At 66.8% G+C, this 55047-nt stretch carries 55 protein-coding genes and 1 tRNA gene (1 of these 56 only partly in view); 31 read left to right on the forward strand and 25 right to left on the reverse strand.

From position 1 onward, the window contains the following. Positions 1-758: 758 nt before the first annotated feature. Complete coding sequence (locus tag ABIB58_RS13205; protein ID WP_354041401.1) at positions 759-1064, reverse strand: helix-turn-helix domain-containing protein; 306 nt, start codon at positions 1062-1064, stop codon at positions 759-761. A gap of 64 nt (positions 1065-1128) precedes the next feature. Here ABIB58_RS13205 and ABIB58_RS13210 point away from each other — a divergent pair, with 64 nt between their 5' ends. From ABIB58_RS13210 to ABIB58_RS13225, 4 genes are all read left to right on the forward strand, one after another. Next, positions 1129-1704 carry a hypothetical protein gene (locus ABIB58_RS13210; protein WP_354041404.1) on the forward strand — a complete coding sequence of 192 codons (576 nt, stop codon included), beginning with the start codon at positions 1129-1131 and terminating at the stop codon, positions 1702-1704. Then, entirely contained in the window at positions 1704-2090 is a 387-nt protein-coding gene (locus tag ABIB58_RS13215; protein WP_354041407.1) for a hypothetical protein, read from the forward strand. Before ABIB58_RS13210 ends, ABIB58_RS13215 begins: the two co-directional genes overlap by 1 nt. Positions 2091-2436: 346 nt before the next feature. Beyond that, on the forward strand, positions 2437-2730 hold the full coding sequence (locus ABIB58_RS13220; RefSeq protein WP_155966031.1) for a hypothetical protein: 294 nt from the start codon (positions 2437-2439) through the stop codon (positions 2728-2730). Beyond that, entirely contained in the window at positions 2708-3838 is a 1131-nt protein-coding gene (locus ABIB58_RS13225) for a tyrosine-type recombinase/integrase (protein ID WP_354041411.1), read from the forward strand. The genes ABIB58_RS13220 and ABIB58_RS13225 overlap by 23 nt, the downstream gene beginning before the upstream one ends. Before the next feature lie 84 nt (positions 3839-3922). On the opposite strand, the gene ABIB58_RS13230 is transcribed toward ABIB58_RS13225, so the two are convergent. After that, positions 3923-3999 (reverse strand) — tRNA-Arg (locus ABIB58_RS13230). Positions 4000-4143: 144 nt separating this feature from the next. Between ABIB58_RS13230 and ABIB58_RS13235 the strand changes: the two genes are divergently transcribed. Beyond that, positions 4144-5898: a gamma-glutamyltransferase family protein gene (locus ABIB58_RS13235; protein WP_354041414.1), complete on the forward strand. Its 1755-nt coding sequence runs from the start codon at positions 4144-4146 to the stop codon at positions 5896-5898. Between the two features lie 4 nt (positions 5899-5902). On the opposite strand, the gene ABIB58_RS13240 is transcribed toward ABIB58_RS13235, so the two are convergent. Together ABIB58_RS13240 and ABIB58_RS13245 are read right to left on the reverse strand one after the other, a co-directional pair. Beyond that, the gene (locus ABIB58_RS13240) at positions 5903-6709 is read right to left on the reverse strand and encodes a lipid A-modifier LpxR family protein (RefSeq protein ID WP_200932975.1); all 807 of its coding nucleotides are present in this window, start codon (positions 6707-6709) and stop codon (positions 5903-5905) included. Between the two features lie 216 nt (positions 6710-6925). After that, entirely contained in the window at positions 6926-8815 is a 1890-nt protein-coding gene (locus ABIB58_RS13245) for a ribonucleoside-diphosphate reductase subunit alpha (RefSeq protein WP_295198372.1), read from the reverse strand. Between the two features lie 273 nt (positions 8816-9088). On the opposite strand from ABIB58_RS13245, the gene ABIB58_RS13250 reads away from it, so the two are divergent. The 3 genes from ABIB58_RS13250 to ABIB58_RS13260 are packed head-to-tail and all read left to right on the forward strand — an operon-like array spanning position 9089 to position 12591. Next, positions 9089-9871 (forward strand): phosphatase PAP2 family protein, encoded by a 783-nt coding sequence (locus tag ABIB58_RS13250; RefSeq protein ID WP_045810899.1) that lies wholly within the window; start codon positions 9089-9091, stop codon positions 9869-9871. Between the two features lie 37 nt (positions 9872-9908). Further along, a complete protein-coding gene (locus ABIB58_RS13255) occupies positions 9909-11246 on the forward strand; it encodes an acetyl-CoA hydrolase/transferase family protein (RefSeq protein WP_082064427.1) in 1338 nt (445 codons plus the stop codon). A gap of 43 nt (positions 11247-11289) precedes the next feature. Beyond that, positions 11290-12591, forward strand: a complete 1302-nt coding sequence (locus tag ABIB58_RS13260) for a PQQ-dependent sugar dehydrogenase (RefSeq protein ID WP_045810900.1) — start codon at positions 11290-11292, stop codon at positions 12589-12591. On the opposite strand, the gene ABIB58_RS13265 is transcribed toward ABIB58_RS13260, so the two are convergent. Continuing rightward, positions 12588-13826, reverse strand: a complete 1239-nt coding sequence (locus ABIB58_RS13265; RefSeq protein WP_045810901.1) for an argininosuccinate synthase — start codon at positions 13824-13826, stop codon at positions 12588-12590. The two genes, ABIB58_RS13260 and ABIB58_RS13265, sit on opposite strands and share 4 nt — an antisense overlap. Before the next feature lie 190 nt (positions 13827-14016). Between ABIB58_RS13265 and ABIB58_RS13270 the strand changes: the two genes are divergently transcribed. Beyond that, a complete protein-coding gene (locus ABIB58_RS13270) occupies positions 14017-16893 on the forward strand; it encodes a M16 family metallopeptidase (protein WP_354041425.1) in 2877 nt (958 codons plus the stop codon). A gap of 97 nt (positions 16894-16990) precedes the next feature. Here the strand turns inward: ABIB58_RS13270 and yihA are convergent, their stop codons facing one another. The 4 genes from yihA to rpmH are packed head-to-tail and all read right to left on the reverse strand — an operon-like array spanning position 16991 to position 20003. Next, entirely contained in the window at positions 16991-17644 is a 654-nt protein-coding gene (yihA, locus tag ABIB58_RS13275; RefSeq protein ID WP_354041428.1) for a ribosome biogenesis GTP-binding protein YihA/YsxC, read from the reverse strand. Then, positions 17641-19437 (reverse strand): membrane protein insertase YidC, encoded by a 1797-nt coding sequence (gene yidC, locus ABIB58_RS13280; RefSeq protein ID WP_354041432.1) that lies wholly within the window; start codon positions 19435-19437, stop codon positions 17641-17643. The genes yihA and yidC overlap by 4 nt, the downstream gene beginning before the upstream one ends. Continuing rightward, complete coding sequence (gene rnpA / locus ABIB58_RS13285; RefSeq protein ID WP_354041435.1) at positions 19434-19838, reverse strand: ribonuclease P protein component; 405 nt, start codon at positions 19836-19838, stop codon at positions 19434-19436. Before rnpA ends, yidC begins: the two co-directional genes overlap by 4 nt. A gap of 30 nt (positions 19839-19868) precedes the next feature. Further along, positions 19869-20003: a 50S ribosomal protein L34 gene (gene rpmH, locus ABIB58_RS13290; RefSeq protein ID WP_003164000.1), complete on the reverse strand. Its 135-nt coding sequence runs from the start codon at positions 20001-20003 to the stop codon at positions 19869-19871. Between the two features lie 126 nt (positions 20004-20129). Between rpmH and ABIB58_RS13295 the strand changes: the two genes are divergently transcribed. Next, the gene (locus ABIB58_RS13295; protein WP_292078204.1) at positions 20130-20879 is read left to right on the forward strand and encodes a TVP38/TMEM64 family protein; all 750 of its coding nucleotides are present in this window, start codon (positions 20130-20132) and stop codon (positions 20877-20879) included. After that, the gene (locus tag ABIB58_RS13300; protein WP_354041442.1) at positions 20876-22348 is read left to right on the forward strand and encodes a sensor histidine kinase; all 1473 of its coding nucleotides are present in this window, start codon (positions 20876-20878) and stop codon (positions 22346-22348) included. The genes ABIB58_RS13295 and ABIB58_RS13300 overlap by 4 nt, the downstream gene beginning before the upstream one ends. A 6-nt stretch (positions 22349-22354) precedes the next feature. On the opposite strand, the gene ABIB58_RS13305 is transcribed toward ABIB58_RS13300, so the two are convergent. Beyond that, a complete protein-coding gene (locus ABIB58_RS13305) occupies positions 22355-22618 on the reverse strand; it encodes a hypothetical protein (protein ID WP_039246564.1) in 264 nt (87 codons plus the stop codon). A gap of 146 nt (positions 22619-22764) precedes the next feature. On the opposite strand from ABIB58_RS13305, the gene ABIB58_RS13310 reads away from it, so the two are divergent. After that, positions 22765-23265: a hypothetical protein gene (locus ABIB58_RS13310; RefSeq protein WP_354041446.1), complete on the forward strand. Its 501-nt coding sequence runs from the start codon at positions 22765-22767 to the stop codon at positions 23263-23265. Between the two features lie 48 nt (positions 23266-23313). On the opposite strand, the gene ABIB58_RS13315 is transcribed toward ABIB58_RS13310, so the two are convergent. Beyond that, positions 23314-24363 (reverse strand): ribonucleotide-diphosphate reductase subunit beta, encoded by a 1050-nt coding sequence (locus ABIB58_RS13315; protein WP_354041449.1) that lies wholly within the window; start codon positions 24361-24363, stop codon positions 23314-23316. Between the two features lie 173 nt (positions 24364-24536). After that, positions 24537-26660 carry a response regulator gene (locus tag ABIB58_RS13320; RefSeq protein ID WP_354041451.1) on the reverse strand — a complete coding sequence of 708 codons (2124 nt, stop codon included), beginning with the start codon at positions 26658-26660 and terminating at the stop codon, positions 24537-24539. A gap of 132 nt (positions 26661-26792) precedes the next feature. On the opposite strand from ABIB58_RS13320, the gene ABIB58_RS13325 reads away from it, so the two are divergent. The 6 genes from ABIB58_RS13325 (at position 26793) to ABIB58_RS13350 (ending at position 31104) form a co-directional block, all read left to right on the forward strand. Further along, positions 26793-27581, forward strand: a complete 789-nt coding sequence (locus tag ABIB58_RS13325; protein WP_039246573.1) for a nucleotidyltransferase family protein — start codon at positions 26793-26795, stop codon at positions 27579-27581. A 13-nt stretch (positions 27582-27594) separates the two neighbouring features. Then, on the forward strand, positions 27595-28368 hold the full coding sequence (locus tag ABIB58_RS13330) for a metallophosphoesterase family protein (RefSeq protein WP_185225515.1): 774 nt from the start codon (positions 27595-27597) through the stop codon (positions 28366-28368). Between the two features lie 79 nt (positions 28369-28447). Beyond that, entirely contained in the window at positions 28448-28909 is a 462-nt protein-coding gene (locus ABIB58_RS13335) for a hypothetical protein (RefSeq protein ID WP_052247746.1), read from the forward strand. 80 nt (positions 28910-28989) lie between these two features. Next, a complete protein-coding gene (locus ABIB58_RS13340) occupies positions 28990-29604 on the forward strand; it encodes a hypothetical protein (RefSeq protein ID WP_354041459.1) in 615 nt (204 codons plus the stop codon). A gap of 195 nt (positions 29605-29799) precedes the next feature. Then, positions 29800-30432 carry a LysE family translocator gene (locus tag ABIB58_RS13345; protein ID WP_045810913.1) on the forward strand — a complete coding sequence of 211 codons (633 nt, stop codon included), beginning with the start codon at positions 29800-29802 and terminating at the stop codon, positions 30430-30432. Between the two features lie 99 nt (positions 30433-30531). Continuing rightward, positions 30532-31104 carry a CC0125/CC1285 family lipoprotein gene (locus ABIB58_RS13350; RefSeq protein ID WP_039246594.1) on the forward strand — a complete coding sequence of 191 codons (573 nt, stop codon included), beginning with the start codon at positions 30532-30534 and terminating at the stop codon, positions 31102-31104. 43 nt (positions 31105-31147) lie between these two features. On the opposite strand, the gene ABIB58_RS13355 is transcribed toward ABIB58_RS13350, so the two are convergent. Next, entirely contained in the window at positions 31148-31915 is a 768-nt protein-coding gene (locus ABIB58_RS13355; protein WP_156146787.1) for a DUF6065 family protein, read from the reverse strand. A 37-nt stretch (positions 31916-31952) separates the two neighbouring features. Between ABIB58_RS13355 and ABIB58_RS13360 the strand changes: the two genes are divergently transcribed. After that, positions 31953-32468: a prolyl-tRNA synthetase associated domain-containing protein gene (locus ABIB58_RS13360; protein ID WP_354041463.1), complete on the forward strand. Its 516-nt coding sequence runs from the start codon at positions 31953-31955 to the stop codon at positions 32466-32468. 15 nt (positions 32469-32483) lie between these two features. Here the strand turns inward: ABIB58_RS13360 and ABIB58_RS13365 are convergent, their stop codons facing one another. Continuing rightward, positions 32484-32981 carry a hypothetical protein gene (locus tag ABIB58_RS13365; protein WP_354041465.1) on the reverse strand — a complete coding sequence of 166 codons (498 nt, stop codon included), beginning with the start codon at positions 32979-32981 and terminating at the stop codon, positions 32484-32486. Between the two features lie 351 nt (positions 32982-33332). Between ABIB58_RS13365 and trxA the strand changes: the two genes are divergently transcribed. From trxA to ABIB58_RS13400, 7 genes are all read left to right on the forward strand, one after another. Beyond that, positions 33333-34238: a thioredoxin gene (trxA, locus tag ABIB58_RS13370; protein WP_161640742.1), complete on the forward strand. Its 906-nt coding sequence runs from the start codon at positions 33333-33335 to the stop codon at positions 34236-34238. Positions 34239-34292: 54 nt separating this feature from the next. After that, complete coding sequence (locus ABIB58_RS13375) at positions 34293-34949, forward strand: LON peptidase substrate-binding domain-containing protein (RefSeq protein ID WP_354041469.1); 657 nt, start codon at positions 34293-34295, stop codon at positions 34947-34949. A gap of 62 nt (positions 34950-35011) precedes the next feature. Then, entirely contained in the window at positions 35012-35206 is a 195-nt protein-coding gene (locus tag ABIB58_RS13380; RefSeq protein WP_039246583.1) for a Trm112 family protein, read from the forward strand. Between the two features lie 89 nt (positions 35207-35295). Then, positions 35296-36252 (forward strand): glutathione synthase, encoded by a 957-nt coding sequence (gshB, locus tag ABIB58_RS13385; RefSeq protein WP_354041474.1) that lies wholly within the window; start codon positions 35296-35298, stop codon positions 36250-36252. A gap of 60 nt (positions 36253-36312) precedes the next feature. Then, positions 36313-37929: a YifB family Mg chelatase-like AAA ATPase gene (locus ABIB58_RS13390; protein ID WP_354041477.1), complete on the forward strand. Its 1617-nt coding sequence runs from the start codon at positions 36313-36315 to the stop codon at positions 37927-37929. A gap of 71 nt (positions 37930-38000) precedes the next feature. Further along, entirely contained in the window at positions 38001-39539 is a 1539-nt protein-coding gene (locus ABIB58_RS13395; protein ID WP_354041482.1) for a response regulator, read from the forward strand. A 43-nt stretch (positions 39540-39582) separates the two neighbouring features. Beyond that, entirely contained in the window at positions 39583-41250 is a 1668-nt protein-coding gene (locus ABIB58_RS13400) for an AmpG family muropeptide MFS transporter (RefSeq protein WP_354041485.1), read from the forward strand. Between the two features lie 3 nt (positions 41251-41253). Here ABIB58_RS13400 and ABIB58_RS13405 read toward each other — a convergent pair whose 3' ends face one another. Then, complete coding sequence (locus ABIB58_RS13405; RefSeq protein WP_354041489.1) at positions 41254-41646, reverse strand: YidB family protein; 393 nt, start codon at positions 41644-41646, stop codon at positions 41254-41256. Between the two features lie 106 nt (positions 41647-41752). Then, positions 41753-41890, reverse strand: coding sequence for an entericidin A/B family lipoprotein (locus ABIB58_RS13410; RefSeq protein WP_039247129.1), 138 nt, complete (start codon positions 41888-41890; stop codon positions 41753-41755). 190 nt (positions 41891-42080) lie between these two features. Here ABIB58_RS13410 and ABIB58_RS13415 point away from each other — a divergent pair, with 190 nt between their 5' ends. From ABIB58_RS13415 to rplS, 5 genes are read left to right on the forward strand one after another with little or no spacing between them, the layout of a single operon-like run. Further along, entirely contained in the window at positions 42081-42524 is a 444-nt protein-coding gene (locus ABIB58_RS13415) for a DUF885 family protein (RefSeq protein ID WP_354041492.1), read from the forward strand. Then, on the forward strand, positions 42407-43918 hold the full coding sequence (locus tag ABIB58_RS13420) for a DUF885 domain-containing protein (RefSeq protein ID WP_354041495.1): 1512 nt from the start codon (positions 42407-42409) through the stop codon (positions 43916-43918). The genes ABIB58_RS13415 and ABIB58_RS13420 overlap by 118 nt, the downstream gene beginning before the upstream one ends. Beyond that, entirely contained in the window at positions 43918-44325 is a 408-nt protein-coding gene (locus ABIB58_RS13425) for a GNAT family N-acetyltransferase (protein WP_354041498.1), read from the forward strand. Before ABIB58_RS13420 ends, ABIB58_RS13425 begins: the two co-directional genes overlap by 1 nt. A 38-nt stretch (positions 44326-44363) precedes the next feature. Next, on the forward strand, positions 44364-45089 hold the full coding sequence (trmD, locus tag ABIB58_RS13430) for a tRNA (guanosine(37)-N1)-methyltransferase TrmD (RefSeq protein WP_017505018.1): 726 nt from the start codon (positions 44364-44366) through the stop codon (positions 45087-45089). 1 nt (position 45090) lies between these two features. Continuing rightward, complete coding sequence (gene rplS / locus ABIB58_RS13435) at positions 45091-45513, forward strand: 50S ribosomal protein L19 (protein ID WP_017505017.1); 423 nt, start codon at positions 45091-45093, stop codon at positions 45511-45513. A 114-nt stretch (positions 45514-45627) separates the two neighbouring features. Here the strand turns inward: rplS and ABIB58_RS13440 are convergent, their stop codons facing one another. The 9 genes from ABIB58_RS13440 to nusA all read right to left on the reverse strand — a co-directional run. After that, on the reverse strand, positions 45628-46113 hold the full coding sequence (locus ABIB58_RS13440) for a PA2169 family four-helix-bundle protein (RefSeq protein ID WP_354041505.1): 486 nt from the start codon (positions 46111-46113) through the stop codon (positions 45628-45630). A 73-nt stretch (positions 46114-46186) separates the two neighbouring features. Next, positions 46187-46984 carry a tryptophan 2,3-dioxygenase gene (locus ABIB58_RS13445; protein WP_354041508.1) on the reverse strand — a complete coding sequence of 266 codons (798 nt, stop codon included), beginning with the start codon at positions 46982-46984 and terminating at the stop codon, positions 46187-46189. 49 nt (positions 46985-47033) lie between these two features. Beyond that, the gene (locus ABIB58_RS13450; protein WP_017505014.1) at positions 47034-47564 is read right to left on the reverse strand and encodes a CHAP domain-containing protein; all 531 of its coding nucleotides are present in this window, start codon (positions 47562-47564) and stop codon (positions 47034-47036) included. A gap of 36 nt (positions 47565-47600) precedes the next feature. Next, positions 47601-48755: an acyltransferase family protein gene (locus tag ABIB58_RS13455; protein ID WP_354041513.1), complete on the reverse strand. Its 1155-nt coding sequence runs from the start codon at positions 48753-48755 to the stop codon at positions 47601-47603. A gap of 65 nt (positions 48756-48820) precedes the next feature. After that, on the reverse strand, positions 48821-50299 hold the full coding sequence (locus tag ABIB58_RS13460; RefSeq protein WP_354041516.1) for a carotenoid oxygenase family protein: 1479 nt from the start codon (positions 50297-50299) through the stop codon (positions 48821-48823). Between the two features lie 23 nt (positions 50300-50322). Next, positions 50323-50760: a DUF2141 domain-containing protein gene (locus ABIB58_RS13465; RefSeq protein WP_045811820.1), complete on the reverse strand. Its 438-nt coding sequence runs from the start codon at positions 50758-50760 to the stop codon at positions 50323-50325. 242 nt (positions 50761-51002) lie between these two features. Further along, positions 51003-54023 (reverse strand): translation initiation factor IF-2, encoded by a 3021-nt coding sequence (infB, locus tag ABIB58_RS13470; RefSeq protein WP_354041522.1) that lies wholly within the window; start codon positions 54021-54023, stop codon positions 51003-51005. A 108-nt stretch (positions 54024-54131) separates the two neighbouring features. Then, positions 54132-54791: an RNA-binding protein gene (locus ABIB58_RS13475; RefSeq protein WP_045811818.1), complete on the reverse strand. Its 660-nt coding sequence runs from the start codon at positions 54789-54791 to the stop codon at positions 54132-54134. A 30-nt stretch (positions 54792-54821) separates the two neighbouring features. Beyond that, positions 54822-55047, reverse strand: the 3' portion of a protein-coding gene (gene nusA, locus ABIB58_RS13480; protein WP_354041527.1) for a transcription termination factor NusA. The gene runs 1508 nt beyond the window's last position; the window shows 226 of its 1734 coding nt (coding positions 1509-1734); the start codon falls outside the window, past its right edge; its stop codon occupies positions 54822-54824.

Below are 55047 nucleotides of genomic sequence, written 5' to 3' on the forward strand. Positions count from 1 at the left end.
GCTGCGCGGCCCGGCCTGTTGCTCACCCCACGCTGCGAGGCGTAACTAACCCAAGGACTCTGGTCGCCGCTGGATGAAAACTCAGGGGCACGTCATGGCGCCGGTGGTGAGGACAGCGACTTCGACGCCACCGACTTCGGAACGGATCGCGATTGGGAAGGCGGATCGAAAGCGACCTACAAGCGCCCTAGGATCAGCGAGGATCGCCCTGGTCGCTATTTGGGCGCTCTTCTAGGGCAGCACCGCTTGAAACATGTGGCGCCCACAAACTGGCCCGCCGACTGTCAGGACGAAGAGAGCGGTACCCGGGCTGCCTGACATGGAACGCTGAATGGAAGAGCCCGGCAACGTCGATGTTGCCGGGCTTTTTGCTGCGCCCGAACGCGACCGGAGCGCTTCTGTGACAGCGTTACAGCGTATTACGGCCATCCAACTTCAGCAATTCCCGCGAGAGAGCCCGTTGATGACACCTACAAAAAACCTCAGCGAAAACAGTGGCTCAATCAGAGTCACGTTTCGTATCAAGTCTAGTTTCTTGACATGATACGAAACGTGACTCTGATATTAAGCCATGTAAATCTGATAGATAGTAGGAAAATACATCCAAGTCCGCGAGTAAACTGAGTACCGGAGGTCCGCTGGTGCAGGGGCTGGGGCTTCATCCCCAGCACCAGCGGCCGGCGGCGCGGCACATTGACCTGAAACGCAGACTAACGTGGGTGCAGGCAGACGAAAGTCTGCTGCAACTAGCGCTCCGACTAATCCCGCACCCGACGTTTAGCCAAGGCAGGCTGAGACGACGCCGCGAGGCGCACCCCAGCGCCCATATCGCCTTCGGCGGGTAGGAACACGGCGCCGGCAGCCTGAAGCGTCGCCACCATAAGCTTGGCATTGGCAGGGTTTACGGGCGCGGGGCCGTTGTCGCCCTCGGCCCGCTTAACCGTATTCGGCGCCAGACCTGTGCGCTCAGCTAGGTCCAATACCGACATGTTCAACAGCCCTCGCGCCGCCCGCAACTGGGCGCCCGTCGGATGGTCTGCTGGCTTCTTCCTAAGCGCCTTCATGATTCAATTTGACTCTTTAGCCCAAGTTTGAATTGCTAGGCTCATTCTGATGAAGGAGTCTTACATGACTGTTTACGATCCGCCCAACCCCTCTTGCCCTATCCACGGCGCATGCCTTCAGCGCTCGACCTGCGCAAAGTGCAATGCCGCCTATATGCGTCGCTATCTCAAGGTTCAGCGGCGAGTGACGCCGGCCGTCGCGCTCCATAGCCGCGCCCGCCAGCGTGCAGCCCGTCGCGGGCTGCCGTTCGATCTGGATGTGAGCGATGTGGTTGTGCCTTCGATCTGCCCAGCCCTGGGCGTGCCACTCGTCATTGGCGAGATGCGGTCGCCATATTCGCCATCACTTGATCGTATCCGGCCCGCCCTTGGCTATGTTCGCGGCAACACCCGCGTGATCTCTGACCAAGCGAACCGTTTGAAAGGCGCCCTCGACATCGAGGGGCTAATCAAGCGCGCTGCGGCTTCGGTCGATCAGCGCCGTGAAGACTATGCGCGCCTGGCCGCGTACCTCGACCGGGAACTTCTGCTTGCCGACGTGCGGCGTAAGGCGGCGCTTGAGGGGCGCGCCGGTGAGGAATGGGCGAAGGTGGCCAACTTCCTGGAGGCGGCGTTCGTTCGCGCTGATTGGAAGCGCTGATGCCCAACCAAGTTGATAACAGCGAAGGTTTGCAGCGCCATTTTATGGCTCTCGACGTCACTCCACGCCACCAGCGCGTCCTCGTCGGCACCAAGCCGCTCGAAGACGGCTGGGTCATGTCGATCATAAAAATCGACGGGTGCACCAGTGAGGCTGAAGCTGTCTGGCTCGGCCAATGCGTTCAGTCTGACCTGATTGACTACATCAGCACTACTAACGACGAGGTCACGCCCCTGGAGGCGGTCATGGTCGAGTTCGGTCAGATCCCCCCCGGCGCCTGCTGGACTGTCGCCGTCTATGTAACGTTAGCGTCGTCCGAGGAAGCCACCGCGATGTTCGATTTTATGACGGCCTATGCCACCACACCCGCCACAGGGGGGCACTAAACAAAAGCGACGCGACTGCAGAAAATTCCTTTACAATAACAGTACGTTAATCCAGATCCACCGTTGCTTATTCAGCAGGGTCTGCTATAATCAGCCCTCTACCACGTTCTCCCTCGGCAGTGACGACAACCGAGGGAGGCACCGCTCAATCCCGAGCCCCACACCTATTGTCTATTGTCTGTCGTCAATGCACCCTCGCCCCTCCCCGTCCGCCGACAAGGCGTCAACAGATTGGTCGCAACTTAAGGCCGTCGCCTTTCACCTGTTGCCCTCGGAACAGATCGACCAAGAAGGCCGACCGTCCGCACCCCCAGTGTTCTGGCCGCTTCTGCTCACGAAAGAGCATTTGAGCGCCTACCTGGCGCTGTCGTGGTCCACGATTTCCAAGATTTGCACGGTGGCTCCTGTTGATGTCGGAGCCAGCGTGATCCGCTACAACCGTTTTCAGATCGACGAATGGGTTGCGAGTCTGCCGCCCAAAACGATCAAACACGCTGCGCCAGCGGCTCCGTCGCTTTCGAACATCGAGGCCGAAAGCGACGAACGTCGAACCTCAGCGCTGGATAAGGTTCGGGCCCGTACCCTTAATCGTCTGAGCCAAAGCCGCCAGTCACTGAATGATGAAGCGCGCGATGGATAAGGTTAAATACGTCCAGCGCATCCGACGCCCGGACGGCACCGTCGATCTCTATTTTCGCAAAGGGAACCACCGTGAGGGCCCTCTGCGGTCACTCGATGGTTCCCCAGAACTGAAGGCCGAGGTCGATGCGATTCTCGCTCGACTCGCCAGGGCGCAAGCCGCTCAGACGCCGAGGGCGGGGACTGTAGGCGGCGCTATCCAGCGCTACAGAAAGTCCGCCGATTTTATCGGGCTCGCCCAGTCGACACAGATAGAATATGGGCGCCTACTCAATGAGATCGAGGTCGATGTCGGCGACGTTCGCCTCGCTGAAGTTGATAAAGGTTGGGTCAGAGACCTGCGTGATCTTTGGGCGCCGCGTGGCCATAAAGCCACGAATGACCGCGTTCAGATGCTCAAAAACGCCCTGAAGCCGGCCATTGATGACGACCGCATAAAGACCAACCCTTTTTTGGGGCTGAAAAAGCTGGCTCCGCCTCATGACGCTGATGAGGTGAACCTTGCCTGGACAGACGAGGAAGTGGACGCGTTCATCGCGCTAGCTCTTGGGCGCAACATGCCGGGCCTGGCCCGTGCCGTGGCTCTAGGGCGCTGGGGCGGCTTCCGTCGGGGTACAATCTGCAACATCCCGCTGAGCGCTCGGATCATCGCGCAAGATGATGACGGTTTGCCCCAGCGCCGGCTCTACTGGACGACCGAGAAGCGTAAGGTTTTGTGCGACAAACGTGAAGACAGCCGCCTCTCTGCCTTTTTGGAGAGCACGCCCACCAAAGCTCTTACCATCGCATACAACCAACGCGGCCACCCCTGGAAGGTGCGCGCTCTTAATCAGGCTGTCACCCGCCTGGCCACTGCGCTGGCTAAGACTAAGCGCGCCCGTCCCAATCTTACACCTCATGGCCTGCGCCATGCCCGTGGGCTTGAACTCGCGTACGCAGGTGCATCTGATGCCGAAATCATGGCGCAGCTTGAACACACCACCGAACGAGCGGCGCGGATTTACCGCCGGCAGGCGCAGCGTCGCCGCATGGCGGACAGCGGGCAGGACCGAGTCGATAATGTCGTAGCGCTCAAGGCAGAGAGAAAACGGTCTTCGAACGGGACGTGAACGCAGACTGTAACGAAGGGTGTAAAACGACTGTAACAGCGCGGATCAAAACACGCGCCTCGCCCACCAAGTCGTTGAAAAAGATGGCGCACCCGGAGCGATTCGAACGCCCGACCCTCAGATTCGTAGTCTGATGCTCTATCCAGCTGAGCTACGGGTGCGGCTGCCTTGCGGCGAGGGCGGGTCTTTAGCCGGTGGATCGGGCGGACGCAAGCGGGGGAATGCAGTTTCTGCGTCTGAAGCGGTTGGCGTGGCGGCTGCGACGGCTTAGGCCTGTCTGACGCTCCCCTGCTTTCGGATCTTCCATGCGTTCTTTCCGTCGCCAGATCGTCGCTGTGCTGGTTCCCGTCCTCATGGCGGGATGCCAGACCGCGACAGCCAGTCAAGGCGCGCCCTCGCTGACGACAGCATCGCCGCAGGCCGTGTCGGCCCCGTCGCCGGCCGCATCGCCCGCTCGGGGGCCGTTCGTGGCGGCGGCGAATCCGCTGGCCGTCGAGGCGGGGATGACCGTGTTGCGGCGTGGCGGATCGGCCGTGGACGCCGCGGTGGCGATCCAGGCGGTGCTGGGTCTGGTGGAGCCGCAGTCGTCGGGCCTTGGGGGCGGGGCCTTCCTGATGAGCTATGACGCCGAGACCGGGACCGTCACGGCCTATGACGGGCGCGAGACGGCGCCGGCGTCGGCGACGCCCGAACTGTTTTATGAGGACGGCAAGCCCCTGCCCTTCATCGACGCGGTGCTGTCGGGCCGCTCGACCGGGGCGCCGGGGGCGGTGGCCATGCTGGCGATGGCGCAGAAGGATCACGGCAACCTGGCCTGGCGCGATCTGTTCGGGGACGCCGAACGGCTGGCGCGCGACGGGTTCACGGTCAGCCCGCGTCTGGCCGGCATGATCAATGGACGCAGTCCGCAGGCGCGGACGCGGTGGGCCAGCGCCTATTTCACCAAGCCGGACGGCACGCGGTATCAGGCGGGCGATAGGTTGAAGAACCCCGCCTACGCCGACACGGTCGCGCGACTGGCGCAGCAGGGGCCGGGCGTCTTTTATGGCGGGACGATCGGGGCTGACATCGCAGCGGCGGTTCGCGAAGGGCCGCGTCCCGGCGGCCTGACCGAGGCGGACATCGCCCGCTATCGCCCTTTGCGCCGCGACGCGCTTTGCCGGCCGTATCAGGCCTATGTGATCTGCGTGCCGCCGCCGCCATCCAGCGGGGTGGCGTTGCTGCAGTTCCTGGCCATGGCCGAGGAAACGCCGGATCTGGACAAGGGGGCCAAGAGCCCTGAGGCCTGGGTCGCGTTCGGGCGGTTGCAGCGGCTGATGTACGCCGACCGGGACCGCTACATCGGCGACAACGATTTCGTCGGCGTGCCGATCGCGGGCCTGCTGGATCCCGACTATGTCGCGTCGCGCGCGGCCCTGGCCCCGCAGGTGAACGGCCCGGTCGAGGCCGGCGCCCCGACGGGGTCGCCGCCGCGCGGGGCCGATCACACGGCCGAGCCGGGCGGCACCTCGCACATGGTCGTGGTGGACGCCTGGGGCAATGCGGTCAGCATGACCACGACGGTCGAGAGCATCTTCGGCAATGGGCGGATGGTCGACGGCTTCTTCCTGAACAACCAGCTGACGGACTTCTCCTTCACGCCGCAGGAGGACGGACATCCGGCGGCCAATGCCGTGGCGGCGGGCAAGCGGCCGCGCTCGTCGATGACCCCGGTGCTGATCCTGGATCGTCAGGGACGGCTGGTCGGCGCCATCGGCTCGCCGGGCGGGTCCAGCATCCTGGCCTATGTGGCGAAGGCCCTGGTGGGGACGATGGACTGGGGCCTGTCGATGCAGGAGGCGATCGCCCTGCCCAATCTGGTGGTGCGGGGCGAGATGGTCGGGGCCGACACCGACATGATCGCGCCGGATATCCGCAACGCGCTGGCGGCGGCGGGCATGGCCCTGAAGCCCAACGCCACCGAGACTTCGGGCCTGCATGGCGCGATCTGGCGCGACGGTCGCTGGGACGGCGGGGCCGACCCGCGTCGCGAGGGCGTAGCCGTCTCGGAGGTTCGCTAAGGGCTCAGCGGCCGGGACGGATCGACAGCTGGAAGGCCAGCAGGCCTTCGCTGACGTCGGTGTCCAGGCCGTTCATGCCGCGCAGACCCTTGCCGGCGTCGATCTCGCGATAGACGACGCCGAACGAGGTCTGCATGTCGCCCTTGCGATAGGCCACGCCGATCGAGGCGTCGCCCAGGAAGCTGCCCTTGTCCTGGGTGTAGCCCGAGCGGGCGTAGTCGCCGTCGCGGGTGCGGGCGAAGTTGTAGCCCACGGCCCGGCCCGACCCGGCGGCGTACAGATACCAGCGCGGCCGCTCGCCGAACCGTTCGCGGCCGTTGGGGGCCAGACGATCCAGCCCCTCGCCGATCTTGAGGGTGACGCCGGCCTCGGCCGAACGGCCTTCGCTGCCGACGCCCAGGCCCGCATGGGGCGTCAGGCTGACCTCGAGGCCCGAGGCGGTATGGCCGCGCGCGCCACGGAAACCGCGCACATAGCGCAGATCATAGGCGTCAGGGTCCAGTTCGGCCCGATCGACGGGCGTGACCGGCAGGGGCGAGCCGTCGGCGCGGCGCAGACGGCCGGCCGTCTCCAGCGTCACCCGGTCGGTGAAGTCGGTGCGATCGATCCAGACGTCGTTGCGCGTGCTGGCGGACAGGCCGGACCGGTCGTCAGGACGGAAGGCCGTCGGGATTTCGATCTGGGCGCCGAACCGGGCGTCCGGCGCAACGCGGAAACTGGTCTGTTCGGTCAGGCGCGCCTCGACATCGGGGGAGGCGTCGAAGGCGTTGGGGGCCCAGGTCTGTGCACAGGCGGCGCTCGCGCCAGCCATCGCCAACACGCCCCCCAAGCCGACAATACAGGCCTTTAATCGCATCCGGTCTCCCCACCGATCCGCTGGACATACACTGCAACCCTCAGGCGCAAGAGTCCAACGGCTTTTGGTCATGGTTTCGTCGCTTTTGAACGAGGACGACCAACCGGGGTTCCCGAACGAAAAAGGGCCCCGCTGTCGCGGAGCCCTTCGGATCGTTCGGTGCATATGGCCTTATTGGCAGGCCAGGCACTCGTCGTAGTCGGTCTTGGGCATGGAGAAGAGATCGGGCTGGTTCGGATCGATCTCGGCTTCGGCCTTGTCCTCGGCGCCCGCGAAGGCGGCGCGCTGCACCGACTTGGAGCGCAGATAGTAAAGCGACTTCACGCCGCGCTCCCAAGCGGACCAGTGCAGCATATGCAGGTCCCACTTGTTCACGTCGCCGGGGATGAACAGGTTCAGCGACTGAGCCTGGCAGATTTCCGGCGCGCGGTCGGCGGCCAGTTCGATCACCCAGCGCTGGTCCAGCTCGAAGGCGGTCTTGAACACGCCCTTTTCGTCCTCGTTCAGGGCGTCGAGGTGCTGGACCGAACCTTCGTTCTCCAGGATGGAGCTCCACACCGCCTCGGTGTTGATGCCCTTCTCGTCGAGCAGGCGCTCCAGATAGGGATTCTTCACCGCGAACGAGCCCGACAGGGTCTTGTGGGTGTAGATGTTGGCCGGGATCGGCTCGATGCCGGCCGACGTGCCGCCGCAGATGATCGAGATCGAGGCGGTGGGGGCGATGGCCAGCTTGTGGCTGAAGCGCTCCATCACGCCGCGCTCCTCGGCGTCCAGGCACGGGCCCTTTTCCTCGGCCAGCAGGCGGCTGGCCTTGTCGGCCTCGCGACGCAGGTGCTTGAACAGGCGCATGTTCCACGACTTGGCCATGGCGCTTTCGAAGGCGACGCCCTGACCCTGCAGGAAGGAGTGGAAGCCCATGAGGCCCAGACCCACCGAACGCTCGCGCTTGGCCGAATAGACGGCGGCGGCCATGGCGGGCGGGGCGCGGCGGATGAAGTCTTCCAGCACATTGTCCAGGAACCGCATCAGGTCCTCGACGAAGCGCGGTTCCTCGCGCCATTCCAGGAAGGTCTCGGCGTTGACCGACGACAGGCAGCAGACGGCGGTCCGGTCCACGCCCAGGTGGTCGCGGCCGGTGTGCAGCATGATCTCGGCGCACAGGTTCGACTGTTTGACCTTCAGGCCCAGGTCGCGCTGGTGCGGCGCCATCTGGCGGTTCACCGTGTCCGAGAAGATAAGATACGGCTCGCCGGTCTGCATGCGGATGTCGAGCAGCTTGGTCCACAGCGAACGGGCGTCGACAGTCTTCATGACCGCGCCGTCCTTGGGCGACTTCAGGTCGAAGGTTCCGCCGACTTTCACCGCCTCCATGAACTCGTCGGTGACGTTGATGCCGTGGTGCAGGTTCAGGGACTTGCGATTGAAGTCGCCGGACGGTTTGCGGATCTCCAGGAACTCTTCGATTTCCGGGTGGTGGATGTCCAGATAGACGGCGGCCGAACCGCGGCGCAGCGAACCCTGGCTGATCGCCAACGTCAGGCTGTCCATCACGCGGATGAAGGGGATGATGCCCGAGGTCTTGCCGGCGCCCTTCACCTTTTCGCCGATGGAGCGGACGCCGCCCCAATAGGTGCCGATGCCGCCGCCGTTGGAGGCCAGGGCCACGTTCTCGTTCCAGACGTTCTGGATGCCGTCCAGGCTGTCGCCCACCGCGTTCAGGAAGCAGGAGATGGGCAGGCCGCGATCCGCGCCGCCGTTCGACAGGACCGGGGTCGCCGGCATGAACCACAGGCGGCTCATATAGTCATACAGGCGCTGGGCGTGTTCGGCGTCGTCCGAGAAGGCGGTCGAGACACGCGCGAACATGTCCTGATAGCTTTCGCCCGGCAGCAGATAGCGATCTTCCAGCGTCTTCTTGCCGAAGTCGGTCAGCAGATCGTCGCGCGAGCGGTCGACCTGAACCGATTTGACCACGGTCAGGTGGGGGCGCTCCGGCGTCGGCGTCGCCGCAACGCCTTGGAATTCCGTCGTCTTCAATGCCTCGCCGCCAGCCATGGTCATCTGCGTCCTGAACAAAAAATCGTTTGAGCCGCCCGCGCCGCGACCACATCATCTTGTGGCCTCTGCGCTCCCCGAGCCCACATATAGGGCGCATATGCCTAATGACCCGTCAACGGGTTGACGCCGACCATTGTGGGCGAATCGGTCGGACAAGTCCCAGCCGTCTGGGGAAAAGCCCGCACGCAAGCCAGCACGTCCGTTTTACGCGCCAGAGACAGCGTGATCACGAACGCGTGATCGGAACGACTGCCCAGCTTGGCCGTTGGCTCGCCCATGACGCTTTCCGATTTCCGCGCCTTTTTGATACGCGTCCTGACGGTCGCCCGCACGGAGATCGCCGCGCTTCTGGCCTTGCTGGTCGTCGCCGGCGGCGTTCTGAGCTTCGCAGGCCTCGCCGATGAGATGACCGAGGGCGAGGGGCAGGCCTTCGATCTTCACGTCCTGGCGCTTATGCGGCCCTATGTCGACGATCCCGGCCGACCGTGGGGGCCGTGGTGGCTGAAGGAGGCGGCGGCGGACATCACCTCGCTGGGCGGCATCTCGGTGCTGGGTCTGTTCGCCCTGATCGTGATCGTCTTTCTGCTGAGCCAGCGGAAATGGCTGTCGTCCCTGCTGCTGGTCGTGGGTCTGGCCGGCGGCGTCGCGCTCTCGGAGGGCCTGAAGGCCGTGTTCGAACGCGCCCGCCCCCCTGCGGCCATGCAGGCGGTGGAGACGATCAACGCCAGCTTCCCGTCCGGCCACGCCCTGCTTTCCACCGTCTTCTATCTCAGCGTCGCCGTCATGCTGACCCGCGCCTTCCCGCGCGAGCGGTTCAAGGTCTTCGTCCTGGGCGTCGGCATTCTGCTGGCTCTGCTGGTCGGGCTGACGCGCATCTATCTGGGCGCCCACTGGGCCACCGACGTCTTCGCCGGCTGGGCGGTCGGCGCGGCCTGGGCCATGGCCCTGTGGCTGGTCGCCTATGGGGTGGCGCGCTGGCAGAAGCGCCGCCGGGCGCCGTTGCAGGACGAGCCGTCGCCCATCGAGGTCGAGACGACGATCGCCGCGACCAAAGTCTAGGCCCGCCATCCGCCGCTCGGCAGGCTAGTCTGGAGACATGACGGAGACGCACGCCATGGACCACGCCGCCCTTTACGCCGAACGCCTGAAGACCCCCGACCAGGCCGCCGCCCTGATCGTTTCGGGCGCCAAGGTCGCCATGGGCCTCGGCGTGTCCCAGCCGCCCGCCCTGCTCAAGGCCTTGGCCGAACGGGCCGAGCGCGGCGAGGTCGAGGATGTGAACCTCTACTACCTGCTCTCGACCGCCATCGCAGGCGACACGGTGCTGCGCTATGAGCTGATGGATCGGATCCGCCCCTGGAGCCTGTTCCACAGCGCCATCGAACGCCGGCTGGAACAGCGCGCGCACGAGGAGGGCCGCCCCAACCCCGTGCAGTTCATCCCCACGGGCTTTCAGCAGTCGCCCCGCCTGCTGTGCGACGAGGTCAAGGTGGATGCCCTGATCTGCACCGTCTCGCCGATGGATGCGGACGGCTTCTTCTCGTTCGGGACCAACACCGACTACGCCAAGCCGGTGTCGCAGACGGCCCGGACGGTGATCGTCGAGGTCAATCCGCACATGCCGCGCGTGTTCGGCGACTGCACCGTCCATGTATCCCAGGTCGCCGGCATCGTCGAACATGCTGCGCCCCTGCTGGTCGTGCCGCGCGCCGAGCCTCAGCCGGCGGACCTGGCCATCGGCCGCATCATCGCCGGCCTGGTCGAGGACGGGGCGACGCTTCAGATGGGGATCGGCGCCCTGCCCAACGCCGTCTGCGACGCCCTGATGGACCACCGCGATCTGGGCGTTCACACCGAGATGCTGACGCCCGGCCTGGTCGAGCTGATGCAGGCCGGCGTGGCCAACCATGCCCGCAAGACCCTGCATCCGGGCGTGGGCGTCTTCGCCTTCTCGATGGGCGACCTCAACACCTATGAATTCCTCGACGGCAATCGCGGCATGGAGGCCCATCCGGTCTCCTATGTGAACGACCCGGCCGTGATCGCACGCAATGCGAAGATGATCTCGGTCAACGCCACGCTTCAAGTCGACCTGACCGGCGCCTGCTGCTCGGAGTTTTTGAACGGGCGCCAGTTCACGGCCGCCGGGGGCCAGCTGGACTTCGTGCGCGGCACCTATGGATCGCAGGGCGGCAAGTCGATCATCGCTTGTCATTCCACGGCGGCGAAGGGAACGGCCTCACGCATCGTCGCGCGGCTTGACGGGCCGGTCACCACCCCCCGCAACGACACCAACATCGTCGCCACCGAACACGGCTGGACCAATCTGAAGGGCAAGTCGTCCAGCGAGCGCGCCCGCGCCCTGATCGCCCTGGCCGCGCCCGAGTTTCGCGACGGCCTGACGGCGGCGGCGCGCGAGCAGGGTCTGATCTGACGCCCCACTTGATCTTGGGCCGTCCGTCGGGACTTCTGGCGTCATGAAGACCGTCCGCCTGCTGGCCCTGCTGTCCCTGCTCGTCGCCGCGCCTGTCAGCGCCAGGGCGGCGCAAGGCGCCTATGCGACCGACGGCGACTGCGGCGGGCGGCCCATGACCACCGTGCGGATGGCGCCCGGCTATTGCCTGGGGCTGGTCTGGCAGGGAACGGGGGCCGAGGGACCGCGAATGCCGCGCGGCCTGCTGGCGCTACACGACGGCGACTGGTTGGTGACGGATCTGGGCAGTTGGGATCAGGGACGCGGCGCGATCTGGCGGCTGTCGTTCGGCGTCGACGGTGCGCCGCGCTGGCGCCAGCTGGCGCAAGGCCTGAGCATGCCGCACACGGCGGCGCGCGGGCCGGACGGGCGCATCTATGTGTCCGAGATGAACCGCATCCTGACACTTGACCCCGACGCGGCCGATCCGGCGGCGACGGTGCGCACCGTGATCGGCGACCTGCCTGACAATCGTCTGCACGCCAATCGCCACCCCCTGTCCAGCTTCGTCTTCGATGAGAACGGCGACCTGCTGGTCAATGTCGGCGCCCCCAGCGACCGCTGCGTGGATGCGCGAGGCCGGGCGCGCGCCAATGCTTCCGGCGCCTGCATCGACAGCGCGGCGACGGCCCAGGTGCGGCGTCACGCCTATCTGGGCAACGGCCGCTGGGCCGACGACAGCACCGTTTTCGCCTCGGGCCTGCGCAACTCCATCGCCCTGGTCCGGCACCCGTCGGGCACGATCCTGCAAGGCGAGAACTCCGTCGATCTGACCACGCCCGACCATCCCTATGACGAGATCAATGTCCTGCGTCAGGGCGGCCATTACGGCTGGCCCTATTGCGTCGATCTGGCGACGCCCCTGCCGGGCTGGAGCGCGGGCCAGGCGCGATGCAGCCAGCGCGACCGCCCGGTCGCCCTGCTGCCGCCGCACGCCGCGCCGCTGGACCTGATCTATTACGACGGGGCGATGTTTCCCGAACTGCGCGGCCGGCTGCTGATGAGCTGGCACGGATATCGTCGCGCGGGCGGCCGGATCGTGGCGGCCGAGACGGATGGCGAGGGCCGCCCGCTGACCGATATCGGCGGCCGCTACGCCATCTATCCCCGGGGCGCCCTGCCCTATCCCGCCGGCGCGCCCAGCGTGCGAGGCAAGGTTCTGACGCCGGGCTGGGACACGGTCGCAGGCCTTCAGCCGCGCGGCGCGCCGGTCGTGCTGGCCGTCGCCGCCGACGGATCGATCTGGGTCACGGACGACCGAAACCGGGCGATCCTCAGGATCGCCCGGTCGGATAAGACGCCCTAGCTCTTGCGTGCGTCGCGCTTGGCCAGGACGCGCAGGCGAAGGGCGTTCAGCTTGATGAAGCCGGCCGCGTCCTTGTGGTCATAGGCCTGGACGCCTTCTTCGAAGGTCACCAGGTCCTGATCGTACAGGCTGTTGGGGCTTTCGCGGCCGATCACCGAGACATTGCCCTTGTACAGCTTGACCTTGACCGTGCCGGAGACGTTTTCCTGGCTCTTGTCGATGGCGGCCTGCAGCATCTCGCGCTCGGGCGAGAACCAGAAGCCGTTGTAGATCAGCTCGGCGTATTTCGGCATCAGCTGGTCCTTCAGGTGCATGGAGCCGCCGTCCAGGGTGATGCTTTCGATGCCGCGGTGGGCCGCGATCAGAATGGTCCCGCCGGGGGTCTCATAAACGCCGCGCGACTTCATGCCGACGAAGCGGTTCTCGACCAGGTCCAGACGGCCGATGCCGTTGTCGTGGCCATACTGGTTCAGGGCGGTCAGGATCGTGGCGGGCGACATGGCCTCGCCGTTGATCGAGACGGCGTCGCCCTTTTCGAAGCCGATCTCGATGACGGTGGCCTTATCCGGCGCGTCTTCGGGGCTGATCGTGCGCTGGTGGACGAACTCGGGCGCCTCGACCGCCGGGTCTTCCAGCACCTTGCCCTCGGACGAGGAGTGCAGAAGGTTGGCGTCGACGCTGAAGGGCGCCTCGCCGCGCTTGTCCTTGGCGATCGGGATCTGGTTCTTCTCGGCGAAGTCCAGCAGGGCCTCGCGGCTGCGGAATTCCCACTCGCGCCACGGGGCGATGACGCGGATGTCGGGCTCCAGCGCGTAATAGCCTAGCTCGAACCGGACCTGATCGTTACCCTTTCCGGTTGCGCCGTGACAGACGGCGTCGGCGCCGACCTGACGCGCGATCTCGATCTGGCGCTTGGAGATCAGCGGCCGGGCGATGGAGGTGCCCAGCAGATAGTCGCCCTCATACTGAGCGTTTGCGCGGAACATGGGGAAGACGAAGTCGCGCACGAACTCTTCGCGCAGGTCGTCGATGAAGATGTTCTCGGGCTTGATGCCCAGCTTCAGCGCCTTCTCGCGCGCCGGACCCAACTCTTCGCCCTGGCCCAGATCGGCGGTGAAGGTCACGACCTCGGCGTTATATTCGGTCTGCAGCCACTTCAGGATGATCGAGGTGTCCAGCCCGCCCGAATAGGCGAGGACGACTTTCTTGACGGGCTTGTCGGCGGGGGCGGACATGGCGGCTCTTTCAGCAAGGGGCGGTCAGTCGGGGAGTTGACGCGCGCATAAGACCGGGGGTGCGGCGATGCAACCTTTTCCGGGTCGCGCGGGGGAGAACATGAACCTTTCGTCATGTTCCATTTGGTCGCGTTGCCAGGCGGCAGACCGGCGTTATGGTCCCCCCCAACTGCAATCCCGAGGATATCGCATGCGCCGCACTGGCTCTCTCGTCGCCGCCGCCGCCCTTCTGGCGGTTTCAACGCCTGTCTGGGCCTCCGTGGCCGCTGCACCCGCCGCCCAGGCCGCTGGTCAGGCCGCTGGTCAGGCCGCCGCGCCCGCCGTCCAGGCCGCGCCGGTGTCGGAGCTGATCAACGAAGTCGACATCCCCTATACCAAGTTCACCCTCGACAACGGTCTGACCGTCCTGGTCCACGAGGACCACAAGGCGCCCGTCGTCGCCGTCTCCGTCTGGTACAATGTCGGCTCCAAGGACGAGCCGGCCGGCAAGACCGGCTTCGCCCACCTGTTCGAACACCTGATGTTCGGCGGCTCGGAAAATGCGCCCGGCAGCTATTTCACGCCGATGCGCAACATGGGCGCGACCGACATGAACGGGACCACCTATTTCGACCGCACCAACTATTTCGAGACGGTTCCGACCCCGGCGCTGGAACAGGCCCTGTTCATGGAAAGCGACCGCATGGGCTACATGCTGGGCGCGATCAGCCAGGAGACGCTCGATCTGCAACGCGGCGTCGTCCAGAACGAAAAGCGTCAGGGCGACAACCAGCCCTATGGCCTGAACCAGTACAAGCAGCTGGAGGCCCTGTTCCCCGAAGGCCACCCCTATCGCCACTCGACCATCGGTTCGATGGCCGACCTGGACGCCGCCTCGATGCAGACGGTGCGCGACTGGTTCACCTCCAACTATGGCCCCAACAACGCCGTTCTGGTGCTGGCCGGCGACATCACCCCCGCCAAGGCGCGTGAACTGACCGACAAATACTTCGGCCCGATCGCCAAGGGTCCGGTGAACAATCCCGCCCAGGCCCCGGTGCCGACCCTGTCCGCCCCGCTCAGCGAAACCACCCACGACCGCGTCTCGAACGCCCAGGTCGAGGTCAGCTGGGCCGTGCCCGGCATGCTGGACCCGGATTCCGTGCCGCTCAGCGTCGCTGCCTCCGTGCTGGGCGGACTGGCCTCCTCGCGCCTGGACAATGAGCTGGTGCGCGGCGAGCAGACCGCCGTTTCGGCCAGCGCCGGCAACAGCGCCTTCCACCGCGTCGGCATCTTCGAGATGAGCGCCACGATCAAGCCGGGCGAAGACCCCGCCGCCGTCGAGGCGCGCATGCGCGAGATCCTGAACGGCCTGATCGCGAACGGCCCGACGCAGGACGAGATCAACCGCGTCGTCACCCAATACGCCTCGCGCCGCATCCAGGGCCTGGAACAGGTCGGCGGCTTCGGCGGCAAGGCCACAGCGCTCGCCGAAGGCCAGCTCTATGCCGGCGATCCTGAGTTCTACAAGAAGCAACTGGCCGCCTACGCCGCCGTCACGCCGGCCCAGGTCAAGGCGGCGATGCAGAAGTGGCTGACCCGTCCGGCCTATACGCTGACCACCCTGCCCGGCCAGCGCGAAGCCTATCAGGAGGCGGCCGCCGCGCCGTCCGGCGCCAACCGCACCCCGGCCCCGGAAATCGAACGCAAGCCGCGCATGCCCAAGCCCGAGATCGGTCAGGTCGCCAACGTCGACTTCCCGGCCGTCGAGCGCACCCGCCTGTCAAACGGCATGGAGGTGATCTACGCCCAGCGCGACGCCACCCCGACGACGAAGATCGCGCTCGACTTCGACGCCGGTCTGGCCGCCGACGACCGGTCCAAACTGGGTCTGCAGACCCTGATGCTGGACCTGATGGACGAGGGCACCCGCACCCTGAACGCCACGCAGCTGGCCGAGGCGCAGGAAGCCCTGGGCGCCAGCATCACCACTGGCGCGACGATGGATAGTTCGGTCGTCCAACTGTCGGCGGTGACGCCGAACCTGAAGCCTTCGGTGGATCTGATGGCCGAGGTTGTGCGCAATCCCGCCTTCGCCCCGGCCGAGCTGGAGCGCCTGCGCGCCACCCGCCTGTCGCGCATCGCCGCCGAACGGACCCAGCCGGCCGCATTGGCCAGCCGCGCCCTGCCGGAACTGATGTATGGGCCGAACAGCCCCTATGGTCGTCCGTTCAGCGGCAATGGCGACGAGGCCAGCGTCAAGGCGATCACCGACGCCGACATCCGCGCCGACTACGCCAAGTGGATCCGTCCGGACAACGCCAAGCTGTTCATCGTCTCCGACCGGCCCCTGGCCGAGCTGACGCCGATCCTGGACAGCGCCTTCGGTCAATGGGTCCCGCCCGCTTCGGCCAAGGCCGTCAAGGACTTCTCGGCCCCGATCCCGGCCGCGACGCCCAAGATCGTGCTGATCGACCGCCCGCAATCGCCCCAGTCCTACATCATGGGCGGCGAGGTTCTGGGCCTTTCGGGCACCGACGACCTGTTGGTGCTGAACGCGGCGAACAATGTGCTCGGCAACGACTTCCTGTCGCGCATCAACTCGGACCTGCGTGAGACCAAGAGCTGGTCCTACGGCGTCAACGCCTCGGTCAATCCGTTCGCCGGACGCGTGCCCTATCTGATCACCGCCCCGGTCCAGGCCGACAAGACCGGCCCGGCCATCGAAGCCCTGAACCAGCAGTTCAACGACTTCCTGTCGGGCGGCAAGGGCGTGACGCCCGAGGAGCTGCAACGCACGATCAACGGCAACACCCGCCGTCTGGCCGGCAGCTACGAGACCTCGGCTGCGGTCCTCGGCGCCATGCGCTCCAACGCCCTGCTGGGCCGTCCGGACGACTATCCGGAAACCATCGCGGCGCGCACCAACGCCCTGACCGCAGCCCAGCTGGACGCCGCCGCTAAGGCCGCCATCGACCCGTCCAAGTTCGTCTGGGTCGTGGTCGGCGACGCCTCGGTGGTCAAGCCGCAACTGGACGCGCTGGGCATCCCCGTCGAAGTCCGCGCGGCGGCTCCCGCCGCCCAATAGGGCGACGACCGGCTAGAACGACGAAGGCCCGGAGAGCGATCTCCGGGCCTTTTCTTTTTTGCCGTCATGCTCGGGCCTGACCCGATGACGAGGGCCACTAGTCCAGCGTCGCGCCCGTCGTGCGCATGATCTCGGCGCGCAGTTCCGGCAGGCCCAGACCCTTTTCAGACGAGGTCAGGGCCACCACCGGGAAGGCGGCGGGGCGTTTGGAGACGGCCTTCAGGGTCGCGGCCTGCACGGCCTCGCCCTCGCCCTTCTTCAGCTTGTCGGCCTTGGTCAGGACGATCTGATAGCTGACGGCGGCCAGGTCCAGCGCATCCAGCGCCTCCGTATCCACCGATTTCAGCCCGTGGCGGCTGTCGATCAGCAGATAGACCCGCTTCAGCGTCACCCGCCCGCGCAGATAGTCGCGGCCCAGATCCTGGAACTTCTTGACCGTGGTCTTGGACGCCTTGGCCCAGCCGTAGCCGGGCAGGTCGACCAGACGCATCCGGCCGTCCAGGTCGAAGAAGTTGACCTCGCGCGTGCGGCCCGGCTCGTTCGAGGCGCGGGCCAGCTTGTGCATGCCCACCAGCCCGTTGATCAGGCTGGACTTGCCCACGTTCGAACGCCCGGCGAAGGCGATCTCGGGCAGGTCGGGGTCGGGCAGCTGCTCGATCTTGGCCGCGCCCATGACGAAGTTCGCAGGCCGCGCGAACAGAATGCGCGCCGCCTCGATGTCCTCGGGCGTGAACTCGGTCTCGTCGATCACGCCGGCGACTTCTTGAACCGGGCGAAGAACGCATCGATCGGGTTCTCGGCCTTGTAGCGGTGCATGATCACATACTGCTGCAGGATGGTCAGGATGTTGGACCAGGCCCAGTAGATCAGCAGGCCCGCCGCGAACGGCGCCATGATGAAGGTGAACAGCAGCGGCATGAACTGGAAGATCTGGCGCTGGACCGGATCGGCCGCCGGCGGGTTCATCGCCGTCTGCAACCACATCGTCAGGCCGTAGGCGATCGCCAGCAGACCCAGGTGCAGCGGGCCGGCCAACAGGCCGCCGATCAGCGGCGCCATCGCCGGATCCCACGGGATCAGGCCGAACAGGTTCCAGATCGACGACGGGTCGCGCGCCGACAGGTCATGGATGAAGCCCAGGAACGGCTGGTGACGCATTTCGATGGTCACGGTCAGCACCTTGTACAGGGCATAGAAGACCGGGATCTGCAGCACCAGCGGAAGGCATCCGGCGACCGGATTGATCTTCTCGCGCTGATACAGGGCCATCGTCTCCTGCTGCTGCTTCTGCGGGTCGTCTTTGAACTTCTTCTTGATCTCCTCCATCTTGGGCTGGAGGTTCCGCATCTTGGACATCGAGGCGTAGGCGTTGTTGGCCAGCGGGAACATCACCAGCTTGACGATGACGGTCAGGGCCAGAATGGCGACGCCGAAGCTGCCGACCACGCCATAGACGTTCTCCAGGATCCAGAAGATCGGACGCGTCAGGAACCAGAACATCCCCCAGTCGATCGCATAGACGAAGCGCGGCAGGTTCAGGCTCTGCTCATAGGATTTCAGCACCTCGGCGCGCTTGACGCCGGCGAATAGGCGCTGGGTCTCGGTCGCGGTCGCGCCGGGCTGGATGGTGCGGGTGGTGCCCAGGACATTGGCTTCCAGCTGCTGGGCGCCGTTCAGGTCGCGCACGCGAAACTCGGTTTCGACCGCCTCGTTCTGCTGGGGCAGCAGGGCCGCCAGCCAGTATTTGTCGGTGATGCCCAGCCAGCCGCCGGTCGAGGCGTTCTCGATCCGCGGCTCCTTCAGCCAGTCCTTGTATTTCTTCTGCTCGGTCCGGTAGTCGCCCGGCTTGCCGAAGGTGCCGATCGCGCCCTCGTGGACGATGTGCGACGAGCCGGCTGCGGGCGGCACGCCCTGGCGCTGGACGCTGCCGTAGGGGGCGATGGTGATCGCCTGCGTGCCCAGGTTCTGGACCGTGTCCTGGACCGAGAAGACGTATTTGTCGTCGACCGAGATCACGCGGGTGAAGCGCAGGCCCTGGCCATTGTCCCAGGTCAGGGTGACCGGCGTCTTCGGCGTCAGGGTCGACCCGTTGGTCAGGCGCCAGACGGTATTGGGTCCGGGCACGCCGCCGGCGACATTGGGGCCGGTCCAGCCGAACTGGGCGAAATAGGCGTTCTGCATGCCCTGCGGGCGGAACAGCTCCACCGGCTGGGGCTTGTCCTGAACCTCGCGATAGTCGGTCAGGAAGAGGTCATCGATCCGGCCGCCCTGAAGCGACAGCGACCCTTTCAGCGTGCCGGACTGGATCGGCACACGCGCGGCGGTGCTCAGCGCCTGGCTGCGGTCGGTGACGAAGGTCGGGCCCTGCGGGCTCAGCGCCGTGCGCGCGGCGTTGTCAGCGGTCTGCGACTGCTCGGCCTGGGCCTGCTGTTGCACGGCGCGGCGCTCGGCCTGCGGGCGCAGCACGGCGAAATAGTAGATCCCCATGATCAGGACCGAGCACACGATGAAGATGATCGTGTTGCGCGTGTTTTCGTTTTTCATGGATTCTGGCGGTCCTGGCCGGAGGGGGCGCGGGCGTGCGAAGGCCGATCGGCCTTGGGTGTCGCCAGCCTTGTAAGCGTCGATTTCACGTCGTCAAGCAGACGGTCCCACGCACGCTCGGTCGTGCCCATGCGGGCGATGAAGACATAGTCGCTTCCGGGCACGCCATGCTGGGCCAGCATGGCCCGTGCGGCCTCGCGCAGACGGCGTTTGGCGCGGTTGCGCTGGACCGCCCCGCCGATCTTCTTGGTGGCGGTGAAGCCCAGGCCGATGTGCGGCGAACCGTCGCCGCGCTCCAGCCGCTGGATCACCACGGCGCCGCGCGCCTCGGAAGCGCCTTTGGCGGCCGCCAGGAACTGGGGCCGCCGCAACAGACGCTTGATCTGTAAAGGGTCGCTCATGCGTCCAAAAGACCCGGACGCGTAAGCCGCTTACGCCGTCAGGCGCTTGCGGCCCTTGGCGCGACGGCGCGCAACAATCTTCTGGCCGTTCTTGGTGGCCATCCGGCTGCGGAAGCCGTGACGGCGCTTGCGCACGAGTCGCGACGGCTGATAGGTCCGCTTCACGGTCGGCTCCTGACGTTAAAAGGTTGGGCGACGGGGCAAGAGGCGTCCGCCGCAGGAAGGGCGGGCGTATAAGTCGCATGTCCGCGTGAGTCAACGCTCGGACGGCATTTCGGGACGATGAAACGGATGGCGAAACGAACGGCGAAGGAATGGGCCCTGCGGCTGGCGCCGTTGGCGGCCATCGCCGGCCTGGTGATCGCCTTCTTCGCCCTGGGCTGGAACCGCTATCTGTCGATGGATCTGATCCGCGAGCACGGGCTGAACCTTCAGGCCTATGCGCAGCAGAACTGGTGGATCGCGCTGGTCGCCTTCATCGCCGTCTATGCCCTGGCGACCGCCTCGACCATTCCAGGACCTGTCTTCCTGACCCTGCTGGGGGGGATGATGTTCGGCCCCTATGTCGGGGCCCTGGCCCAGTCGACGGGGGCCACCATCGGTTCGGTCGTCATCTATTATGTCTATCGCACCTCGATCGGTTCGTGGCTGCGCGCCAAGTTCGAGGCCGACGCCGGCTTCATGGATCGGCTGGCCAAGGGCATCGACCGCAACGCCTTCACCACCCTGTTCACCCTGCGCGTGATCCCCAGCGTGCCGTTCGTGCTGGTCAACGCGACGGCGGGGATGATGGCGGTGCCTCTGAGACCCTACATCATCGCCACCTTCATCGGCCTGCTGCCGTCCACCTTCATCTACACCTGGATCGGATCGCAGCTGGGCGGCCTGCTGCGCGCCGGCGTGCGGCCGGACCTGCCGATGCTGCTGCAACAGTTCTTCTGGCCGCTGATGGGCGTGGTCTTCCTGTCCCTTCTGCTGCCCATCGGCATCAAGCTGTTCCAGATGATCCGCGCCCGCCGGATCGGGGCGACGGCGGCATGAGCGCCCTGTTCGACCGGATCGCGGTGCGGCTGAACCTGACGCCGGACCAGGCCAATCTCTGGCGCGAGCGCCTGACTCCGCGTGCACCCGATGGCCTGTCGGCGCGGCTGCTGTTGCTGACCGTCGCCTTCACCCTGGCGGTCGAGGCCCTGATCCTGGGGCCGAATCTCGCGGCCTTCCATGAACGCTGGCTGCGCGACCGGCTCCAGGCCGCCGAACTGGCCTCGGTCGGGGTCGAGGCCCTGCCCTATAGCGCGGTCGAGGACGACACGGCCGCCGAGCTGATGCGGATCGGCGGGGTTCAGGCGGTCGCCCTGACGGAGCAAGGCGTACGCCGCCTGCTGCTTCAGGCTCCCAACCTGCCCCGCGCGCCCGAACTGATCGACCTGAGGCGTCAGGACAGCTGGTCGCGCCTGACCGACCCGTGGCGCACCCTGTTCGGCCATCCGGACCGCTCGCTGCGGGTTCAGGCCAAGCCGCGCTATCGTTCCGGCGACTTCATCGAGATCGTCACCCCCGCCCAGCCGTTGAAGCTGGAACTGCGCGCCTTCCTGCTGAACAGCCTTTTGGTGTCCCTGCTGGTGTCGGTGACGGCGGGCGCGCTGCTGTATGGCGGTCTGGCCCTGCTGGTGCTGCGGCCGCTGCGTCGCGTCACCCGCTCGATGGAGCGGTTCGCCGCCGATCCCGAGAGCGAGGCCGAGGCGCCGTCCGACCGTCACGACGAGATCGGCCGCGTCGAGCGCGAACTCAGCAGGATGCAGGAGGAGGTGCGCCATTCGCTGCGCTCTCGCGCCCGTCTGGTCGCGCTGGGCGAGGCGGTGGCCAAGATCAACCACGACCTGCGCAACATGCTGACCTCGGCCCAGATGGCGTCCGAGCGGCTGGCGACCTCCGCCGACCCCCAGGTGGCCAAGGCCCTGCCCCGGCTGGAGCGCGCGCTCAGCCGCGCCGCCGGCCTGTCGCGCAATGTGCTGGAATACGGCAAGAGCGAGGAGCCCGCGCCCCAGAAGACCCGCGTCGTCCTGACCAAGGCCCTGACCCTGGCGGCCGAGGACGCCGGGCTGGATCCCGACGGCGTGCGCCTGGTCAAACAGCTGCCGCCCCGGTTCGCCGTCGAGGCCGACCCGGATCAGCTGTATCGCATCCTGGTCAATCTGATGCGCAACGCACGCCAGGCCATCGAGGCCGATCCGACGCGTCCGCCCGAGCGGCGCGGCAAGGGGGCCATCACCGTCAGCGCCTTTGGTCAGGACGGCTTCTGCGTCGTGCGCATCGCCGACGACGGCCCCGGCATTCCGCCGCGTCTGGCCGAACGCCTGTTCGAACCCTTCGTCAGCTCAAAAAGCTCGGACGGTTCGGGCCTGGGCCTGACCATCTCGCGCGAGCTGGCCGCCCTTCACGGCGGCGATCTGCGGCTGGTCGAGACCGACGGTAAAGGCGCCGTTTTCGAGCTGCGCCTGCCGGGCTGAACCGCCCTATTCCAGACCGTCGTCCGACACGACGAAGGGCCGGTTCTCCGCCTTGGCCTGGGCCGCGAGTTCTTCCTGAACCAGATGCCAGCGCCGCAGACGCTCATAGTCGATGGCGTGCTCGGGCGAGGCGTCCAGCCAATGGCGGAAGTCCTCGATCTGAAGCCGGGCGTCTGCGGCGGTCGTATCGGGCAGAGCCGGCACGTTCGGCAACTGGCGCGCGACATCCGCAGGAATGGGGAAGTCGCCGGACGCGGTGCTCAGGATCATCGATCTTCTCGGCTAGGCTGCGGTCGGGAGAGATCGACCATGACGCGAAGCCAAGCCTTTCGCCACCTTTTCATCGCTGCGGCGTTGTGCAGCAGGATCACAATGGCCAAGCTGCGGGCAACGCCTCGGCCTCGGGAGAGACAGTCATGATCGTTCGCACCGTCGTCGCCGCCGCCATGCTGGCCGCCGCCCTGACCGCGCCCGTCGCCGCCCAGACGACCACGGCGCCGGCGACCGCCGACCCCTATCGCGATCAGCGCGCCCTGCCCGACCCGGCCGATCCCGCCAGCCGCGACGCCCTGCTGAAGGCGCGGGGCGAGGCCTATCACCGGGCCAGCGACGCCCAGCAGACCGAAGAGGAACTGCGCACCACCCGCGCCCTCAACGACGAGATCGCCGCCCAGAACGCCCTGGCCGACAAGACCGACGCCGCCAACCGTCTGGACTACGACGCCGCCCTGGCCCGTCATCAGATCGAGATCAGTCAGGCCGAGGAACAGGCGCGCGCCGCCGCCGAAACCGCCCGTTTGGCGCAGGAAAAATACGACCGCGACTACGCCGCCTGGCAGGAACAGGTGCGCCTGTGCCGCACGGGCTTCCGCCCCGCCTGCACCGCCCGGCCAGCGTGGGTCGAACCGGCGCAATAAGTTGGCCAGCTTCGCGACGGCGATCGAACGCCGCTAGCGCGGCTAGGGTCAGCCCGCGACCATACTCATGTCGCGGCGCGCCATCATGCGGTCGAACTCGCTCCAGACGCCGTCGGCGCCGTGCCAGTTTCCTTGCGTCGCCGCCTTGGAATATTCGGTGGCGCGGGCCTCGAAGAAGTTGGCGTGTTCGACGCCGCTGAGCAGCGACTGCAGCCAGGGCAGCGGGTTTTTCGTCACCCCATAGACTTCCGGCAGTTTCAGCTGACGCAGGCGCCAGTCGGCGATGAAGCGGATGTACTGCTTGATGTCCTCGGGCGTCATGCCGTTCACCGAGCCCATCTCGAAGGCCAGGTCGATGAACTTGTCCTCCATGTTCACCACCGTCTTGCAGCAGTCGACGATGTCGTCCGCGACCGACTTGGTGACGGCGCCCGTCTCCTTGTTGAAGGCGTGATACAGCTTGATGATGCCTTCGCAGTGCAGGCTCTCGTCGCGCACCGACCAGGACACGATCTGGCCCATGCCCTTCATCTTGTTCTGGCGTGGGAAGTTCATCAGCATGGCGAAGGACGCGAACAGCTGAACGCCTTCCGAGAAGCCGCCGAACATGGCCAGGGTCCGGCAGATGTCGGCGTCGGAATCGACCCCGAACTGGCCCATGTAGTCGTGCTTGTCCCGCATGGCCTCATATTCCATGAAGGCGCCGAACTCGCTCTCGGGCATGCCGATGGTCTCGAGCAGCAGGGCGTAAGCCGCGATATGGATCGTCTCCATATTGCCGAAGGCGGCCAGCATCATCTTCACCTCGGTCGGTTTGAAGACCCGACCGTAGCGTTCCATGTAGTTGTCCTGAACCTCGATGTCCGCCTGGGTGAAGAAGCGGAAGATCTGGGTCAGCAGGTTGCGTTCGCCGTCGTTCAGGGTCGAGGCCCAGTCCTTGACGTCCTCGCCCAGCGGCACCTCCTCGGGCATCCAGTGGACCTGCTGCTGCTTCTTCCACATGTCGAACGCCCACGGATAGCGGAACGGCTTGTAGGCGGCCGACGGGGTCAGAAGACCGGCGCGCTCGGGGAGGATGATCGGAGTGATGGCGTTCATCGAACTGGACCTGAGGGCGATTCCAAACAGGCGTTCACCATGCGATGCGACGATCCCGGCGCCAAGTCGAAACAGGTCTATTTTGCGATCACAATTTATCGCGACCGCTAGATGTTGTGTCCGTGCCGCACATTCCTGGGGACGCACCTGGGGATGAAGCCGCGCCCGACGGCTCAGGCGGCTTGGGCGTCCAGGCGAGTTGCGGCCGCGCTCAGCGTCTCGTCGATGGCGGCGTAGAGCTTGGCCTGGGTCACCGGCTTGGCCAGATGGCCGTCCATGCCGGCGGACAGGCACCGGGCGGCGTCTTCGGGCATGGCCTCGGCGGTGACGGCCAGGATCGGCGTCTGGCTGGCGGGATCGGCCAGGGCGCGGATCGCGCGGGTGGCGGCCAGACCATCCATCACCGGCATGCGCACATCCATCAGGATCAGGTCGAAAGCCTCGGCCGAGGCGGCGTTCACCGCCTCCTGCCCATCGCACGCCTCGGCGGTGTCGCAGTCGGCGGCCTGCAGCATGATGCGCAGCAGATCCCGATTGGCCGGGTGGTCGTCGACGATCAGCACCCGCATACGGCGGCTGTCCAGCGGCGCGCCGCCGTCCGTCTCGACTGGGGCCACGATGGGCGCCTCGATCTCCACGGTGAAGGTCGAACCCTGCCACTGGACGCTTTCGACGACGATGGTTCCGTTCAGGTGCTCGGCGTGGCTCTTGGCCAGGGCCAGGCCGACGCCCGCCCCCTCGTGGGCGCGGCTGGTGGAGGCGTCCGCCTGTTCGAACAGGCGGAACACGCCCGCCAGGGTCGCGGCGTCCATGCCGCAGCCGGTGTCCGACACGGCGATCCGCAGCCGGGCTTCGAGCCGATCGACCATGACGGTCACGCCCCCGTGCGAGGTGAATTTCGAGGCGTTCAGCGTCAGGTGATGCAGGATCTGGCGCAGACGCCGCATGTCGGTCAGCACCCAGCCCTCGGCGTCCGGCGCGATGCGCAGGTCGAAGGTCAGGCCGCGGATTTCGGCCCACTCGCGCGCCGGCGCCACGGCGTCCTGGATCAGGGCGCGCAGATCGGCGGGCTTCAGCACGACCTCGTCGCCGCCGCGCGAAATCTCCAGCAAGTCCTCCACCAGACGCAGCATGGATTCGCCACATTGGCGCACCGCATTGACCTGGCGATGACCCTCCGCGTCCAGGCTGGTCGAGCGCGACAGCAGGTCGGCATAACCGGTGACCCCGGTCAGGGGGGTTCGCATCTCATGGCTCATCAAGGCCAGGAAGCGCGACTTCGCCTCGTCGGCGCGTCTGGCTCGGGCCAGGGCATCCAGCGCCGCCGACGTGCGCGCCCTCAGACGCGCCGTCAGACGCCGACGCTCGGTCGACAGGGTGGTGATGGGCAGAACCGACCCCACGACGCACAGCAGGAACAGATGAAACACATTCATCTGGCGCATCACTTCAGGCAGGGCCGCCAGAACCGGATCGGACGGCAGACGGGTCAGCACGACCGGCCCATGCCCGCCCAGCGTCGCGGCGCCCCCTATGGCCGCGACCAGCACCACCGCACAGGCGGTGGTCGGCGGACCCAGCCGGAAGGCCAGAAGGATCAGCGGCGGAAACACCGCGAACATCACCGGCGCCGATGTCTGGGTGAAGACCCACAGCGTGACGCCGCCGACCAGCACCAGCAGGGCGGCCGCCTCGGTCATCGTGGCCTGGGCGTCGTCGCGGAAACGGTGATTGCGCGCCAGCAACAGCAGGGACGGCGTGACGATCATCATCGCCAGCAGCTCCATGTCGAACAGGTGGTGCATGCGGAACGCCAGCGTGCCCGGCACCTTCCAACTCATCAGCACCGCGACCGCGCCCGCCAGCAGGGTGCTGATCAAGACGGCCGGCACGGCGGCGAAGACGGCGAAGCGGAACAGACGCCAGGGCCGTCGCATATCCAGCGCGGCCCCGCAGAAACGGCGCGCCAGGACGGCGGCGACGCAGACCTGCGTCAGGGTCAGGGCGACATTGGTGAACATCATCACGCCGGGATCGCCGCGCACGATGTTGCTGACCAGATTGATCGCGGCGCAGGCGAGCATCACGCCGATGGCCTGGCGGCGATGAAGCTGAAGGACGGCGGCCAGCAGCACGGCATTGGCCGGCCACAGAACCGTGGCGCCGAAGGCATGCATGCTCCACTGGGCGACCGACAGGCACAGGGCGAACAAGGCCACATAGGCGTAGGGCGACGGCCCAGCCGCGCGGCCGGCCTCGTGACGGAAAAACCGCCAGCGCCCGCCTTCTGCGTTCACCCACTTCAGCCCCATGACGTAACGGTGACACGCAGGGGTTAAGGATCCCGTAGCGGCCGACCTAGGTAGGATTGCGGAACCGCCGTTCAGCGTCGCCGTTTACTCGCCCTTGCCAGCAAAGGGCCCCAGTCGATGTCAGACGTGATCGCCGAACCGACCTTCGAGCCGCCGGCGGACGCCCTGGCCTTCTATGAAGAGAGCCTGCGCCTGCTGAAGGAGAGCGGCATTCCCTTTTTGCTGTCGGGCACCTATGCGGTCACGGCCTACACCGGCATCCGTCGTCCGACCAAGGATCTGGACGTCTTCTGCAAGCCCGGCGACTACCCCCGCATCCTGGCTTTCTTCCAGAAGCACGGCTATCGCACCGACGTCGAGGACGAGCGCTGGATCGCCAAGGTCTGGAAGGACGAGAAACACTTTTTCGACGTCATCTTCGCCATGTCCAACGGCACCATCGCCGTGTCCGACAGCTGGTTCAGCGAGGACCGGATCACCGTCTATGGCCATCAGGTCCAGATCACCCCGCCCACGGCCCTGATCCTGTCCAAGGTCTTCATTCAGGACCGCTATCGTTACGACGGCGCCGATGTGAACCACGTCATCCTGAAACAGTCCGACGCCATCGACTGGAAGAGCCTGCTGGACCAGATGGACCTCTATTGGGAGGTGCTGGCGGCGCACCTGCTGAACTTCCGCTTCGCCTATCCGACCGAGCGCGACCGGATTCCGCGCTGGCTGATGGAAGAGCTGGTTCAGCGACTGACGGCCCAGATCGATCTGCCGGCGCCGCGCGTGAAGGTCTGTCGCGGCCGGCTGTTCAGCCCGCGCGACTATGTCGCCGACGTCGCCGAATGGGGCTTCGGCGATGTGGTGGGCAAGGGGCTGGAGGAACGCCACGACCCCGTCCACCTGGGCCACTGAAAGGTAAGCCGCCATGACTGACGCCGTCCCCGATCCCCAGACGACCCAGCCCGGCCTGGAGCCCGGCCCCGCCAAGACCCTGCGTGTGGCCGCCGTCGGGGACCTTCATGTCGGCGAGACCACCGAGCATCGCTATCGCGACCTGTTCGAGCGGGTGTCGGACGACGCCGATGTCCTGTGCCTGTGCGGCGACCTGACCAACTACGGCAAGACGCCCGAGGTCGAGCGGCTGCTTGAGGATCTCAAGCTCTGCAAGATCCCGATGGTCGGCGTGCTGGGCAATCACGAGCACGAGTGCGGCCAGCCAGAGGTCGTCACGAAGATGCTGACCGACGCCGGGGTCAAGATGCTGACCGGCGAGGCCTATGAGATCGACGGCGTCGGCTTTGCGGGCGGCAAGGGGTTCGTCGGCGGCTTCGGCCGCTACATGCTCTCGTCCTTCGGCGAGGCTTCGATCAAACGCTTCGTGCAGGAGGCGGTCGAGGACGCCAATCTGATCGAGAACTCGATCCGCATGCTGCGCACCGAACGCTCGGTCGTGCTGCTGCACTATGCGCCCGTGGTCGAGACGGTGATGGGCGAACCGCCCGAAATCCACGCCTTCCTGGGCTCGTCGCGCCTGGCCGAGACCATCGATCGCTACGACAACGTCCGTCTGGTCGTTCACGGCCACGCCCACCGCGGCGGGCCGGAGGGACGCACCACCAAGGGGACGCCCGTCTATAATGTCGCCCTGCCGGTGCTGAAGACTTTGGGCGACAAGCCCTATCGGGTCTTTGAAATCTGATCGGACTGTAGGAGGGTGCGGCCGGGGCTGGGATGCAGCCTCGTTCGGGGCCGCACGGCGGCCCGTCGTGGAGTTTCCGATGCGCCTTCTGTCTTCCGCCGCGGCCGTCGCCGTTCTGGCCCTGACCACGCCCGCCTTCGCCGCCGGTCAGGCCGCCGCCCCTGCCCCTGCGCCCCAGGCCGCTCCGGCGCCTGAACCGGCCGAAGAGGCGGACAGTCCCGAGGAAGCCGCCTTCGAAGCCAAAGCGGAAGCCTTCGGTCAGGTCATGGAGACGATGGCCGGCGAGATGCAGGCCGCCGCAGCCCAAGCCGACAAGACCAAGGCGAAGGCCGACTTAGACGCCATCCAAGCCAAATATCAGCCCCAGGTCGACGCCTTCGCCGAAGACGTCCAGACGTTCGCCATCAGCAGCGGCCAGGCGACGCCCGAACAGCTCGCGCCTGCGATCCAGCAAATCAAGGGCATCCCTGCCGATGTCCGAGGCAAGATCGACGCCGCCGCTGCAGCCCCAGCCGCCGCTGCGCCGGCAACACCGCAGTAAGCCGAGCCTTACCGCGATTTCACTTGAGACGGGGCGGCTGAGGGCGGAGTTTGCGCGGGTCATTCAACGGGAGCCGTCCCATGATCCGCCTGCTCAGCCTGACCGCCGCCCTGGCGCTCGCGCCCCTGTCTTCGGCCCTGGCGCAGACCCCCGCGCCTGCGCCAGCGCCTGCCTCTGCCGAGACCGCCGAGGCCCGGATGGAAGCCGCCGCCGAAGCTTTCGAGGCGCGCATGGAGGCCTTTGGCGAACGGGCCGAGGCGATTTCCGAAGATGAGAGCCTGAGCGAGGCCGAACGCGGTCGTCGCATCGCCGCTCTGTGGTCGGACTATGCGCCCGACGTCGCCGCCTTCACCGCCGAAACGACCAAACACGCCAATGAAATGGCCGCCCAGGCGCTGAAGAACATCGACGTCGACGCCATCGTCGCCGACGCCTTGAACGACCCCGAGGTCAAACAGGCGATGGAAGAGGGCATGCAGAAGGGCGTCGTCACCGCCGAAGGCATCGCCCGCAACAGCGCCTGGACCAATCCGACGCCCGAGCAGATGGAGACCTACAGCCTGGTCGCCCAATACGCTCTGGACCAGGCCGCCGACGCCGTTGTCGAGGACGAAGCGGCCGCCGAGGTTCCCGAAGCGCCCGAGGCGCCGGAAGCTCCCGAACCGCCGGCGCCCCCGGCCCGTCCGGCCGCCTGACATCCTTGTCTCCTCCCCATGAAATGGGAGGGGGACCGCGCAGCGGTGGAGGGGCTCTTTGGATGGCCCAGATGCCTATTGGTGCTGAAGACCCCTTCCGTCATGACGCGAAGAGGCGCCGCGCCACGTCCCCGCGACGCGGGGAGGAGACAGAGCGCCTTGACCGCGCCCGACTAAGCAGCGACATCGCGCCGCATGCCCGCCCTGCCCGTCGATCCGCACCTTTATTCGACCTTCCTCGGCGTCATGGCGGTGATGGCGATCACGCCCGGCCCCGCCAATCTGTTCGCCGTCGCCACCGGCGTTGAAAAGGGCCGCGCCTCGGCCCTGATCGGCGTCTTGGGCATGAACGCCGCGACCCTGGTGTGGTTCGGCGCAGCGGCCCTGGGTCTGGGCGCCCTGGTCAAGGCCTTCCCCGCCGCCTTCAAGGTCATCGCCGTGCTGGGCGCCCTCTATGTCGCCTGGCTGGGGATCAAGGCGCTGCGCGGCGCCTTCGCCACCGCCGCCGATCCGGATGAGGTGGTCGTCAAAAAGGGCCGCAGCGCCCTGATCGACGGGTTCGCCGTCCAGATCGCCAACCCCAAGGCCATCCTGTTCTTCACCGCCGTCCTTCCGCCCTTCATCGACGTGAACCGCCCGGTCGCCCCGCAGATGGCGATGTTCGCCATGGCGGCCATCGGCATGGATATGGTGTCGATGAGCACCTACGCCCTGTCCGGCGCCGCCCTGTCGCGCCGCATGCAGCAACCGCGCTTTCGCAAGGGCTTCGGCGTCTTCGTCGGCCTGCTGCTGATGGTCGCCGCTGTCCTGATCGTTCTCAGGCTCTAGACGCCGCGACGCTTCGTCATACAGTGGTCGGGAACGCCTTCGTTCATGCTCCGTTCAGCCGTCAGAGCGCCCGAATGGGCGATCAAGGAGTTTGATGTCATGAAAACCCTCCCCCTGAAGACCCTGGCGGCGACCGTCGCCGCCGGTCTGGCCCTGGCGGCCTGCGCCACCGCCACCCCGTATCAACCCGCCGGCTTCAACGGCCAGCGTGGCGGCTATGCCGAGCAGCGCCTGGAGAACAACCGTTTCCGGGTCAGCTTCTCGGGCAATTCGCTGACCTCGCGCGAACAGGTCGAACAGTCGTTGCTGCTGCGTTCGGCCGAACTGACGGTCGAGAGCGGCTATGACTGGTTCGCCACCGTCAACCGCGCCACCGACCGCGACACCCGCTTCGTCGGCACGCCCGACCCGTTCTATTCGGGCTACAACCGCTTCTACAGCCCCTACTGGGGTCCGTCGTGGCGCTACTATCGCAGCGGCTTCTGGAGCCCGTGGGACCGTTACGGCCCGTGGGGCGTCAATGACTTCGACGTCCGTCAGGTCGATCGCTTCGAGGCCAACGCCGAAATCGTCCTGGGTCGCGGCCCCAAACCCGCCAACGACCCCAACGCCTTCGACGCCCGCGAGGTGATCCAGAACCTGGGTCCGCAGGTCACCCGCCCGGCGGCCTGATGCTGAAAGCCCCTCTCCCCGGCGTGGAGAGGGGCTTTTTCTTTCACCCCACGCGCGGCGACTTCAGCCGGCGCTTGTTGGAGTGGGTCGCCGGCGCCGTGCCCAGATCCTCCGGCACCTCGCCCTTGAAGTAGTAGCGCTGCCAGGCCTCCTTGGCCGCATCCGGATCGCCGCCGGCCAGACGCTGGTTGAAGTCAGTGCGGGCGCGGTTCCAGGCCTCGAACTGGCCCTTCATCACCGGGTTGGATTCCAGCGTGCGGATGATCGGCTGGAACTGCTCGACCTTCTTGTGCTCGATCAGATTGATGAAGCAGAAGGGTTCGCCCTTCTCGAAGGTGATCCGCCCCGGCCGGGTGAAGATCCAGTTCATCGTGAAGGGGAAGGGCAGCCAGTCCGTCTCGATCAGGCCGACCAGCGGCTGGATGCCGTCCTTCACATGGTTGGGCGACCCCGAACACATCATCCCCCAGCCAGGCGGCGTGCGGAACAGATATTGCGGATGCATGGTCAGCACCCCGCGCGAGAAGTGCGAGGTGACGAAATGGGCCAGATCGTGCTGGGGCCGATCCGGCGTGATGACGATGTCCTCCTGGCGCGGACCGCCGTTCCACTCGGCCGAGAAGCCGAAGGGGCACAGGATTTCCCACCCCGTCGTGTTGGCCATGTTCAGCGGCAGGCAGCGATAGGGGTGGCGGCTGATGAAGGCGTCCATCCAGTTGCGCGACTGGCGGCCGGGCACCAGGTCCGGCGGCCGGGCCGTCATCGGATAGCATTCCAGTTCCAGCGGGCGCGTGTTGACGGTATCGACCATGACCATTTCCTAACGCCCGAAACCCGACGGCTCAACCATGACTGACGCACCCGCTTTCGACCGCGAGACCCTGACCGTCTGGCTGAAGGCGAACGGCGTGGATCACGTGATCCACGACCACCCGGCCGTCTTTCGCGTCGAGGAAGGGCTGGACCTCAAGGCCGACCTGCCCGGCGCCCACACCAAGAACCTGTTCCTGAAGGATCACAAAGGCCGGCTGTGGCTGATCTCGGCGCGTCAGGACACGGTGATCGACCTGAAACGCGCCGCCGCCGTCATGGGCTCGGGCCGCCTGTCATTCGGCGCCGAGGCCCTGATGTGGGAAACGCTGGGCGTCCGCCCCGGCTCGGTCACGGCGCTGGGCCTGATTAACGACATCGACCGCCGCGTGACCTTCGTCCTGGACCAGCGCCTGTGGGACGCCGACATCGTCAACTTCCACCCCCTGACCAATACGGCGACCACCGCCCTGGATCAGTCGGCCTTCCGGCGGGTGCTGGCGCTGCTGGAGCGGGAACCGGTGGTGTTGGATTTCGAGGCGATGGGCGCGTGAACCCATAGGGCGAAATCAGACCTTCGCCAGGCGCGCCCTTCTCCACGACGCCCGCACGCCAAGGATCGCGACCGGCAGGGCGAAGATGTTCATATAGCTGCCGCCCAATCTGTAGTCGAACAGCCACCGGCCGCACGTGATTTCCACCACGAGCCAGGCGAGGACAAAACAGTTCGGCCAGATCGTGCGTCCATACACGATGGCGTAATAGGCCAGGATCACAAATCCCGTCAGCACCCCATGCACGACCAGACTGGACCAATCGCCCGTAAAGAGCGCGACAAAGGCTAAAAAGCCATGGACCATGCCCAAAGGAAGGACGGCTGCGCTTCCGCCTTCAATGCCCTCCGACAGGCTGCGCTTTGTGTTCAAAGGCGCGAAGGCGGCCGCCAGGACCCTCTGATCATTGCTGAGGGCGTTCGACGCCACCTCACCAAAGCGCACCCTGCGACCGGCGGCGCGCTCCGCCAGCGGCAGCGGCTTTTTGGTGGGGCTGTTTTGGTTGTTCAGCATTCAACCTGAATACGGCAGGCTTGCTTGAAGACAGGTTAGCGGCGATGCCGAAGCGGTCGCGGCACCTATCCTGTTGGACTTCGGGAATGTCGCGAGGAACGCGGCAGCGTTGCGTTTACACCATCGTCATCGCCAACCGCTTGAACCTTGCCGCACAGGCCCCATCTCGCAAAGTCCGGCACAATGAGGCAGACGAGCGGCGGGGGAAGTCAGACGAATTAGACGAATTAGACGGTGTTTTTCACGACTGCCGTCTGAAATCCCGGCGCGACCTTTTCCCGGCTTGATGCCGACGCATCCCCACGCCATCTGAACCGTTGAACCTGACCGATCTCTGCGCGGACCTCGCCCATGACCCTGCTCGACCCGACCCTGACCCCCGACGCCGCCGGCGACCTGATCAAGGAAGGCACGGACGCCTCCTTCATGACCGACGTGATCGAGGCGTCGAAACATCAGCCGGTCATCGTCGACTTCTGGGCGACCTGGTGCGGGCCGTGCCGGACGCTGGGGCCTGCGCTCGAGAAGGCCGTCCGCGCCGCCAAGGGGGCGGTGAAGATGGTCAAGATCGATGTGGACGCCAACCCGGCCTATGCGGGCCAGCTGCGGGTGCAGTCGATCCCGACGGTCTACGCCTTCGTCAACGGCCAGCCGGTCGACGGCTTCCAGGGCGCCATTCCCGACAGCCAGATCAAGGCCTTCATCGACAAGCTGACCGGCGGTCAGGGCGGCTCGACCGAGACGGCGCAACTGCTGGAGCTGGGCGAGGAATCGCTGGGCCTGAACGACTTCGGCGGCGCGGCCCAGGCCTTCGCCCACGTCCTGTCGATCGAGCCTGAGAACGAGAAGGCCATCGCCGGCATGGCGCGGGTCTATCTGGCGGGCGGCGACCCCGAACAGGCGGCTCAGACAATCGCCATGGCGCCGCAGGATTCCAAGGAGCCGACGGTCCAGAGCGTGCGCGCCCAACTGGCCCTCGCGTCTAAAGCCCCTTCCGGCGCCTCGGCCGAACTCGAGGCCAAGGTCGCCGCCGATCCGAACGATCATCAGGCGCGTTTCGACCTGGCCGAAGCCCAGAGCGCGGCCGGCGACTTCAAGGGCGCGGTCGACAATCTGCTGGCCATCATCCAGGCCGACCGCGAGTGGAACGATCAGGCGGCCCGCAAACAGTTGCTGGTCATCTTCGAGGCGGCCGGCCTGACCTCGGACGTGTCTAAGGATGGTCGTCGCCGGCTGTCGTCCATTCTGTTTTCGTAAGCGCGGAGCCACCGGCCTCAAGTCGCCTGAAGGGCGATAGGCCAAGGAGAAAAGATGCCCCAGGGTTACGTTCGCGCCCTCGACCTGCCCCAGGTGATCCCGGTGTTTCCGCTGGGCGGGACCATCCTGCTGCCGCGTGGACAGCTGCCGCTCAACATCTTCGAGCCGCGCTATCTGAACATGGTGGACGACGCCATGGCTGGCGACCGGATCATCGGCCTGGTCCAGCCCAAGGGCGGCACCCCGGCTCTGCCCGGCCTGTCGCCGGTCGGCTGCGCGGGTCGGATCACCAGTTTCGCCGAGACCTCCGACGGGCGCTATCTGATCACCCTGACCGGCGCGTCTCGGTTCCGCATCGCCGCCGAAATGCCGTCCAAGACCCCCTATCGCCAGGTTCGCGCGGCGTTCGAGGCCTATGAGGATGATCTGGTCTCCCCGCCCGAGGAGCCGGACTTCGACCGCGACGCCTTCCTCGACGCCCTGCGCGCCTATATGGCCCACCGGCTCCTGGACATCGATTGGGAGACGGCCGAGACCGCGCCGATGGAGGCCTTGGTCAACAGCCTGTCGATGGCGCTGCCGTTCGAACCGGCCGAGAAACAGGCGCTGCTGGAGGCCATGGGCCTGATGCCCCGCGCCGAGGCCCTGACCGCCCTGATGCGCATCGACGCCGCCGACGGCGGTGACGACGCCGCGCCGTCCATGCAGTAGCGCGATGCAACGACGCCCCCTACAACGGCCTCATGTAGCGCCAGCGCGATAGGCCAAGAAAAATGAGTGATGCTTTCAACACCCCGGTCTCCGTCGATCCCCGTCTGCTGGAGGTGCTGGTCTGCCCGGTCACGCGCGGCAAGCTGACCTACGACCGCGACGCCAACGAGTTGATCTCGTCGGGCGCCAAACTGGCCTATCCGATCCGCGAGGGCGTGCCGATCATGCTGGCCGAAGAAGCGCGTCAGCTGGACTGAGCGCCGCAAGAACACCGAACATCCATTGGCCCGGAGCGCGGCGCGCCCAACGGGCCTCAAGTAGCGCGACGCGCGATAGGCCAAGAAAAATGACCCTCAGAGTCGCCATCCAGATGGACCCGATCGAGGCCGTCGACATCGCCGGGGACACCACCTTCCTGATGGCCGAGACGGCCCAGGCGCGCGGTCACAACCAGTGGGTCTATGACTTCCGCACCCTGGCGCTGGAAGAGGGTCGCCTCTACTGCCGCGCCCGCCCGATCACCGTACGGCGCGAGGTCGGCAACCACGTCGACTTCGGCGACTGGGAAAAGCTGGATTTGGCCGAGGACGTGGACGTGATCCTGATGCGCCAAGACCCGCCGTTTGACATGGCCTATGTGACCGCCACCTATCTGCTGGAGACGGTGCATCCCCGGACCCTGGTGGTCAACGACCCGGCCCAGGTGCGGTCGGCCCCCGAAAAGCTGATGGTCACCGCCTTCCCCGGCCTGCAACCGCCGACCCTGATCTCGGCCGACCCTGTCGCGCTTGACGCTTTCCACAAGAAGCACGGCGAGGTGGTTCTGAAACCCCTGCACGGCAACGGCGGTTCGGGCGTGATCAAGCTGCGCGCCGACGATCCCAATCTGGACGCCCTGATCGAGATCCATGCCGCAGGCAGCCGCGATCCGCTGGTGATCCAGAAGTTCATTCCCGCCGTGTCCAAGGGCGACAAGCGCATCCTGCTGATCGACGGCGAGCCGGTCGGCGCCATCAACCGCGTCCCGGCGGCGGGCGCGGTGCGCTCGAACCTGCACGTCGGCGGCACGGCCATGCCGGTCGAGCTGACGCCGCGCGACCTGGAAATCTGCGCCGCCATCGGCCCGACGCTGAGGGAACGCGGCCTGATCTTCGTCGGCATCGACGTGATCGGCGACTATCTGACCGAGATCAACGTCACCTCCCCCACCGGCGCCCAGCAGTTGAAGGCCTTCACCGGCATCGACGCCACGGCCCTGATGTGGGACGCCATCGAGGCCAAACGCGCCGCGCAGGTTGCGTGATCGTCACTTGAATTAGATTTGAGTTCATGGTTCGTTCTCTCGCTCAGGTGGGAGAACGACATGGTCGCGCGGGTTGTCACGGTCGCCTTTGACGGGGTCGAGGCCCGGCGCGTGGACGTCGAGGTCCAGTTGATCGGCAATGACGGGCCCACGATCTTCAACATCGTGGGCCTGCCGGACAAGGCGGTGGCCGAAAGCAAGGAGCGGGTGCGCGGAGCCTTCGCCGGCATCGGCCTGGCCCTGCCCGCCAAACGGATCATCGCCAATCTGGCGCCGGCCGACCTGCCCAAGGAGGGCAGTCATTTCGACCTGCCCATCGCCCTGGCCCTGATGGCGGCCATGGGGGTGATCGCGCCCGATGCGCTCGACGGCTGGGCCGCCATCGGCGAGCTGGGGCTGGACGGCCAGATCGCGCGGGTCGGCGGCGCCTTGCCCGCCGCCGTCGCCGCGGACGCCATGGGCCTGGGTCTGATCTGCCCCGAGGCGACGGGACCCGAGGCCGCCTGGGCCGGCGGCGCCCGCATCCTCGCGCCGCGCTCGCTGATCAGCCTGGTCAACCATTTCAAGGGAACCCAGGTGCTGCGCGCGCCCGAGCCCGGACCGCTGGCGGACGGCAAGGCCGTGCCCAACCTGCGCGAGGTCAAGGGCCAGGAAAGCGCCAAGCGCGCGCTTGAGATCGCGGCGGCGGGCGGCCACAACCTGTTGTTCATCGGCCCGCCGGGGTCGGGAAAGTCGATGATGGCGCAGCGGCTGCCGGGCCTCTTGCCGCCCCTGACCTCTCAAGAACTGCTGGAAACCTCGATGGTCTGGTCGGTCGCCGGCCTGATCGAACGCGGCGCCCTGACCCGCGATCGCCCGTTCCGCAGCCCGCATCATTCCGCCTCGATGGCGGCCCTGACCGGCGGCGGCCTGCGCGCCAAGCCCGGCGAGGCGTCGCTGGCGCACAATGGCGTGCTGTTTCTGGACGAACTGCCGGAATACTCGGCCCAGGCCCTGGACTCGCTGCGGGCGCCGCTGGAGACGGGCGAGATCGTTGTCGCCCGCGCCAACGCCCACATCCGCTATCCCGCGCGGTTCCAGCTTGTTGCGGCGATGAACCCGTGCCGCTGCGGCATGGGCGGGGCCGGACGCGGGACGTGCGGCAAGGCGCCGCGTTGTCAGCGCGACTATCAGAACCGCGTCTCGGGTCCGATGTTCGACCGCATCGACCTGACGGTGGAGACGCCGCCCGTCACCGCCGCCGACATGGCCCTGCCCCCGCCCGCCGAGGGCACGGCCGAGGCGCGGGCGCGCGTCGCGACCGCTCGCGCCATGCAGGAGGACCGGGTGCGCGAGGCGGGGCTGGACGCCGCCCAAGGCCTGAACGCCCGCGCCTCCGGCGCCACGCTGGATCGGTTCGCCACGCCGGACGAGGCGGGCCGGATGCTGCTGATGCGGGCGGGCGAGGCCGGCGGCCTGACCGCGCGCGGCTGGACCCGCACCCTGCGCCTCGCGCGCACCATCGCCGACCTGGACGGCAGCACCGGCGTTCTGCGTCGCCACATCGCCGAGGCCCTGATTTACCGCCGCACCACCATTGGCGCCGAAGCCGACTTCGACCGCCGCGTGGCGCAGCGCCATGAAGGCTTCGGCCTGCGCGAGGGCGATGACGAGCAGATGCCCTTCCTGCACGCGTGAGGCGCCCGCGTCATGGTGGAGACATCCTTAACTGTCCTCTTCTAGTCTCCGTGCCTGATGGGGAGGCGGTCATGACGCGACGGACGGCGACGAAGCGGATCGAGGAGCGGACGAGCGCGCCCGTTGACCCCGCCCAGCAGTTCCTGCGGCTTATGAGCCATGAGATGCGCACGCCGCTGAACGGCGTCATCGGCATGATCAACCTGTTGCAGCGGACCCGGCTGGACGGCGCCCAGCGCGCCTATGCCGAGAACGCGCGCCAGTCGGCCGAACATCTGCTGGGTCTGGTCAACGATCTGCTGGACTATGCGCGGTTGGAGGCCGGGGCGCTGGAGTTCGACCTGGCGCCCGTCGATCTGGAAGGTCTGGTGCGCGGCGTCGCCGAGTTGCTGAGCCCGCGCGCCCACGACAAGGGGCTGGAGATCGTCTGGTCGGTCGCCGCCGACGCGCCCGACGTGCTGGCGGACGAAGGCCGGCTGCGTCAGGTGCTTTTCAACCTGGCGGGCAACGCCGTGAAGTTCACCGAAATTGGCGGCGTGCGCATCTCGGTCGAGCGCGTCGGCGGCAGCGCGGCGCGCCCGCGTCTGGCCTTCCTGGTCGACGACACCGGCCCCGGCGTCGCGCCCGAGGCGCGCACACGGATCTTCGAGGAATTCGGCCACGCCGACAGTTCCGACGCGGTCCGCCAGGATGGGGCGGGCCTGGGTCTGGCGGTCGTGCGAAAGCTGGCCGCCGCCATGGACGGCTCGGTAAAGGTCGAAAACCGGCCCGACGGCGCCGCAACCAGCGGGGGCGCCCGCTTCCGGTTCGAGGCCGCCTTCGCCGCCGTCGCGGTGGCGCGCGACAAGCCGTTGCGCGGCCAAACGGTCACGGTGCGCGCCGTCGATCCGTTTGTCCTTTCGGCGGCTCGCGCCCAGATCGAGGCTTCGGGCGGCGTCGTGGCGGATGCGGCCCCGGTGACCCTGGTCGATCACGCCGACGCGCCGTCGGGCGCGCTGGCGGCCCTGCCTTCGAGCGGTCGCGGCATCATCCTGCTGAAACCGGCCGAGCGCGACCTGATCGCCCGCTACCGCGCGGTCGGCTTCCACGGCTACCTGATCAAGCCCTTGCGCCGCGCGTCCCTGGCCGAACGCGTCCTGGCCGCCATCGGCGCCGAGACGCCCGACAAGTCCAGCGCCCACTCAGCCGCTCCGGTCGAAGACGACCGCGTCGCCCCCGTGCAGTTCGCCGGCATCCGCGTCCTGTTGGCCGAGGACAATCCCGTCGGCGCGCTTCTGGCCCGCACCCTGCTACGACGCGAGGGCTGCACCGTCGAGACGGCCGCCACCGGCGACGAAGCCGTCGCGGCGCTGAAACGCGCGCGCTATGACGTGGTCTTCATGGACATGCGGATGCCCGGCATGGACGGGCCCGCAGCCGCCCGCGCCATTCGCGCGTCGGGCGACACGACGCCGATCCTGGCCCTGACCGCGAACGCCTTCGCCGAGGACCGCCGCGCCTGCCTGGAAGCCGGCATGGATGACCATATCGTCAAACCGCTGGACGCCGAGGCCCTTCGCGCCGCCCTCGCCCGCTGGACGAAGCGCGACATCCGCGCCAAGGTCGGCTGAGTTACAGGCGCCCGCGTTTCCGGCCGCCGCGCCGGAGCCGTGCATGACCGATCAAGCTACCCCTGCAGAAGAAGTCGCCGCGCTGCGGCCCCAGCCCAAGGGCTTCGGGGTCATCAAGGCCGCCTTTAGAGAGCGGCGCACGCTGGCGATGTTGCTGCTGGGCTTCTCCTCTGGCCTGCCCTTCGCCATGTTGTTCGGCACCCTGAACGCTTGGCTGTCTGCGGTGGATGTATCCGTGGCTACGATAGGCGTCCTGTCCTGGGTCGGCTTGTTCGGCGCCTTCAAGTTTCTTTGGTCGCCGGCCGTCGGGCTGCGTTTGCCGGGCGTCTGCCGGCTGGGACAAAGGCGGTCGTGGATGATGATCTGTCAGATCGTCTTGGCGGCAGCCTTTGTCGTTATCGCGCTGTCACACCCAGCAACCGGGGCCATCGGATTTTTGGCGCTGGCCGCTGCGCTGGGCGCGTTTGCATCAGCGACACAGGACATCGTGATCGACACTTGGCGGATCGAGGCTGCGGACGACCGGGCGCCTGTGGACCTGCTATCTGCGGTCTATCAACTCGGCTTTCGCACAGCGGCTCTAGTCGGCGGCGCCGGCGCCCTGATTCTGGCGGATAATCTCGGCTGGCCTGCCACCTTCTTGATCGGCGCAGGCTTGATGGGGTTGGGGCTGCTCGGCTCCATAATCGCGCCAGAGCCGGTCGTAGCCGCCACTCAGGCGATCGCTCGTGAGCGCATCGCTACTCCGGCCCTGCGCCGGATCGCACTCATCTTGACACTCGCGGCTTGGGGATGGGCCGCCTTCATGTTGATCAGATTCATGCTCATGGCGCTGACGACTGCCCCTGCCCCCAGCGCGGGCGAGTTCATACAGACCTGGGGGGCTTGGATCGTGACCGCAGCCGTCTTGCTGCCTGCTGGATTGGCTGGATTTCTGGTGTGGCGAGGCCGGTCGATGCCGCCTTCCCAAAACACATCGCACGGCGGGCTCGCAGAGCGCTTCTATGATGCCATCCTCGCTCCGCTCGTTGAACTTATGGGTAGGCTTGGCTGGGGCGCCTTGATCGTGCTGGGTCTAATTCTCAGCTACCGCATCACCGATGGGGTCTGGGGGCCTTTCGCCTATCCCTTTTACTTGGGGACAGAGGGCGGCGCCCTAGGGCGGACAATGACCGAGGTGGCGCTTGCGTCCAAAACCTTTGGCGTGGTGATGACGTTGCTGGGGATCGGCCTCGGAGGGTGGGCGCTTATCGTCATCGGCCGCATGCCTTGCCTGCTGATCGGAGCCGTTCTGAGCGCAGCGACCAATCTGCTGATGATGGACCTCGCCTTGGGAGCGCCGGTGATCGATCCCTTCATGCAGGCGACGGGGCTATATGGACTATTCTCGACCTCCGGGGTCGGTGAACCTCTCGCTCGCCTGATGGTCGCCATCGCCGGAGAGAACATCGCAGGCGGCTTCGCCGGCGCCGCCTTCGTCGCCTATCTGTCCGCATTGTCAAACAGGTTGTTTGGAGCAGTTCAGTTCGCCGTCTTTACTTCTTTGGCGCTCTTGATCGGCACGCTGGGAAGAGCACCCCTGGGCGAACTTGTTGATCGCGCGGGCTTTGCGCCGATGTTCCAGTTAGCCGCCGCGCTTGGCCTGGTCGCCGTGGTCTTCTGCATACTCGAATGGATCAGGCTGACGGTCGAAAAGCGGCGACTGCGATAAACCTCAGCGCTTCAGAAAGCCGCCGATCATATCGCCCAGGCCGCCCGGCAATTTGCCAAGCAGGTCGTCGGCGCCTTCGATCTGACCGCCGGGGGTCAGGCGGTCGATGGCTTCGGGCAGAAGACCGGCCAGGGTCTCGCCGGCCTGTTCGGGGGTCACGCCCATCTTGGCGGCGATGTCGGCGATGGGGCCGTGGCCGAGGACGGCCCTGATCTGCTCGGGCGAGATGTTGGCGTTCGGCCCCGTGCCGACCCAGGAGCCGATGACATCGCCCAGGCCCGCCTGACCGAACTTCTCGGCCAGTCCGCCGACGCCGCCCTGACCCTTGAGCAGATCGCTCAGACCGCCTGCGGCGTCGTCGCCGAGACCCTTCACCACATTGTCCAGAAAGCCCATCGCCGTCTCCTGAATGATGGCGCACCGTAACACCGTCATGCGACGGATACGAGAAAGGCCCGCCGGGATCCGGCGGGCCTTTCCAACATCGGCTTTTGAAAAAGCCTTAGTTCTTGGCGTCGTTGGCGCCTTGCGTAACGGCCGAACCGGCGGCCGAGACGTCGCGGCCGGCGCCGGCGATGGTGTTGCAGGCCGACACGGCCAGAGCGGCGGCGACGATGGACAGGGTGATGATCTTGCGCATGGTTTGAACCCTTGTTGGTATGGTCAAGTTTCGTCCAAACGCCGACCCTGAACTTGGGTTGCATCAAGCGACGCCGTATCGAAGATTTTGCTGCCGGCGTGTCCGATCGCCGCAACTCCGGGGGCACTGAGCGCTTGCGCCGCGCGCACGCGACCCCGAAGGTGCGCCCCTGTTTCACGAGGGGTTATTCATGCGTCGTCTTCTGATCTCGTCCGCCGCCATGATGGCGGTGCTGTCCGCCGCGCCCGCGCTGGCGCAAACCGCCGCCCCCGCACAGACAGCCGCGGCTGAAAGCGAGGACGCGCGGCTGAACGCCTTCTTTGAACAGGCCTTCCAGGCGCGGATCGCGCTGAGCCCGCAGCAGATGACGTCTCTGGGGATCAAGACCGACTACGACAAGCTGGACGACGTGTCGGACGCCGCCGCCGACCGGGCCCTGGCGCTTCAGGAGGCGCAGCTGGCGCAGATGAAGGCCCAGTTCGATCCGCAGAAGCTGGGGCCGCAGGCGGCGCTGTCGTGGCGGATGTTCGAATATGGCGTCCAGAGCAGGCGCGGCTGTCGAACCAGTGGCGCGACTGGGGCTTTCAGTTCGCCGCCAACGGCAATCCGACCACCAGCCTGCCGGTCTTTCTGATCAACAACCACCGCGTCTCTAGCGTGGCCGACGCCGAGGCCTATGTCGCGCGGATCAAGGCCGCCGAGACGCAGATGGATCAGGTGGCCGAGGAACTGCGTCAGCGGGCGGCGGCGGGCGTCGTCTCGCCGCGCTTCGTCTTCGCGCCGTCCATCGCCAACACCCGCAACGTCATCACCGGCGCGCCTTTCGACGGTGGCGCGGACAATCCGGTATGGGCCGACTTCACCAAGAAGGTCGCGGCGCTGGAGACCGATCAGGCGACGAAGGACCGGCTGCTGTCGGAAGCCCGCGCCGCCCTGACCGGTCCCTATAAGGCCGGGTTCGAGACCGTGCTCACAGCCTTGGCCGAGGTGCAGCCCAAGGCTGACAGCGATGCGGGCGTGTGGCGCCTACCGCAGGGCGAGGCCTACTACAACGCCCGGCTCCAGCTCTCGACGACCACCGACCTGACCGCCGACCAGATCCATCAGATCGGTCTGGCCGAGGTCGCCCGCATCCAGGCCGAGATGGAGACCATCAAGACCCAGGTCGGCTTCACCGGCTCGCTGCAGGACTTCTTTACCTTCCTGAAGACCGATCCACGGTTCCAGTATCCGAACACGCCCGAGGGCAAGGAACAGTATCTGACCGACGCGCGCGGCTTCATCGCCCAGGTGATGACGGCGGCGCCGCAGTGGTTCTCGACCCTGCCCAATGCGGCGCTGGAGGTGCGGGCGGTGGAGCCGTTCCGAGAGGCGACGGCCTCGATCGCCTTCTACAACTCGCCCGCGCCGGACGGGTCGCGGCCGGGCATCTACTACGTCAATCTGTCGGACATGACCCAGGTGCTGAAGCCCCAGATCGAGGGCATCAGCTATCACGAGGGCGCGCCGGGCCACCATTTCCAGATCGCCTATGCGCAGGAGATCGAGGGCCTGCCGCGCTTCCGCCGGTTCGGCGGCTATGGCGCCTATGCGGAAGGGTGGGGGCTGTATGCCGAACAGCTGGGCAAGGAGATGGGCTTCTATCAGGACCCCTATTCCGACTTCGGCCGGCTCTCGACCGAGCTGTGGCGCGCGGTGCGTCTGGTGACCGACACCGGCCTGCACGCCAAACGCTGGAGCCGCGAGCAGGCGATGGACTATTTCCGCCAGAACTCCCTGCTGTCCGAGCGCGACATCGAAAAGGAAGTCGAGCGCTACATCACCAACCCCGGCCAGGCGACCAGCTACAAGATCGGCGAGTTGAAGATCGAGGAACTGCGCGACCGGGCCAGGACGGCCTTGGGCGACCGGTTCGACATCAAGGACTTCCACGCGGTCGTGCTGGGCTCCGGCTCGGTGCCGTTGGACGTGCTGGAGGATCAGGTGGACAGCTGGATCGCGGCAGGCGGCGGGGCGCCGAAAGCATGATGGCCGGCTATGAGCTGACGGCCGAAACGCCTTCGGTCGCCGATTATCTCCGCCTCCGGATCAACGCTGGCCTGAGCCCAAAAGCTGAGGCGAACGCCATCGCCGGCCTGCCGCATACCTGGTTCGCCGTAGTCGTGCGCCATGACGGTCAGGCGGTCGGCATGGGGCGGATAATTGGCGACGGCGGTCTTTTCTTCCAGATCGTCGATATGGCCATCGAACCCGCACATCAGGGGCGCGGCCTGGGAAAAGCGATCATGACGGCCTTGATGGAGCGGCTGCACAGTCACGCGCAGGGCGCCTACGTCAGCCTGATCGCGGACGGAGAGGCGAACCGACTGTATGCACAATACGGCTTTGCGCCGACCATGCCGAAATCCATCGGCATGGCGCAGGTGATCGGCTGACGCGCATTTCCTGCGCGTTTGGTGTAAGAGCCGCCGCCATGCCGTTCACCGCCACCGTCCTGACCATGTTTCCCGAGGCCTTTCCGGGCCCGCTCGGCGTGTCGCTGATTGGCACGGCCTGGCGCGAGAAGGGCTTGTGGAGCTTGGAGACGGTTGACATTCGCGCCTTTTCCACAGATACGCGCGGCTTCCTGGACGACACCCCTGCGGGTGGCGGCCCGGGAGCTGTGCTGAAGGCGGACGTGGTGGCCCGGGCGGTGGATAGCCTGCCAGGACCCAAGCGGCCGCTTTTGTACATGAGCGCCAGGGGTCGGCCCCTGACCCAGGCGCGCGTCAAAGAATGGGCCAAGGCCGACGGGATCGTCGTGCTGTGCGGTCGTTTCGAGGGGGTGGATCAGCGGGTGCTGGACGCACGCGGGTTCGAGGAGGTCTCGGTCGGAGACGCGGTTCTCGCCGGCGGCGAGGCGGCGGCGATGGTCGCGATCGAGGCGTGCGTAAGACTGATCCCCGGCGTGCTCGGCTCAGGCGACAGCCTGTCGTCCGAAAGCTTCGAGGATGGGCTCCTGGAACACCCGCAGTACACGCGACCGCGGACGTTCGAGGGGCTTGAGATACCCGAGGTGCTGCTGTCGGGCGATCACAAGAAGATCGCGGGATGGCGCGAGGCGCAGCGGGCGACCACTACGCGGGAGCGGCGGCCGGACCTCTGGCAGGCGCATCTCGCCAACTCACAGCTAAAGGGCGCAAAGCCCGAGGAGAAATGACATGAACATCGTTCAACAGCTGGACGCCGAAGAAAAAGCCCGCGTCCTGGGCGAACGCAAAATCCCGGAATTCCAGCCCGGCGACACCCTGCGCGTCAACGTGAAGATCAAGGAAGGCGAGCGCGAGCGCGTTCAGGCCTTCGAAGGCGTCTGCATCGCCCGTGACGGCGGCGGCATCAGCGAAACATTCACGGTCCGCAAGATCTCGTTCGGCGAAGGCGTCGAGCGCCGCTTCCCCATCCTGTCGCCGAACATCGAGTCGATCGAAGTGAAGCGCCGCGGCGTCGTGCGTCGCGCCAAGCTCTATTATCTGCGCGATCGTCGCGGCAAGTCGGCCCGTATCGCCGAGCGCCAGACGGTTCGTCCCGCCAAGGGCGTCGTCGTTCCGGAGACCGGTTCGGCCGCCAAGACCGAAGAAGCCTAGGCCACTTTGTGGTGCGCTAACGCGCTTCGCGCTGCTTGAGCGTGGGCTAGACGATCGAATGACGAAGGCCCCGGCGGTGACGCCGGGGCCTTTTGCAATTCCGTGAGTCCGGGATTACTGCGGGAACAAGGGGTTGGCCGCGTCGCGCTGGCCTTCGAGGCTGTGTTTCAAGGCCTCCATCTGCTCATGCTCGGTCTTCACCGCCGCATAAGCGCGCCGGATCGTCTCGCGCGTGGTGGCGGAAATGCCGGTGTCCTCCAGCGCCTTTTCATATTTGTTGGCGATGACCCCCTCACCCGAGTTGATCGAACCGACGACGGAATCGTCGTTGCGCAGCAGGGCGTGTTTCACATCCAGAAATGCGCGATGCGCCTTGGCCAGGATCGACCCATCGGATTCCGGATCGCCGCCCAGGCCGCGCACGGCGGCCGACAGATCGTCGACGACCTGCTGGCGTTCGCTGCTGCGGCGCTCGAACAGGGTGCGGTAGTGCGGGTCTTGCGTCTGTTCGGCGGCTTCGCGATAGCCGTCCGCGCTGTCCAGCGTCGTTTCGATCAGGCCGTTCAGAACCTTGATGTCGTGGGCGTTGGGGTTGCTCATCTCGTCCATTCCTTCCGCTGTTGCGGTCAAACGGCGAAATGGCCCGGCGCGGCGAAGGTTGCCGCCTGCGACATCAAAGTTTGGTGCGAAGCGACCACAGCTCGGGGAAGCAGCGCTTGGTCAGGGTCGAGGCCAGATAGGCGGCGCCTTCGGTTCCGCCCGTGCCGCGACGCCGACCGATGATGCGTTCGACCGTGACGACATGCTTGTGCCGCCAGGTCAGCAGGGCGTCGTCCAGATCAACCAGCTTCTCGGCCAGCTGATACAGGACCCACCACCGCTCCGTGTCGCGGTAGACCTCCAGCCAGGCCGCCTCGACGGCTTCGGACGGCTGATAGGGCTGGGTCACGTCGCGGTTCAGCACCTCGCCGGGCACCGGCAGACCGGCCTTGGCCAGTTGAGCCAGGGCGTCATCGTAAAGGCTGGGCGCGGCGATGGCGGCCTGAAGCGCGGCCAGGGCCTCGGGGCGGTCTTCGTGGAACTTCAGGAAGCTGGCGTCCTTCAGGCCCAGTATGGCCTCGAAACGTCGGAACTGGTCGCTCTGGAAGCCGGACGATGATCCCAACGACTCTCGGAACCGCAGGTAGTCCGATGGCGTCATCGTCGACAGAATGTCCCAGCTGTGGGTCATCACCGCTTGGATGCGGGAAACGCGCGCCAGGCTCTTGTAGGCCGGGACCAGGTCGCCGGCGCGCACCATCGACTGGGCCAGGGCCGTCTCATGCAGGATCTGCTTGAGCCACAGTTCCTTGGTCTGATGGATGACGACGAACAGCATTTCGTCGTGCTGGTCCGACAGCGGATGCTGGGTCGAAAGCAGGTCGTCCAACGCCAGATAGCCGGCGTAGGTGATGTCGCTGGATTGGGTCATGCCCGCCTATCGCCCGCGATGCCGGGCGGTGCAAGCTTGGCGCCGGCCCTTAATGCTGGCCTTGGGCCGAGACGTTGGCGGCGATCTGACGGCCGGCGTCGAAGGCGTCGCGGGCGCCTTTGTAGATGAAGCCGTAGGTCGGATAGACCGTGGTGCCCAAGTCGTTGATCGGATTGTACCAGACCTTGACCTGCGACCAGTCGTTGGAGGGCGAGACGTCGACGACGGTGACATTCTCTTCGACCTTGCCGCGGCTGCCGCCCCAGTTGGCGTGGGTCACGCGCACCACCCGGTCGGTCAGGATGTCGGAGACGACGGCGACGTGGCCCCGGCTCATGCGGCCCTCGGGACGGAAGACCAGAACCGAGCCGGTTTCCGGGGCCTTGCCGGTGCGGAAGTTGGCGGCGGCCTGACGCCACCAGGTCCAGGCGTCGCCGAAGATGTTGATGCCGGAAAACATGCGCGCGAAGGTCACGCACTGCCAATAGGGCTCATCAGCCTTTGCGGTGGAGGGAACGGCGCCCAGCGCAAAAAAACCGAGGGTCGCCGCAACTGCGGCGGCTTTGAGCCGTTTCAGCATGCTTGGGGTATCCCGACCCGCCTTTGGAAGCGCCCTTTAGGCCACGGGATCACGCCCTGTCGCAAGTTGTTTCGGCATATCGCCGTGCTTCATATTTCCTTCTGAAACCTTGTCGTGACGCTTGGCGCGTTTGTCGGCCATGTCCCTCAGAGCCTTGCGCGCCGGGCGTTCGACCAGATGATAGGAGACGGCCGCAACAACCGGCAGCAGGGCCAGGATCGCCAACCACACGAAAATTTGAAGCTGCTTCTCCGGCGCGTCGAACAGTTTCGCAGCCAGACCGACCGCCAGAAGCTTCCACGGCACACAGACCATATAGACCGAATAACTGATCTCGCCGAGGTAGACGGCCGGCTTTGACGCCAGCCATCCGGCGCGTTCATTAGGCAGCGAGGCCAGCGACAGGATCAGGGCGCCGGCCAGCAGAACCGTGACGCCGTCCCATAGGCCGAGCGCGGCGCTGAGCACCATCAGGCCGAACGAGACGGCGGCGCACAGCCACGGCGCCTTCAACGGCGCGCGGCGATAAACGAGATAGAGGGCGCAGCCCAAGGCGAAGCACGGCACGATCCTAAGCGCGCCCCAGCGGATCGTCGCCTCGGTCAGGGCGAAGCCGGCCAGTTGCTCGAACACGGAATAGAGGATGACGAGGAAGGCCGCAGCCCCGACCACCGCCGCGATCGGCCGATGACGCAGGCGCCAGAAGACGAAGGCGAACAGCGGGAAGCACAGATAGGCGAACCACTCCGCAGAGATGGACCAGGACGGATGGTTCCAGCCCGCGACCGGCGCCAACCCCCAGGCGTGGACCATGAAGAGGTTGGCGGGCAGCGACGCCCAACTCAGCACATTGGCGTCGACGCTCATGCCGGCGAACAGGGCGGCGGCCGCCAGCAGCCCCACGCCGATCAGGGTGGCGATGTGCAGCGGATAAACGCGCGCGATCCGCGCCCACAGGAAGCCGCGATACGAGAACCGCTTCTCGCCCGCTGCCGCCAGATAGACGTGGCTGAGGATGAAGCCGGACAGGACAAAGAACAGCTCGACACCCAGATAGCCCTTGGCGACGAGGCCCGACTGACCCGCGCCCGCCAGGTTTTCCCAGAAGCTGTAGACGGCGACCCACATGGCCGCGCCGAAGCGCAGGGCGGTGATGGGGCGAAGATCGGCGGGCGTCTGGACGGGGGTCATGGTCTCACCTTGGCACGTCAGCCTTTTCGAACCGTGAAGGCCAGCAAGGGTTGTGCCCGACCAAACTATCCCGCCCACACGCCATGGAAGCCGGCCGGCAGGGCCACGTCCGCCTGCCAAGTCGCGACCGGGCCGTCCTCGATCCGCGCCACGTCGAAGACGTGCAGTTCGGTGCGCCCGTCCTTTAGATTGACCGACGGTCCGACCAGCCAGGCGTCCCGTTCCGCCGTCGCGCCGGGCTTGGGCACGAAGACCGCCTCCTCGACCACCTGATGCACGCCGAACTCGAAGGCGTGCGAGCGACCGCTGTCCCAGTCGTGGACCGCCAATCCCGTCGGCAAGGGCCGGCCACGAGACTCGCCGGAGGTATGGGCAGTCAGGCTGCGCTTCAGCCCCGCGCGACGCGGGTCGGCTTTCGGAAACTCGCCCACGACATCGCTGTACGTCATGTCGGCCCGGCCGTCTGGCCGCAGGGTGATCAGCGCCAGTTTCGCCGGATCGCCCGGAACGACCCCATGCCCGTCCACCAGAACCCGCGCGCCATCGACCGCGAAACGAGGATCGCCGCTGGCGGCGACATCGAAGCGGATCGTGCCGTCGCGCTCGGCCCAGGCGTCGCCCAGGTGGAAATGGAAGAAGCCCGGCAGTTCATAGAGGCGGCGCCTGGACAGGTCGTCCTTGTCCAGCACCAGGACCTGCGTCCCCATCTCGGGTCTCCAGGCCAGACCTGCGGTCACCGGCATGGCGTGGGTCGCAAACACCCAAGGCTGGAGCACCAGGATCACGTGCCGGTCGGTGGCGGTGAAGTCGTGCATATAGCTGGCGCGCGGCAGGGGCACGACCTGGGCGTCGCTCAGGCTACGATCCGGGCGCAGGCGCCAGATGACGGCCTGACCGCCCGCCGATCCCACGTTCCAGATCGAACCGTCAGGGGCGTAGCGCGGGTGGGCCTGGAAGGGCATGCCTTTCAGGTCGTCGCGCAGGGTGACGAAGTCGCGCGTCGACAGGTCCGACGCCGACAGGGCCAGGGGCGACCCTGCCTCCCACAGCGCCCAGACCTGATCGCCGGTGACCATGACAGCGGTGTTGGCGGCGTTGGCGTCGTCGTTTGAGCCGATGCGGGCGCGCGCGTCGCCCTTGGTGCCGAAACCCGGCGTAACCACCGCGTCCAGCTCCGTTTCGGTGCGGCGCTTGGGCGTGTCGGCGAATCGCGCCTCCAGCGTCGCCTGGCCGTCCTGGATGCGGAAGGCGCGCATCATGCCGTCGCCGTCGAACCAGTGGGTCGCCGACCCGCCCGGCCGCCGGAACTTGGCCGGCCCGTTGCGATACAGCGCGCCCTGCAATCCCGCCGGCGCCCGACCGTGGATCAGGCGCATCGTCCGGCGCGCGATGTCGCCTTCGACGTCCTGGGTCGCCAGCGCCCAGTCGGCCTTCGTCGCGGCGACGGCGTCCACCGCAGCGGCGGCGCGGACCATTTCAGGCGTAGCCACGGCGGCGGACAGCGCAGCAGCGCCCATCAGGAAAGAACGGCGGGAGGGGGTCATGATCGAACTCCGGCTTTCGTCGCTTACTTCAGGTCGATCGACTGGGTCGTCGCGCCGGCGGCGGCGAACTTGGCGCGGTCCCAAGACGCCGGTCCCATATTGCCGACAGCGTTGTTGGAGAAGGCGAACGGCTCGACCGGCATGCCGAAGGGATTGGTGTTCATCTTGCCGTCGCCGTTCAGGTCGTGGAAGGCGCGCACCGCATAGTCGCCGTCGGGCAGGCCGTCGAAGGTGATGCTGGTCTGGCCGGCGGAGACATCCAGCATGGCGACCTGGGCGGGCTGACCCTCGCCGCCATAGTTGGCCTCGCTGTTGAAGACGGCGACCATGATCTGGCCTTGGGGCGCGGCGCTCGGGAAGGCGACGGTCAGGTCGGCGGCGAAGGCGGGCGCGGCCGGCGCCGCAACGGTAAGGGCGGCGGCGAGAGCGAGAATGGGAGCGATGGCGGCGACGGTCTTCATGACGGCGTGTCCTGTGTCAGGGAGAGGACCGAACGACCGGCCCTCGATGACCAGACCGTGACGCCATCCCCTGCCCTCCGCCACCGCGCTTGCGGCGATGCACGGTCGCCGTTCGCGAATGAACAGGCATGGGCGTTGGCGAAGCGCGAACGCACACCGCCGAGCGCGTCGTGTCCGGCCTGCAAAAGAAAAGGCCCGGAAGCTGAGTTCCGGGCCTTGGCCTTTCGTGCTCGCGACAGGAACTAGTCCAGCGTGCGCTTGATCTCTTCAACCGTGAAGCACTCGATGTAGTCGCCTTCCTTGATGTCCTGGAAGCCCTGGAACTGCATGCCGCACTCCTGGCCCGAAGGCACCTCGTTGACCTCGTCCTTGAAGCGCTTGAGCGTGTTGAGCACGCCCAGTTCCAGCACCACCACGTCGTCGCGGATGATGCGGACGCGCGCGCCCTTGCGAACCACGCCTTCGGTGACGCGGCAGCCCGCGATCTTGCCGATCTTGGAGATGTCGAAGACCTGAAGCACTTGGGCGTTGCCCAGGAAGGTTTCGCGTTGCAGCGGCGCCAGCATGCCCGAAAGCACGCCCTTCATGTCGTCCAGCAGGTCGTAGATGATCGAGTAGTAGCGGATTTCGACCCCTTCGCGCTCGGCCAGATCGCGCGCCTGTTTCGAGGCGCGGACGTTGAAGCCGAGGATCGGCGCGCCGGCCGACTTGGCCAGATTGACGTCGCTCTCGGTGATGCCGCCGGCGCCGGCATAGACGATCCGGGCGCGGACCTCGTCGTTGCCCATCTTCTCCAGCGAGGCGGAGATGGCTTCGCCCGAGCCCTGCACGTCGGCCTTGATGACCACCGGCAGTTCGCTGATCTTCTTGGAGCCCAGCTTGGCCATCATATCGACCAGCGACACCGAGCCGCCCGAGACCTGGGCCTTCTCGCGCTTCACCCGCTGACGGTATTCGGTCAGCTCGCGAGCGCGGGCCTCGGAGTCCACCACGGCGAAGACATCACCCGGCGACGGCGCCTCGTCCAGACCCAGGATCTCGACCGGAACCGACGGACCGGCTTCGGTCAGTTGCTCGTTGCGCTCGTTCAGCAGGGCGCGAACCTTGCCCCACGATCCGCCGGCGACGACGATGTCGCCGCGCTTCAGCGTGCCGCGCTTGACCAGCACGGTGCCGACCGGACCGCGACCCTTGTCCAGCTTGGCCTCGATGACCACGCCCTCGGCCGAACGATCGGCGTTGGCGCGCAGGTCCATGACCTCGGCCTGGATCAGGATGGCTTCCAGCAGGCCGTCGAGGTTCATCCGCTCCTTGGCCGAAACCTCGATGATCTGGGTGTCGCCGCCCAGGCTTTCGGCGATGACTTCGTACTGCAGCAGCTCGTTGACGACCTTCTGCGACGTGGCGCCGGGCTTATCCATCTTGTTGACCGCCACGATCAGGGGTGCGTTGGCCGCCTTGGCGTGTTGGATGGCTTCGATGGTCTGCGGCATGACGCCGTCGTCGGCGGCGACGACCAGGACCACGATGTCGGTCACATTGGCGCCGCGCGCCCGCATGGCCGAGAAGGCGGCGTGGCCCGGGGTGTCCAGGAAGGTGACCTTCTGGTCGTCCGGCAGGCGAACCTGATAGGCGCCGATGTGCTGGGTGATGCCGCCGGCTTCGCCGCCGGCGACGTCGGTCGTGCGCAGGGCGTCGAGCAGCGAGGTCTTGCCGTGGTCGACGTGGCCCATGATGGCCACGACCGGCGCGCGGGTGTCGGAGGCGTCCGCATCGTCGGCCTCGCCCAGGAAGCCGGTTTCGATGTCGGATTCCGAGACGCGCTTGACGGCCATGCCGAACTCTTCGGCCACCAGTTCGGCGGTGTCGGAATCGATCACGTCGTTGATCTTCATCATCAGGCCCTGCTTCATCAGGAACTTGATGATGTCGACGCCGCGCACGGCCATCCGGTTGGACAGCTCCTGCACGGTGATGACGTCGGGAATGACGACTTCGCGCGGACGGTTGGGCGCATCGGTCGAACCGCCTTTGCGCTTTTCCTTCTCGCGTTCGCGGGCGCGGCGGACCGAGGCCAGCGAGCGCATCCGCTCGGCGGCGTCGCCGTCGCCGACCACGGACTGGATGGTCATGCGGCCTTCGCGGCGCTTGGGCTCGCCGCGCGTGCGGCTGACCGCCTTGCCGGCGTCGGAGAAACGCTTCTCGCGATCGTCGTCACGACCGGCCGGACGACCGAAGCCGGCGCCGGGCGCACGGGCCGGACGCAAAACATTGGCCTCGGCCGGCGGGGCGTTCGGGGCGGCGCGACCACCAGGGCCGGTGCGAGGACCGCCAGGACGCGCGGCGCCGGGCGCCGGGCGCGGGTTCAGGGCCGAATAGCGGACGGGCTCGGCGGGCTTGGCGCCTTGCGGACGCTGGCCGCCAGGACCGGAACGGGCGCCCTGCGGACGATCGCCTTGCGGGCGATCGCTCTGCGGACGGTCCGAATAGGCGCGATCGCCGCCGCCCATCGCCTGCTCGCGGGCCGAACGGCCGCCGAAGGCCGGACGCTCGGGCGCAGCGCGTTGGGGGTTGCCGGGCTTGGGCACGCGCTGGCCGAAGTTGACCACCGGGCGAGCCGGAGCGGCCGGACGAGCGGGAGCGGGTGTCGGAGCCGGCGCGGCGGGCGTGGGAGTCGGCGCAGCCGCGACCGGCGCGGCCGGCTTGGGCGCAGGCTTGGCCGGCGCGGCGGGCGCAGCGGCCGTCAGCTTGGCGGCTTCGGCGCGGGCGGCTTCTGCGGCGGCCTTGGCGGCGGCGGCCTCGTCACGGGCGGCCTGGGCGGCGCGCTCGGTGGCGGCGGCCTGCTCGCGGGCGGCGGCGTCTGCAGCGGCCTTGGCGGCGGCTTCGGCTGCGGCCTTGGCGGCGTTCGCCTGGGTGGCCAAGGCGATGGCGCGGCGGCGCGCTTCCTGCTCCTCGGCCGACAGGGCGCCGCCGGCGGGTTGCGACGGACGCGGACCTTGCGGACGCGGCGCCTGAGCGGCCTGTTGAGGACGTGCGACATCGAAGCCCTGCGGGCGTTGCGGCCCGCCGGCGCCGGCGCGGCGCTTGGTCTCGACCACCACCGTCTTGGATCGGCCATGGCTGAAGCTCTGCTTCACGGTGCCGGTCGGCACCGATCCCACAACGCGCGGCTTCAGGCTCAGCGGAGCGCGCGGCCCCGTCTGGGACGGCGTGCCGCCCGTGTTGCCCTGGCCTTGGTTGGTCTTGTCGTTTTCGTCGCTCATCCGGTCGCTTTACTCGGGGCGGAAAGGCCCGCCGTCCTCATCTAATACCCATGAACGACCGTGAGCCCGTCTCCGCCCTTGGAGACAGGCCCTCGGCCGCTAAAATCCTCAACTCGCCCCTGTCGGGGGTTCTCCCGCCGATCCGTCCTCGACACTGGAAACATCCCAGTGAGGGGGGCGAAGCGGCCGAAATCCAGCCAGTCGTTCGACCTCGATGGTCCACCGATCGGCGCGTCCGCCCGCAAGCAGGACGGCGTGTATCGCATTTTCCAGCCCAAGGGCCAAACTCAAATCGTCCGCCGTGAACGCGCCGCAGATCTTGGCGGTCTGATGACGGGCCAGGGCGAGGATCTTTCCGCGCCCGTCGGCCGAGCCATCGGCGGCTTCCAGCACCCAGGCGGCCTTGCCCGCACGCAGGCTCGTCGCGGTTTTTTCGAAGCCGGATATAAGAACGCCTTCGCGCCGGGCAAGACCCAGCTGGTCGAGACAGCGCCTTGCCAGCAGCCGTTCGACGACATCGGCCAGGTCGGCCGGGGCGGTCAATTTGGTCTTGGCCGCGCGAGTGAAGCCGTTCTTCTTGACCGCCGCCTCGACCGAGGCGCGGCTGGCTTCGACCCACAGGCCGCGTCCGGGCAGTTTCCTGCCCAGGTCGGGGACCACCTGGCCATCGGGCCCGGCGACGAAACGGATCAGACGAGATTCGTCCATGACCTCGTGAGAGACGAGGTCCCGGCGTTCCCTATCGATCGTTGCGTCGCGCAAGCTCATATGCGGCCCAAGTTCTCCCCGACGCTCCCATCACGCGTTCGACGGTTCGGCGTCGGACTCTTCGCCCTCGGCCGCGTCGTCTTCGGCAGGCGCGTCGCCGAACACCTGGTCCGGATCGTATTCGCCCTCGGCGTAATCGCCCTCTTCTTCGTAGTCTTCCGGCTCGGGCTGCTGCAGTTCCGAAGCGTCGATCCAGCCGGCGGCGACGCGCGCCTGCAGGATCAGCAGCTCGGCGTCTTCCTGGGCCAGGTTGAAG

This window comes from Brevundimonas sp. UYEF29 (assembly GCF_040546195.1).
GTDB lineage: Bacteria > Pseudomonadota > Alphaproteobacteria > Caulobacterales > Caulobacteraceae > Brevundimonas > Brevundimonas huaxiensis.

Excerpts from the sequence above, each read along its gene's own strand:
- ABIB58_RS13205 (WP_354041401.1), bottom strand. The coding sequence starts at position 1,064 with ATGAAGGCGCTTAGGAAGAAGCCAGCAGACCATCCGACGGGCGCCCAG.
- ABIB58_RS13210 (WP_354041404.1), top strand. The coding sequence starts at position 1,129 with ATGACTGTTTACGATCCGCCCAACCCCTCTTGCCCTATCCACGGCGCA.
- ABIB58_RS13215 (WP_354041407.1), top strand. The coding sequence starts at position 1,704 with ATGCCCAACCAAGTTGATAACAGCGAAGGTTTGCAGCGCCATTTTATG.
- ABIB58_RS13225 (WP_354041411.1), top strand. The coding sequence starts at position 2,708 with ATGATGAAGCGCGCGATGGATAAGGTTAAATACGTCCAGCGCATCCGA.
- ABIB58_RS13235 (WP_354041414.1), top strand. The coding sequence starts at position 4,144 with ATGCGTTCTTTCCGTCGCCAGATCGTCGCTGTGCTGGTTCCCGTCCTC.
- ABIB58_RS13240 (WP_200932975.1), bottom strand. The coding sequence starts at position 6,709 with ATGGCTGGCGCGAGCGCCGCCTGTGCACAGACCTGGGCCCCCAACGCC.
- ABIB58_RS13245 (WP_295198372.1), bottom strand. The coding sequence starts at position 8,815 with ATGACCATGGCTGGCGGCGAGGCATTGAAGACGACGGAATTCCAAGGC.
- ABIB58_RS13250 (WP_045810899.1), top strand. The coding sequence starts at position 9,089 with ATGACGCTTTCCGATTTCCGCGCCTTTTTGATACGCGTCCTGACGGTC.
- ABIB58_RS13255 (WP_082064427.1), top strand. The coding sequence starts at position 9,909 with ATGACGGAGACGCACGCCATGGACCACGCCGCCCTTTACGCCGAACGC.
- ABIB58_RS13260 (WP_045810900.1), top strand. The coding sequence starts at position 11,290 with ATGAAGACCGTCCGCCTGCTGGCCCTGCTGTCCCTGCTCGTCGCCGCG.
- ABIB58_RS13265 (WP_045810901.1), bottom strand. The coding sequence starts at position 13,826 with ATGTCCGCCCCCGCCGACAAGCCCGTCAAGAAAGTCGTCCTCGCCTAT.
- ABIB58_RS13270 (WP_354041425.1), top strand. The coding sequence starts at position 14,017 with ATGCGCCGCACTGGCTCTCTCGTCGCCGCCGCCGCCCTTCTGGCGGTT.
- yidC (WP_354041432.1), bottom strand. The coding sequence starts at position 19,437 with ATGAAAAACGAAAACACGCGCAACACGATCATCTTCATCGTGTGCTCG.
- rnpA (WP_354041435.1), bottom strand. The coding sequence starts at position 19,838 with ATGAGCGACCCTTTACAGATCAAGCGTCTGTTGCGGCGGCCCCAGTTC.
- ABIB58_RS13295 (WP_292078204.1), top strand. The coding sequence starts at position 20,130 with ATGGCGAAACGAACGGCGAAGGAATGGGCCCTGCGGCTGGCGCCGTTG.
- ABIB58_RS13300 (WP_354041442.1), top strand. The coding sequence starts at position 20,876 with ATGAGCGCCCTGTTCGACCGGATCGCGGTGCGGCTGAACCTGACGCCG.
- ABIB58_RS13305 (WP_039246564.1), bottom strand. The coding sequence starts at position 22,618 with ATGATCCTGAGCACCGCGTCCGGCGACTTCCCCATTCCTGCGGATGTC.
- ABIB58_RS13310 (WP_354041446.1), top strand. The coding sequence starts at position 22,765 with ATGATCGTTCGCACCGTCGTCGCCGCCGCCATGCTGGCCGCCGCCCTG.
- ABIB58_RS13315 (WP_354041449.1), bottom strand. The coding sequence starts at position 24,363 with ATGAACGCCATCACTCCGATCATCCTCCCCGAGCGCGCCGGTCTTCTG.
- ABIB58_RS13325 (WP_039246573.1), top strand. The coding sequence starts at position 26,793 with ATGTCAGACGTGATCGCCGAACCGACCTTCGAGCCGCCGGCGGACGCC.
- ABIB58_RS13330 (WP_185225515.1), top strand. The coding sequence starts at position 27,595 with ATGACTGACGCCGTCCCCGATCCCCAGACGACCCAGCCCGGCCTGGAG.
- ABIB58_RS13335 (WP_052247746.1), top strand. The coding sequence starts at position 28,448 with ATGCGCCTTCTGTCTTCCGCCGCGGCCGTCGCCGTTCTGGCCCTGACC.
- ABIB58_RS13340 (WP_354041459.1), top strand. The coding sequence starts at position 28,990 with ATGATCCGCCTGCTCAGCCTGACCGCCGCCCTGGCGCTCGCGCCCCTG.
- ABIB58_RS13345 (WP_045810913.1), top strand. The coding sequence starts at position 29,800 with ATGCCCGCCCTGCCCGTCGATCCGCACCTTTATTCGACCTTCCTCGGC.
- ABIB58_RS13350 (WP_039246594.1), top strand. The coding sequence starts at position 30,532 with ATGAAAACCCTCCCCCTGAAGACCCTGGCGGCGACCGTCGCCGCCGGT.
- ABIB58_RS13355 (WP_156146787.1), bottom strand. The coding sequence starts at position 31,915 with ATGGTCGATACCGTCAACACGCGCCCGCTGGAACTGGAATGCTATCCG.
- ABIB58_RS13360 (WP_354041463.1), top strand. The coding sequence starts at position 31,953 with ATGACTGACGCACCCGCTTTCGACCGCGAGACCCTGACCGTCTGGCTG.
- ABIB58_RS13365 (WP_354041465.1), bottom strand. The coding sequence starts at position 32,981 with ATGCTGAACAACCAAAACAGCCCCACCAAAAAGCCGCTGCCGCTGGCG.
- trxA (WP_161640742.1), top strand. The coding sequence starts at position 33,333 with ATGACCCTGCTCGACCCGACCCTGACCCCCGACGCCGCCGGCGACCTG.
- ABIB58_RS13375 (WP_354041469.1), top strand. The coding sequence starts at position 34,293 with ATGCCCCAGGGTTACGTTCGCGCCCTCGACCTGCCCCAGGTGATCCCG.
- ABIB58_RS13380 (WP_039246583.1), top strand. The coding sequence starts at position 35,012 with ATGAGTGATGCTTTCAACACCCCGGTCTCCGTCGATCCCCGTCTGCTG.
- gshB (WP_354041474.1), top strand. The coding sequence starts at position 35,296 with ATGACCCTCAGAGTCGCCATCCAGATGGACCCGATCGAGGCCGTCGAC.
- ABIB58_RS13390 (WP_354041477.1), top strand. The coding sequence starts at position 36,313 with ATGGTCGCGCGGGTTGTCACGGTCGCCTTTGACGGGGTCGAGGCCCGG.
- ABIB58_RS13395 (WP_354041482.1), top strand. The coding sequence starts at position 38,001 with ATGACGCGACGGACGGCGACGAAGCGGATCGAGGAGCGGACGAGCGCG.
- ABIB58_RS13400 (WP_354041485.1), top strand. The coding sequence starts at position 39,583 with ATGACCGATCAAGCTACCCCTGCAGAAGAAGTCGCCGCGCTGCGGCCC.
- ABIB58_RS13405 (WP_354041489.1), bottom strand. The coding sequence starts at position 41,646 with ATGGGCTTTCTGGACAATGTGGTGAAGGGTCTCGGCGACGACGCCGCA.
- ABIB58_RS13410 (WP_039247129.1), bottom strand. The coding sequence starts at position 41,890 with ATGCGCAAGATCATCACCCTGTCCATCGTCGCCGCCGCTCTGGCCGTG.
- ABIB58_RS13415 (WP_354041492.1), top strand. The coding sequence starts at position 42,081 with ATGCGTCGTCTTCTGATCTCGTCCGCCGCCATGATGGCGGTGCTGTCC.
- ABIB58_RS13425 (WP_354041498.1), top strand. The coding sequence starts at position 43,918 with ATGGCCGGCTATGAGCTGACGGCCGAAACGCCTTCGGTCGCCGATTAT.
- trmD (WP_017505018.1), top strand. The coding sequence starts at position 44,364 with ATGCCGTTCACCGCCACCGTCCTGACCATGTTTCCCGAGGCCTTTCCG.
- rplS (WP_017505017.1), top strand. The coding sequence starts at position 45,091 with ATGAACATCGTTCAACAGCTGGACGCCGAAGAAAAAGCCCGCGTCCTG.
- ABIB58_RS13440 (WP_354041505.1), bottom strand. The coding sequence starts at position 46,113 with ATGAGCAACCCCAACGCCCACGACATCAAGGTTCTGAACGGCCTGATC.
- ABIB58_RS13445 (WP_354041508.1), bottom strand. The coding sequence starts at position 46,984 with ATGACCCAATCCAGCGACATCACCTACGCCGGCTATCTGGCGTTGGAC.
- ABIB58_RS13450 (WP_017505014.1), bottom strand. The coding sequence starts at position 47,564 with ATGCTGAAACGGCTCAAAGCCGCCGCAGTTGCGGCGACCCTCGGTTTT.
- ABIB58_RS13455 (WP_354041513.1), bottom strand. The coding sequence starts at position 48,755 with ATGACCCCCGTCCAGACGCCCGCCGATCTTCGCCCCATCACCGCCCTG.
- ABIB58_RS13460 (WP_354041516.1), bottom strand. The coding sequence starts at position 50,299 with ATGACCCCCTCCCGCCGTTCTTTCCTGATGGGCGCTGCTGCGCTGTCC.
- ABIB58_RS13465 (WP_045811820.1), bottom strand. The coding sequence starts at position 50,760 with ATGAAGACCGTCGCCGCCATCGCTCCCATTCTCGCTCTCGCCGCCGCC.
- infB (WP_354041522.1), bottom strand. The coding sequence starts at position 54,023 with ATGAGCGACGAAAACGACAAGACCAACCAAGGCCAGGGCAACACGGGC.
- ABIB58_RS13475 (WP_045811818.1), bottom strand. The coding sequence starts at position 54,791 with ATGAGCTTGCGCGACGCAACGATCGATAGGGAACGCCGGGACCTCGTC.